Origin of the sequence: Sphingomonas faeni (assembly GCF_023195535.1) — a bacterium.
Taxonomy (GTDB): Bacteria; Pseudomonadota; Alphaproteobacteria; order Sphingomonadales; family Sphingomonadaceae; genus Sphingomonas; species Sphingomonas faeni_B.
Genome location: NZ_JALPNF010000006.1, coordinates 56,749 through 110,828 on the forward strand (window position 1 = coordinate 56,749; position 54,080 = coordinate 110,828).

59 protein-coding genes and 1 tRNA gene (1 of these 60 running past the window's edge) are annotated in these 54,080 nt (G+C 66.7%); 26 read left to right on the top strand and 34 right to left on the bottom strand.

What is annotated here, in order from left to right:
- The 3 genes from SPHN_RS12445 to SPHN_RS12455 all read left to right on the top strand — a co-directional run.
- A protein-coding gene (locus tag SPHN_RS12445; protein WP_248523771.1) for a phage tail protein crosses the window boundary here: on the top strand, window positions 1-1,066 show its final stretch. The gene continues 1,076 nt to the left of window position 1, outside the view; the window shows 1,066 of its 2,142 coding nt (coding positions 1,077-2,142); the start codon falls outside the window, past its left edge; the stop codon is at window positions 1,064-1,066.
- 73 nt (window positions 1,067-1,139) lie between these two features.
- On the top strand, window positions 1,140-1,643 hold the full coding sequence (locus tag SPHN_RS12450; RefSeq protein ID WP_248523773.1) for a DUF2793 domain-containing protein: 504 nt from the start codon (window positions 1,140-1,142) through the stop codon (window positions 1,641-1,643).
- A gap of 119 nt (window positions 1,644-1,762) precedes the next feature.
- A complete protein-coding gene (locus tag SPHN_RS12455) occupies window positions 1,763-2,884 on the top strand; it encodes an OmpA family protein (RefSeq protein ID WP_248523775.1) in 1,122 nt (373 codons plus the stop codon).
- Window positions 2,885-3,466: 582 nt separating this feature from the next.
- Here the strand turns inward: SPHN_RS12455 and SPHN_RS12460 are convergent.
- Window positions 3,467-4,222: a YgfZ/GcvT domain-containing protein gene (locus SPHN_RS12460; RefSeq protein ID WP_248523777.1), complete on the bottom strand. Its 756-nt coding sequence runs from the start codon at window positions 4,220-4,222 to the stop codon at window positions 3,467-3,469.
- A 98-nt stretch (window positions 4,223-4,320) separates the two neighbouring features.
- Here SPHN_RS12460 and pyrC point away from each other — a divergent pair, with 98 nt between their 5' ends.
- Window positions 4,321-5,358 (top strand): dihydroorotase, encoded by a 1,038-nt coding sequence (gene pyrC / locus SPHN_RS12465; protein ID WP_248523779.1) that lies wholly within the window; start codon window positions 4,321-4,323, stop codon window positions 5,356-5,358.
- A gap of 106 nt (window positions 5,359-5,464) precedes the next feature.
- Here the strand turns inward: pyrC and SPHN_RS12470 are convergent, their stop codons facing one another.
- Complete coding sequence (locus SPHN_RS12470; RefSeq protein WP_248523781.1) at window positions 5,465-5,809, bottom strand: hypothetical protein; 345 nt, start codon at window positions 5,807-5,809, stop codon at window positions 5,465-5,467.
- A gap of 134 nt (window positions 5,810-5,943) precedes the next feature.
- On the opposite strand from SPHN_RS12470, the gene SPHN_RS12475 reads away from it, so the two are divergent.
- The 9 genes from SPHN_RS12475 to SPHN_RS12515 all read left to right on the top strand — a co-directional run bounded on the left by SPHN_RS12475 (window position 5,944) and on the right by SPHN_RS12515 (window position 14,006).
- A complete protein-coding gene (locus tag SPHN_RS12475; protein ID WP_248523783.1) occupies window positions 5,944-8,436 on the top strand; it encodes a helicase-related protein in 2,493 nt (830 codons plus the stop codon).
- Window positions 8,437-8,443: 7 nt separating this feature from the next.
- Entirely contained in the window at window positions 8,444-8,737 is a 294-nt protein-coding gene (locus SPHN_RS12480; RefSeq protein WP_248523785.1) for an RNA-binding S4 domain-containing protein, read from the top strand.
- Between the two features lie 413 nt (window positions 8,738-9,150).
- Window positions 9,151-9,492 (top strand): ferredoxin FdxA, encoded by a 342-nt coding sequence (fdxA, locus tag SPHN_RS12485; protein WP_031393648.1) that lies wholly within the window; start codon window positions 9,151-9,153, stop codon window positions 9,490-9,492.
- A gap of 203 nt (window positions 9,493-9,695) precedes the next feature.
- Complete coding sequence (locus tag SPHN_RS12490; RefSeq protein ID WP_056053923.1) at window positions 9,696-10,229, top strand: CarD family transcriptional regulator; 534 nt, start codon at window positions 9,696-9,698, stop codon at window positions 10,227-10,229.
- A 498-nt stretch (window positions 10,230-10,727) separates the two neighbouring features.
- A complete protein-coding gene (locus SPHN_RS12495) occupies window positions 10,728-11,039 on the top strand; it encodes a hypothetical protein (RefSeq protein ID WP_248523787.1) in 312 nt (103 codons plus the stop codon).
- Between the two features lie 84 nt (window positions 11,040-11,123).
- Window positions 11,124-11,867 (top strand): hypothetical protein, encoded by a 744-nt coding sequence (locus tag SPHN_RS12500; protein WP_248523789.1) that lies wholly within the window; start codon window positions 11,124-11,126, stop codon window positions 11,865-11,867.
- A 27-nt stretch (window positions 11,868-11,894) separates the two neighbouring features.
- A complete protein-coding gene (locus SPHN_RS12505) occupies window positions 11,895-12,257 on the top strand; it encodes a Rap1a/Tai family immunity protein (protein ID WP_248523790.1) in 363 nt (120 codons plus the stop codon).
- A 222-nt stretch (window positions 12,258-12,479) separates the two neighbouring features.
- Window positions 12,480-13,211 (top strand): head GIN domain-containing protein, encoded by a 732-nt coding sequence (locus tag SPHN_RS12510; protein WP_248523792.1) that lies wholly within the window; start codon window positions 12,480-12,482, stop codon window positions 13,209-13,211.
- Between the two features lie 51 nt (window positions 13,212-13,262).
- The gene (locus tag SPHN_RS12515) at window positions 13,263-14,006 is read left to right on the top strand and encodes a GIN domain-containing protein (protein WP_248523794.1); all 744 of its coding nucleotides are present in this window, start codon (window positions 13,263-13,265) and stop codon (window positions 14,004-14,006) included.
- Between the two features lie 284 nt (window positions 14,007-14,290).
- Here the strand turns inward: SPHN_RS12515 and SPHN_RS12520 are convergent, their stop codons facing one another.
- Complete coding sequence (locus SPHN_RS12520; protein ID WP_248523796.1) at window positions 14,291-14,707, bottom strand: DUF1489 family protein; 417 nt, start codon at window positions 14,705-14,707, stop codon at window positions 14,291-14,293.
- 31 nt (window positions 14,708-14,738) lie between these two features.
- Window positions 14,739-16,148 (bottom strand): magnesium transporter, encoded by a 1,410-nt coding sequence (gene mgtE / locus SPHN_RS12525; RefSeq protein ID WP_248523798.1) that lies wholly within the window; start codon window positions 16,146-16,148, stop codon window positions 14,739-14,741.
- Between the two features lie 109 nt (window positions 16,149-16,257).
- On the opposite strand from mgtE, the gene SPHN_RS12530 reads away from it, so the two are divergent.
- On the top strand, window positions 16,258-16,713 hold the full coding sequence (locus SPHN_RS12530) for a peptidylprolyl isomerase (RefSeq protein ID WP_248523800.1): 456 nt from the start codon (window positions 16,258-16,260) through the stop codon (window positions 16,711-16,713).
- Window positions 16,714-17,167: 454 nt separating this feature from the next.
- On the opposite strand, the gene SPHN_RS12535 is transcribed toward SPHN_RS12530, so the two are convergent.
- Window positions 17,168-18,052, bottom strand: a complete 885-nt coding sequence (locus tag SPHN_RS12535; protein WP_248523802.1) for a LysR substrate-binding domain-containing protein — start codon at window positions 18,050-18,052, stop codon at window positions 17,168-17,170.
- A gap of 286 nt (window positions 18,053-18,338) precedes the next feature.
- Between SPHN_RS12535 and SPHN_RS12540 the strand changes: the two genes are divergently transcribed.
- Window positions 18,339-20,612, top strand: coding sequence for a CDC48 family AAA ATPase (locus SPHN_RS12540; RefSeq protein ID WP_248523804.1), 2,274 nt, complete (start codon window positions 18,339-18,341; stop codon window positions 20,610-20,612).
- A gap of 270 nt (window positions 20,613-20,882) precedes the next feature.
- Entirely contained in the window at window positions 20,883-21,167 is a 285-nt protein-coding gene (locus SPHN_RS12545) for a hypothetical protein (protein ID WP_248523806.1), read from the top strand.
- A 111-nt stretch (window positions 21,168-21,278) separates the two neighbouring features.
- Here the strand turns inward: SPHN_RS12545 and SPHN_RS12550 are convergent, their stop codons facing one another.
- Both SPHN_RS12550 and SPHN_RS12555 read right to left on the bottom strand, forming a co-directional pair.
- Window positions 21,279-22,613: an MFS transporter gene (locus SPHN_RS12550; RefSeq protein ID WP_248524031.1), complete on the bottom strand. Its 1,335-nt coding sequence runs from the start codon at window positions 22,611-22,613 to the stop codon at window positions 21,279-21,281.
- Between the two features lie 8 nt (window positions 22,614-22,621).
- Entirely contained in the window at window positions 22,622-22,945 is a 324-nt protein-coding gene (locus tag SPHN_RS12555; RefSeq protein ID WP_248523808.1) for an antibiotic biosynthesis monooxygenase, read from the bottom strand.
- 191 nt (window positions 22,946-23,136) lie between these two features.
- Here SPHN_RS12555 and SPHN_RS12560 point away from each other — a divergent pair, with 191 nt between their 5' ends.
- Window positions 23,137-23,751 carry a class I SAM-dependent methyltransferase gene (locus SPHN_RS12560; protein ID WP_248523810.1) on the top strand — a complete coding sequence of 205 codons (615 nt, stop codon included), beginning with the start codon at window positions 23,137-23,139 and terminating at the stop codon, window positions 23,749-23,751.
- Between the two features lie 320 nt (window positions 23,752-24,071).
- Here SPHN_RS12560 and SPHN_RS12565 read toward each other — a convergent pair whose 3' ends face one another.
- A complete protein-coding gene (locus tag SPHN_RS12565; protein WP_248524033.1) occupies window positions 24,072-25,232 on the bottom strand; it encodes a phospholipase D-like domain-containing protein in 1,161 nt (386 codons plus the stop codon).
- A gap of 129 nt (window positions 25,233-25,361) precedes the next feature.
- Between SPHN_RS12565 and rpoZ the strand changes: the two genes are divergently transcribed.
- Window positions 25,362-25,706: a DNA-directed RNA polymerase subunit omega gene (gene rpoZ / locus SPHN_RS12570; RefSeq protein WP_055882033.1), complete on the top strand. Its 345-nt coding sequence runs from the start codon at window positions 25,362-25,364 to the stop codon at window positions 25,704-25,706.
- Between the two features lie 551 nt (window positions 25,707-26,257).
- Here the strand turns inward: rpoZ and SPHN_RS12575 are convergent.
- A complete protein-coding gene (locus SPHN_RS12575; protein WP_056487962.1) occupies window positions 26,258-26,929 on the bottom strand; it encodes an RlmE family RNA methyltransferase in 672 nt (223 codons plus the stop codon).
- Entirely contained in the window at window positions 26,926-27,969 is a 1,044-nt protein-coding gene (locus tag SPHN_RS12580) for a Ppx/GppA phosphatase family protein (RefSeq protein WP_432715088.1), read from the bottom strand. The genes SPHN_RS12575 and SPHN_RS12580 overlap by 4 nt, the downstream gene beginning before the upstream one ends.
- Before the next feature lie 185 nt (window positions 27,970-28,154).
- Here SPHN_RS12580 and SPHN_RS12585 point away from each other — a divergent pair.
- Window positions 28,155-28,228: transfer RNA gene (locus SPHN_RS12585), tRNA-Gln, on the top strand.
- Between the two features lie 7 nt (window positions 28,229-28,235).
- On the opposite strand, the gene SPHN_RS12590 is transcribed toward SPHN_RS12585, so the two are convergent.
- From SPHN_RS12590 to SPHN_RS12610, 5 genes are all read right to left on the bottom strand, one after another.
- On the bottom strand, window positions 28,236-28,706 hold the full coding sequence (locus SPHN_RS12590) for a hypothetical protein (protein WP_248523814.1): 471 nt from the start codon (window positions 28,704-28,706) through the stop codon (window positions 28,236-28,238).
- 60 nt (window positions 28,707-28,766) lie between these two features.
- Window positions 28,767-29,237, bottom strand: a complete 471-nt coding sequence (locus SPHN_RS12595) for a hypothetical protein (RefSeq protein ID WP_248523816.1) — start codon at window positions 29,235-29,237, stop codon at window positions 28,767-28,769.
- Window positions 29,238-29,258: 21 nt separating this feature from the next.
- The gene (locus SPHN_RS12600; RefSeq protein ID WP_248523818.1) at window positions 29,259-29,606 is read right to left on the bottom strand and encodes a hypothetical protein; all 348 of its coding nucleotides are present in this window, start codon (window positions 29,604-29,606) and stop codon (window positions 29,259-29,261) included.
- A 34-nt stretch (window positions 29,607-29,640) separates the two neighbouring features.
- Window positions 29,641-30,171 carry a helix-turn-helix domain-containing protein gene (locus SPHN_RS12605; RefSeq protein ID WP_248523820.1) on the bottom strand — a complete coding sequence of 177 codons (531 nt, stop codon included), beginning with the start codon at window positions 30,169-30,171 and terminating at the stop codon, window positions 29,641-29,643.
- Between the two features lie 276 nt (window positions 30,172-30,447).
- Entirely contained in the window at window positions 30,448-31,077 is a 630-nt protein-coding gene (locus SPHN_RS12610; RefSeq protein ID WP_248523821.1) for a TlpA family protein disulfide reductase, read from the bottom strand.
- A 16-nt stretch (window positions 31,078-31,093) separates the two neighbouring features.
- Here SPHN_RS12610 and argH point away from each other — a divergent pair, with 16 nt between their 5' ends.
- The 5 genes from argH to SPHN_RS12635 are packed head-to-tail and all read left to right on the top strand — an operon-like array spanning window position 31,094 to window position 35,726.
- The gene (gene argH, locus SPHN_RS12615; protein WP_432715094.1) at window positions 31,094-32,461 is read left to right on the top strand and encodes an argininosuccinate lyase; all 1,368 of its coding nucleotides are present in this window, start codon (window positions 31,094-31,096) and stop codon (window positions 32,459-32,461) included.
- Window positions 32,458-32,700, top strand: coding sequence for a hypothetical protein (locus tag SPHN_RS12620; protein ID WP_248523824.1), 243 nt, complete (start codon window positions 32,458-32,460; stop codon window positions 32,698-32,700). Before argH ends, SPHN_RS12620 begins: the two co-directional genes overlap by 4 nt.
- A gap of 11 nt (window positions 32,701-32,711) precedes the next feature.
- A complete protein-coding gene (gene lysA, locus SPHN_RS12625; protein ID WP_248523825.1) occupies window positions 32,712-33,974 on the top strand; it encodes a diaminopimelate decarboxylase in 1,263 nt (420 codons plus the stop codon).
- On the top strand, window positions 33,959-34,759 hold the full coding sequence (locus tag SPHN_RS12630; RefSeq protein ID WP_248523826.1) for a precorrin-2 dehydrogenase/sirohydrochlorin ferrochelatase family protein: 801 nt from the start codon (window positions 33,959-33,961) through the stop codon (window positions 34,757-34,759). Before lysA ends, SPHN_RS12630 begins: the two co-directional genes overlap by 16 nt.
- Before the next feature lie 13 nt (window positions 34,760-34,772).
- The gene (locus tag SPHN_RS12635) at window positions 34,773-35,726 is read left to right on the top strand and encodes a CorA family divalent cation transporter (RefSeq protein ID WP_248523827.1); all 954 of its coding nucleotides are present in this window, start codon (window positions 34,773-34,775) and stop codon (window positions 35,724-35,726) included.
- A gap of 3 nt (window positions 35,727-35,729) precedes the next feature.
- Here SPHN_RS12635 and SPHN_RS12640 read toward each other — a convergent pair whose 3' ends face one another.
- The 18 genes from SPHN_RS12640 to SPHN_RS12725 form a co-directional block, all read right to left on the bottom strand.
- Complete coding sequence (locus tag SPHN_RS12640) at window positions 35,730-36,128, bottom strand: flagellar protein FliS (protein ID WP_248523828.1); 399 nt, start codon at window positions 36,126-36,128, stop codon at window positions 35,730-35,732.
- On the bottom strand, window positions 36,125-37,567 hold the full coding sequence (fliD, locus tag SPHN_RS12645; protein WP_248523829.1) for a flagellar filament capping protein FliD: 1,443 nt from the start codon (window positions 37,565-37,567) through the stop codon (window positions 36,125-36,127). The genes SPHN_RS12640 and fliD overlap by 4 nt, the downstream gene beginning before the upstream one ends.
- 57 nt (window positions 37,568-37,624) lie before the next feature.
- Complete coding sequence (gene flhB / locus SPHN_RS12650; RefSeq protein WP_248523830.1) at window positions 37,625-38,767, bottom strand: flagellar type III secretion system protein FlhB; 1,143 nt, start codon at window positions 38,765-38,767, stop codon at window positions 37,625-37,627.
- Complete coding sequence (gene fliR, locus SPHN_RS12655; RefSeq protein ID WP_187504379.1) at window positions 38,767-39,540, bottom strand: flagellar biosynthetic protein FliR; 774 nt, start codon at window positions 39,538-39,540, stop codon at window positions 38,767-38,769. Before fliR ends, flhB begins: the two co-directional genes overlap by 1 nt.
- Window positions 39,541-39,663: 123 nt before the next feature.
- Complete coding sequence (fliQ, locus tag SPHN_RS12660) at window positions 39,664-39,933, bottom strand: flagellar biosynthesis protein FliQ (protein WP_055874447.1); 270 nt, start codon at window positions 39,931-39,933, stop codon at window positions 39,664-39,666.
- Window positions 39,934-39,937: 4 nt separating this feature from the next.
- Window positions 39,938-40,684 (bottom strand): flagellar type III secretion system pore protein FliP, encoded by a 747-nt coding sequence (gene fliP / locus SPHN_RS12665; RefSeq protein WP_187504378.1) that lies wholly within the window; start codon window positions 40,682-40,684, stop codon window positions 39,938-39,940.
- A gap of 200 nt (window positions 40,685-40,884) precedes the next feature.
- Window positions 40,885-41,139: a flagellar biosynthetic protein FliO gene (locus tag SPHN_RS12670; protein ID WP_056054129.1), complete on the bottom strand. Its 255-nt coding sequence runs from the start codon at window positions 41,137-41,139 to the stop codon at window positions 40,885-40,887.
- A gap of 4 nt (window positions 41,140-41,143) precedes the next feature.
- Window positions 41,144-41,434: a flagellar motor switch protein FliN gene (gene fliN, locus SPHN_RS12675; RefSeq protein WP_056054132.1), complete on the bottom strand. Its 291-nt coding sequence runs from the start codon at window positions 41,432-41,434 to the stop codon at window positions 41,144-41,146.
- Complete coding sequence (locus tag SPHN_RS12680; protein WP_248523831.1) at window positions 41,431-42,393, bottom strand: flagellar motor switch protein FliM; 963 nt, start codon at window positions 42,391-42,393, stop codon at window positions 41,431-41,433. Before SPHN_RS12680 ends, fliN begins: the two co-directional genes overlap by 4 nt.
- A 3-nt stretch (window positions 42,394-42,396) precedes the next feature.
- Window positions 42,397-43,026: a flagellar basal body-associated FliL family protein gene (locus tag SPHN_RS12685; RefSeq protein ID WP_248523832.1), complete on the bottom strand. Its 630-nt coding sequence runs from the start codon at window positions 43,024-43,026 to the stop codon at window positions 42,397-42,399.
- Window positions 43,027-43,042: 16 nt separating this feature from the next.
- On the bottom strand, window positions 43,043-44,773 hold the full coding sequence (locus SPHN_RS12690; protein ID WP_248523833.1) for a flagellar hook-length control protein FliK: 1,731 nt from the start codon (window positions 44,771-44,773) through the stop codon (window positions 43,043-43,045).
- A 47-nt stretch (window positions 44,774-44,820) separates the two neighbouring features.
- The gene (locus tag SPHN_RS12695; RefSeq protein ID WP_248523834.1) at window positions 44,821-45,246 is read right to left on the bottom strand and encodes a hypothetical protein; all 426 of its coding nucleotides are present in this window, start codon (window positions 45,244-45,246) and stop codon (window positions 44,821-44,823) included.
- 1 nt (window position 45,247) lies between these two features.
- Complete coding sequence (locus SPHN_RS12700; protein ID WP_187504374.1) at window positions 45,248-46,573, bottom strand: FliI/YscN family ATPase; 1,326 nt, start codon at window positions 46,571-46,573, stop codon at window positions 45,248-45,250.
- Window positions 46,567-47,319 (bottom strand): FliH/SctL family protein, encoded by a 753-nt coding sequence (locus SPHN_RS12705; RefSeq protein WP_248523835.1) that lies wholly within the window; start codon window positions 47,317-47,319, stop codon window positions 46,567-46,569. The genes SPHN_RS12700 and SPHN_RS12705 overlap by 7 nt, the downstream gene beginning before the upstream one ends.
- Window positions 47,312-48,322, bottom strand: coding sequence for a flagellar motor switch protein FliG (gene fliG, locus SPHN_RS12710; RefSeq protein ID WP_187504372.1), 1,011 nt, complete (start codon window positions 48,320-48,322; stop codon window positions 47,312-47,314). The genes SPHN_RS12705 and fliG overlap by 8 nt, the downstream gene beginning before the upstream one ends.
- Window positions 48,319-50,004: a flagellar basal-body MS-ring/collar protein FliF gene (fliF, locus tag SPHN_RS12715; protein WP_248523836.1), complete on the bottom strand. Its 1,686-nt coding sequence runs from the start codon at window positions 50,002-50,004 to the stop codon at window positions 48,319-48,321. Before fliF ends, fliG begins: the two co-directional genes overlap by 4 nt.
- A gap of 1 nt (window position 50,005) precedes the next feature.
- Complete coding sequence (gene fliE, locus SPHN_RS12720) at window positions 50,006-50,368, bottom strand: flagellar hook-basal body complex protein FliE (protein WP_248523837.1); 363 nt, start codon at window positions 50,366-50,368, stop codon at window positions 50,006-50,008.
- Entirely contained in the window at window positions 50,365-51,681 is a 1,317-nt protein-coding gene (locus SPHN_RS12725) for a sigma-54 interaction domain-containing protein (protein WP_248523838.1), read from the bottom strand. Before SPHN_RS12725 ends, fliE begins: the two co-directional genes overlap by 4 nt.
- Before the next feature lie 277 nt (window positions 51,682-51,958).
- Here SPHN_RS12725 and SPHN_RS12730 point away from each other — a divergent pair, with 277 nt between their 5' ends.
- Together SPHN_RS12730 and SPHN_RS12735 are read left to right on the top strand one after the other, a co-directional pair.
- Entirely contained in the window at window positions 51,959-52,786 is an 828-nt protein-coding gene (locus tag SPHN_RS12730; RefSeq protein ID WP_248523839.1) for a flagellin, read from the top strand.
- 196 nt (window positions 52,787-52,982) lie between these two features.
- The gene (locus SPHN_RS12735; protein ID WP_248523840.1) at window positions 52,983-53,774 is read left to right on the top strand and encodes a DUF72 domain-containing protein; all 792 of its coding nucleotides are present in this window, start codon (window positions 52,983-52,985) and stop codon (window positions 53,772-53,774) included.
- A gap of 54 nt (window positions 53,775-53,828) precedes the next feature.
- Here the strand turns inward: SPHN_RS12735 and SPHN_RS12740 are convergent, their stop codons facing one another.
- Window positions 53,829-53,993: a hypothetical protein gene (locus SPHN_RS12740; RefSeq protein ID WP_164913452.1), complete on the bottom strand. Its 165-nt coding sequence runs from the start codon at window positions 53,991-53,993 to the stop codon at window positions 53,829-53,831.
- Window positions 53,994-54,080 lie beyond the last annotated feature (87 nt).

Here is a 54,080-nt window from a genome sequence, read left to right on the forward strand (position 1 = left end):
GCCCGGGGCTTGCGTGACGGTTGCCGGCGAGGGCGGCGTGTGGCGGGTGGCCGACGTCAGTATCGAGGGGATGGTGACGACCCTGGGGCTGGTGCCGCTGGTGGCGGCGTCGCTGCCGGCGACCGCGACGAGCGGACGGGTTTCGGGGGCGGTCGATGCGGTCGTCGGGGCGACGATCCTGCGCGCGTTCGAGGTTCCGGGGTTGGAGGAGACGCCGTTGCGCGCGCCGCGGATGACGGTGGTTGCGGCCGGCTCGGGGGCGGCGTGGCGGCAGGCGGCTCTGCTCTACAGTGTGGATGACGGGGTGAGTTGGGTGGCGGCCGGAGCGACGGCTGCGCCTGCGGTGCTGGGGACGATCGCGGTCGTAGCGTCGGGGGCGCCAGCGACTCTGGTCGACCGTCGGGGGGTGTTCGAGATCGTCCTGGCGCATGCGGACATGGAACTGGGCGATGCGGATGCGGCGGCGCTCGATCGGGGTGTAAACCTGGCGCTGGTCGGCGATGAACTCGTCCAGTTCGCGCGGGCGGAACCTTTGGGTGGCGCACGGTGGCGGTTGAGCGGGTTGCTTCGGGGGCGGCGGGGGAGCGAGGCTGCCATCGGCTTGCAGGTCGCTGAGGATCGGTTCGTGCTGCTTCAAGCGGAGGCGGCGCGGACGTTCGACCTGCCGCTGTCGGTGCTCGGGCGTGAGGTGCGCGTGATGGCCTCGGGGGTGGGTGATGCCACCCCGGTCGAGACGCGGTGCGTGATGCGGGGAGCGTCGGTGGTGCCGCCATCGCCGGTGCATCTGGGATCCTTTGCCGAAGCGGACGGGAGCGCGACGGTGAAGTGGACTCGGCGCAGCAGGGCGGGGTGGCGCTGGATCGATGGCGTCGATGCGCCGCTGTCCGAGGAGGTCGAGGCGTACCGGGTGACGGTCACCGCCGGGGGAACCGCACGCGAGGTCGAGATGGCCGTCCCGTTCGTGGCGGTGACCGCGGCCGAGCGTGCCGCCTCTGCCAGCGTGGCGGTCCGGCAGCGCGGCGTCTTCGGCGAGTCGCTGGCGGCGGACCTGATCGTACCGGCCTGAAATCGAACGGGCTTGAAAATCGAACAGGCCTAAAAAACCGAACGGGCCTGAAAATCGAACGGGGGAACGAATGATGAGCGACGACATGACATCGCGGCTGGCATTGCCGTTGTTGCAGCCCGGACAGGCGCAGAAGGAAACGACGCATAACGAGGCGCTCGCGCTGCTCGACCTGGCGGTACAGGCGAGCGTGCTGGCGGTGGGAACCGAAGCGCCGCCGGCGAACCCGGTGGCTGGGAACGCGTGGATCGTCGGCGCCGCGCCGACCGGCGGCTGGGCTGGGCAGGCGCAGGCGATCGCGGGCTGGACGAGCGGCGGGTGGCGGTTCGTGGCTCCGCGCGACGGGATGGCGGTGTGGAGCGTGACCGACGGGCAGGTCGCGCGGTTCGGCGGCGGGGCGTGGACGCTGGGCGTGCTGGCCGGATCGCGTGTATCGATCGGCGGAGTCGACGTTGTCGGGCCGCGCCGGGCGGCGATTCCCGATCCCACCGGCGGCACCGTCGTCGACGCGCAGACCAGGACCGCGATTTTCGCCATATTGGGCTGTTTACGCGGCCACGGGTTGATTGGCGGCTGAAACACCCCAAAAACTGTGTCGTTCCGGCAACACATCCAACATTTGTGAACTTGCGTGGAAACAACCCCGAGGATAGGGAGTTTGCGATGTCCGTGTGACACTCATGAAAGGGGATTAGTATGCGGAAGCTTGCCGTCGTTCTGGCACTCGCCTCCACCGCACTCGCCACTCCCGCCCTCGCCCGCGATAAGTCGTGGTACGTAGGCGTCGAAGGCGGTGCGATGATCGTTGAAGACATCGACTATGATATCGGCGCATTGAACAATGCCGGTTCGGTCGATCATGACTATGGTTACGATGTCGACGCCGTAATGGGCTACGACTTTGGCGGTTTCCGCCTCGAAACCGAAGTCGGCTACCGCAAGGCAACCGTGGACGGCTACTCGTCGACCACGACCACGCCTGTGTTCGGTCCGACCGGTGCACGCGGTAACGCGATCACTGGTAACTACGACAACGCCGGTGGCTCGTCGTCGGCTCTCAGCTTCATGCTGAACGGCCTTCTGGACTTCGGTCCGGACGATGGCATCCAGGGCTTTATCGGCGGTGGTGTTGGTGTTGCTCGCGTCAAGGCGCAGTACGCACTCAACAACAACGGCGATTTCCTGAACGACTCGGACACCGTGTTCGCGTATCAGGGCCTGGCCGGTATCCGTGCACCGCTGACCGATCACATCGACGCGACGCTGAAGTATCGTTTCTTCAACGCCGAGAACGTCAAGCTGGTCGACGTTTCGAACCGCGTGTTCGACGGTCGCTTCCGTTCGCACAGCATCCTTGGTGGTGTGACGTACAACTTCGGCGAGCCTGCTGCTCCGCCGCCGCCGCCGCCGCCGCCGCCGCCGCCTCCCCCGCCTCCTCCGCCGCCGCCGGCGCCGGTCGAAGTGGTCTGCTCGCCTGGTCCGTTCATCGTGTTCTTCGAATGGGACAAGTCGGACATCACGCCAGAGGCAGCGTCGATCCTCGACAACGCGATCACGCAGTACCAGTCGTGCGGCAACGCACAGGTCATGCTCGCAGGTCACGCGGACAAGTCGGGTTCGGCTTCGTACAACGTTGGTCTGTCGCAGCGCCGCGCAGATGGCGTGAAGGCATACCTGTCTTCGCATGCCATCCCGGACAGCGTCATCTCGACGGAAGCATTCGGCGAGAGCCGTCCGCGCGTCGAGACCGCCGATGGCGTTCGCGAAGTGCAGAACCGTCGCGTGGAAGTCACCTACGGTCCGGGTTCGGGCCAGTAAGACTTTCGCCAATCGGCCCTCGGGTCGGTTACGGAATGAAGATCGGGGAGGTTGGCGCAAGCCGGCCTCCCTTTTCTTTTGTGCTTTGCGCGAGCGGGGTTTGAGCCGCGGGTTTCTTGGATTTGGTAGGTGTCGATTCTTTTCGCGCGGAGGCGCGGAGGCGCGGAGATTGATCGTTCCGAGAGAGCGCGTCCGCGAATGCCGCTTTCGAGTATCGGCTTCGCCCTTCAGCAACCTGATCGGCCGACGTGCCACCACATTCTCAAGCGGAAACTCTCCGCGCCTCCGCGCCTCTGCGCGAACAAACTCTCTGACTTCCGACCTGATCGACTGGCGGTGCTCAGCGAAGCGTCGATGTGTTCACGCAAAGGCGCAAAAGGCGCGAAGAGGGTTCGGGCGGGGCAGCGTTGCCTGCTATTGCACGGGCCTTTTAGAATGACTGCGCCGATTGTCCGATCGTGGACGGTCGAGCAGTTTCGTCGGGGGCTAAGATCTTCGCGCCCCTTCGGCGAAGCTCAGGACCGCTTTGCGCCTTCGCGTGAACGCATCTTCCTGCAGGCACATGCGACGCAAAGTGAGGCGTTATACCGTCGTCGGGGCGCCTTCGGCCAAGGCGGCCGCGAGCCAGTCGGGGATCAGCGCGTCGCCGAGCGCCTCGACGCGGCGGTGTTCGATCATCAGACCGCGATCGGGGTAGGTGACGCGGGTGCGGGCACTTGGTTCGGTGAAGGGGGCGACGACGAGGCGGCGGTTGACCTTCGACCGGTGGTGCATGCGCGCGGTGTTCTCCTGGCCGACATAGCACCCCTTGGTGAAGCTGACGCCGTTCAGCTCACGCGCGTTGCATTCGAGCCACAGCGTTTCGCCATTGCCGAGTTCGGCGATGCCTTCGGTGACGCCAAGCGAAAGGCGATGCGTGTGCCAGCCGGTTGCCGGTGCGCCGGCTGGGCCGAGCCAGCGGTGGCCGAGTGCCGCGAGGCGCGGGTCGGGGACGCCCTGGTTTCCGGTCGGGGACCAGTGGACCTTCGTTTCGTCGGATTGGAGCGTGATCGCGCGACGCAGGCGGTAGAGTGTCAGGCGCTTCGTGAGTGCCTCGGCCTGAGTTGCCTCGACGTCGATCAGCACGTCGTCGCCGTCCGCCCAGAGGATGAAGTCGAACAGCACCTTGCCTTGCGGCGACAGCAACGCGGCCCAGGCGGGTGTGTCGGGGGTGAGCAATGCGGTGTCGGCGGTGACCAGCCCTTGCAGGAAGCCGCGAACGTCTTCGCCGGAGACGCGGATCACGCTGCGGTCTGCGAGCATCGTGGGGGGCGTCGTTGCGGGGGTGGGCTGGTCCATCCTTACCACCTAGTGCGCGTGGGGCGATTTCCAAGCGCGGCCGGATTTGACGCGGGGGGCGGCTGGCATCTCCGCGCGTGCGCCGATAGGAGGGCGGCATGACCGAGCGCCTCACGATCCGCCGCCCCGACGACTGGCATGTCCACCTGCGCGACGGCGCGATGCTGGAGGCGGTGGCGGGGCATACCGCGCGGCAGTTCGCGCGCGCGATCATCATGCCTAACCTGACGCCACCGGTGACCTCGATCGACGCCGCAAAGGCCTATCGCGAGCGGATCATGGCCGCGTTGGGCGCGGGGACGACCTTCACGCCGCTGATGACGTATTATCTCACCGACGGCACCGATCCGGCCGAGCTCGAGCGTGGCTATGCCGAGGGCGTGTTCGCCGCGTGCAAGCTGTACCCCGCGCATGCGACGACCAATTCGGCGCACGGCGTCACCGATATCCGCGCGCTGACGGCCGTGCTCGAGACGTTGCAGCGGATCGGCATGCCGCTGCTGATCCACGGCGAGGTGACCGACAAGTCGATCGATATCTTCGACCGCGAGGCGGTGTTCGTCGAGCGCGTGCTGACGCCGCTGGTGCGTGAGTATCCGGGGCTGAAGATCGTGCTGGAGCATATCACGACCGCGGAGGCGGCGGCGTTCGTGGCCGAGGCGGATCATCCGATCGGCGCGACGATCACGCCGCAGCACCTGATGATCAACCGCAACGCGCTGTTCGATGGTGGGCTCAGGCCACACGCTTACTGCCTGCCGGTGCTGAAGCGCGAGACGCATCGGCTCGCGGTGCGCGCGGCGGCGGTGTCGGGATCGCCGCGGTTTTTCCTAGGGACGGATAGCGCGCCGCATGTCGTCGGGGCGAAGGAGTCCGGGTGCGGGTGCGCCGGGATCTTCAATGCGCCGTTCGCGCTGGAGGCCTACGCGCGGGTGTTCGACGAGGAGGGCGCGCTCGACAGGTTCGAGGGGTTCGCGTCCGAGCATGGCGCGCGGTTCTACGGGTTGCCGTTGAACGAAGGGACGGTGACGTTGGTGCGCGGCGATGCCGAGGTGCCGGCGTCGATCGGGGCGGGGGAGACGGCGGTGGTGCCGTTCCTCGCGGGGACCAATGTCGGGTGGCGGTTCGAGGGGTAGGCGCGGGCTGTTTGGAGGTAGCGTCGTCCCACACCCGTCATCCTCACGAAAGTCAGGACCCAGGGTGACGAGCGCTATCGTCTTTGGCTCTGGGTCCTGACTTTCGTCAGGATGACGGGGCGGTCAGCCGGTCGAGCCACAACCGCGCTTCCTTCTGTTCGCCGACCGCGCTGGCGCTGACCGGGCCGCGCGCGGCGAAGAAGTCGGCGTGGAGCGCGAACGGCTCCATCATCAGGCGATCGCGCATCGCGGCGATGTCGTCGCCCATCTCGGTGAGCGCGTCGATCGTCGGCGCGATCGCGGCGCGGACGCGGCGGTCTGGCGTGCGGTCGAACAGGCCGAGCGAACCGGCGGCGGTCTTTTCCAGCGCCGCGATCAGGGTCGCGCGATAGTCGGTTTCGAGATCCTCGCGCTGGGCGTCGAGGCGGGCGAGGCGGTCGGGTTTTGCCATGGTCCCGGCCTAGCGTGTCGGCCGGGATGGTCAACGCGCGCCTGCCTCGACCCGACCGACTCTGCGGGGCGTCCGGCGACGCAATTGCGCGCAGGTCATTGCGCACGCCCGCTTTACCCCCGATGTTGTCGGCCATGAGCGACGATGTCTCCGCTGGCGTGACCGCGGTCCTCGGCCCGACCAACACGGGCAAGACGCACCTCGCGATCGAGCGGATGTGCGCGCATTCCAGTGGCATGATCGGCTTTCCGCTGAGACTGCTTGCGCGCGAGGTTTACGACCGGGTGGTCGCGATCAAGGGCGCTAACCGCGTTGCGCTGGTGACCGGCGAAGAGAAGATCGTGCCGCCCGATGCACGCTGGTTCCTGTGTACCGCCGAATCGATGCCCGATCGCGACGTTGCCTTTGTCGGGATCGACGAAGCGCAACTGGGCGCCGATCCGGAGCGCGGTCACGTTTTCACTGACCGATTGCTCCGCGCGCGGGGACGGGAGGAGACGATGATCCTCGGCTCGGAGGCGTTGCGGCCGATGATCAAGAAGCTCGTTCCCGACGCGGAGATCGTCAACCGGCCGCGCTTCTCGACGCTGACCTATGCAGGCGCGAAGAAGATCAGCCGGCTGCCGAAGCGGTCGGCGATCGTCGCGTTCTCGGCGGAGGAAGTGTACGCGGTCGCCGAGATGTTGCGGCGTCTGCGCGGTGGTGCCGCGGTCGTGATGGGGGCGCTCAGCCCTCGGACCCGCAATGCGCAGGTGGCGATGTTTCAGGCGGGCGAGGTCGATTATCTGGTCGCCACCGATGCGATCGGGATGGGGCTCAACATGGACGTCGCGCATGTCGCGTTCGCCAGTCTCAACAAGTTCGACGGCAAGCGCCAGCGTCGGCTGACGGTGGCGGAGATGGCGCAGATCGCGGGGCGTGCGGGGCGACACCAGCGCGACGGCACGTTCGGCGCGCTGTCGGACGATGGCCCCGGCGCGTTCCTGCCTGAGGAAGTGCTGGCGATCGAGGAGCATCGGTTTCCGCGCCTCGAAAGCCTCTATTGGCGGCAGGGCGAGCCCGATTTCTCCAGCATCGACGCCCTGGTGGCCAGTCTCGAAGCGCGTCCGCCCGCCGGTGTCCTGCGCGCTGCGCCACAAGCGCTCGATCTCGGCGTATTGAAGCGGTTGGCGGAGGAGGGTTGGGTGCGCGAGCGGGCGCGGCATCCGGCGATGGTTGCGCGGTTGTGGGCGGCGTGTGGCTTGCCCGATTTCCGGAAAGTCGGGCTCGATCCGCATGCGCGGTTCGTGTCGCGCGTGTTCGGGCATCTCAGCGAGGGGCGGGGGCATATCCCGCACCAGTGGTTCGCGGACGAGATCGCGCGGCTCGATACGGTGGCGGGCGACGTGCCGGTGATCGCCGGGCGGATCGCGGCGACGCGGATCTGGGCGTATATCGCACAGCGCGCCGATTGGCTCGCGGAGCCGACGCTGTGGGCGGCGCGTACCGCCGCGCTTGAAGAACGCCTGTCGGATGCGTTGCATGCCAGCCTGACGCAGCGGTTCGTCGACAAGCGCACGACTGCGTTGATGCGCCAGATCGGCGCGGATGCGGGCGCGTTGCCGGTGGTGATCGGTCCCGAAGGCGAGGTGATGGTCGAGGATCATTCGATCGGTCGCCTCGACGGGTTCCGGTTCACGGTGGCGGCGGATGCGCGGGCGAGCGATAAGCGGCTGTTGCTGGCGGCGGCGGAAAAGCGGCTGACCGGCGAGCGCTCGCGGCGTGGGCAGTCGCTGGTCGATGCGCCGGACGCGGATATCGCGCTCGACGATGCGGCGCAGGTGATCTGGGCGGGGCATGCGGTGGCTCGGCTGGCGGCGGGGCCGTCGTTCGCTCGGCCGAAACTGGTGCTCGATCGGTCGCTCGACTGCCTCGACAAGCCGGCGCGCGATCGGATTGAGGCGCGGCTGGCGCTTTGGCTTGGCGCGATGCTGAAGCGGCGGATCGCGGTGCTGGTCCATCTCGCTGAGGTGAGCCGCGATCCCAACGCCACGCCGGCGTTGCGGGCGGTTGCCAGTGCGATCGAGGAGGCCGGCGGGATCCTGCCACGGTTGCCGATGCGGCTCGCGCTCGACGCGATCGATCCCGAGGAGCGCAAGCGGTTGCGCAAGATCGGGATCACGGTCGGGGCGCTCGATCTGTTCGATGCGCGGTTGCTCAAGCCCGAGTCGGCGCGGTGGCGGCGTATCCTCGCGGCGGCCCGCGGGGTGACGATCACCGCTCCGCGTGATGGCGCTACGGTGCTGGCGCGTGGCAGCGAGGGTGCGGTTCTTGAGGCGGGGTTCCGTCCGCTCGGGCTGCAGGCGGTGCGGGTCGACCTGATCGAGCGGATCGCCCGGGCGGCGCACGATTCGCGCCAGGGGCGGACGCCGTTCGCGCCCGATCCGGCGCTGGCGACTTCGATCGGCGTCGATGCGGCGTCGCTGGAGCGGTTGATGGCCGAACTCGGGTTCAAGGCGCTGGCGGGGGATGCGCCGCGGTGGGTGTGGCGTGGTCGTCCGCCGGCGCGTGCCGTGGCGCCGACGCCGATCGATCCGTCGCGGCAGAACGCCTTTGCCGGACTCGCTGCACTGGTCCGCCATGGGTGAAGGCGCGATGCGGATCGATCGGTTCCTGTGGTTCGTGCGGCTGGCCAAGACGCGGAGCGCCGCGCAGGCGATCGCCGAGCGGGGCCACCTCCGCATTGATGGGCGCCCGATCGATCGTGCGCATTGCCCGGTGCGGGTTGGGAATGTGCTGACGTTTGCGGTGGAGGAGCGGGTGCGGGTGATCCGGGTCAAGGCTTTGCCGGCGCGGCGTGGGCCGGCGCCCGAGGCTCAAGGGTGTTATCAGGATTTGATTGCTGGACGGACGCCTGCCGGCACCGTTCGTGATCCTGCCTCGGAATAACCCGGGTCTCGATCGGTCTCGAACGACAGGCGTACCTCGTAGTTCGTCATGCCGGGCTCGTTCCGGCATCCACGGTGCCGCACATTCGATAGAGTTTGGTTCGCGGGACCGTGGACCCCGGAACCAGTCCGGGGTGACGGAGTGGTTCTGGCCGCACCTCGGCCAACGCCGGCCTTGATATTCTTTCCTGCAAGGGGGGGTGACGTAGAGCGAGGTAGGCGATCACCGCCGTTGCGTGTCCTCCCCCTCCGTCTGGCAAGTGCCAGCCACCTCCCCCTGGCGGGGGAGAATACGAGAGCGACAAAGCCTGATAACGTCTCGCAGAAGGCTTGCTATGATTGACGCGACGGGCGTGCGCGCATAGTCGCTGGCGCGTTCGTCGCCGGAAAGGAATCCGGCCCAGGAGTTCTGCAATGACCTACGTCGTCACCGATGCCTGCATCCGCTGCAAGTACATGGACTGCGTGGAAGTGTGCCCGGTCGACTGCTTCTACGAAGGCGAGAACATGCTGGTGATCAATCCCAGCGAATGCATCGACTGCGGCGTGTGCGAGCCCGAATGCCCCGCCGAGGCGATCCTGCCCGACACCGAGAGCGGGCTGGAGCAGTGGCTCGAGCTGAACACGACCTTCTCGGCGCAATGGCCCAACGTCACGCGCAACGACAACCAGACGCCGCCGGATGCCGACGCAATGAAGGGCGTCGAGGGCAAGTTCGACAAGTATTTCTCGCCCGAGCCCGGCGCAGGCGACTGATAAGAGGCGGCGAATCCCGAAAAGGGCAAGCCGCCTGCCACGTTCGGCTGGTAATTTTGTTGCAAAGCTGCTAGAAGAGTCCGCGACGGGCGCGATGATCTACGTCATCCGCTTGACGTGTAGACCTATCCCTCCCCCCGATGCAGCAGCGACGAGTCCTTCGTCGAGGCGTCGCGTGGAGGCCTGATCCGGAAAGGCCCCAAATGGCTGCCAAGGCACTGTCCTTCGATGTCGGTGATTTCGTCGTTTATCCCAAGCACGGGGTCGGCCGTGTGATCGAGCTCCAGCGCTCGGAAATCGCCGGCATGACACTGGAACTCTACGTCCTCCGGTTCGAGAAGGAGCGCATGACGCTCCGCGTGCCGACCAACAAGGCCGAAAGCGTCGGCATGCGCAAGCTGTCGTCCGACAAGACGATGCGCGAGGCGATGGACACGCTCAAGGGCAAGCCCAAGGTCAAGCGCACCATGTGGTCGCGCCGTGCGCAGGAATATGAGGCGAAGATCAACTCGGGCGACCTCGTGTCGATCGCCGAAGTGGTCCGCGATCTGTTCCGCGCCGACGACCAGCCCGAGCAGAGCTATTCCGAGCGCCAGATCTTCGAAGGCGCGACCAGCCGTCTCGCGCGCGAACTGGCGGCGATGGAAGAGCTCGACGAGCCCAAGGCGCAGGAGAAGATCCTCGACATCCTCCGCGCCGCGGCTGCGATCTATAACAAGGACAAGGTGCCGGCGTAACCGCTGGCTGCTTTGCCGAGACGAAAGGGCGGTCCCGCGGGGCCGCCCTTTTTCGTTTTGCACCGAACTCAACGATCCTCCCCCGCAAGGGGGAGGTGGCACCGAAGGTGACGGAGGGGGAGGACACGGAACCTACGTTGCCCTTACCGCCCACTCCGTCTGGCAAGTGCCAGCCACCTCCCCCTGGCGGGGGAGGATTGAAAGGTGGTGCCTCTCCACGACCATCCTGGCCTTTGAGGGCTGGTGCAAGTACCTCAAGTATATCCTGCGTTAAGTTTCGTTCATTCCGCGAATCTGAACGTAAGCTTGCCATCGATCAAGAAAGCGGCCGGCAGTATCGTTACACGCAAAATTCAGTCGCAGACTCCATCGTCGGACAAGTCTCACCCTACCGGCTGAACGTCTCGCCGGACGGAGCGACCGTCTCGCCGGATATCGATTGTCATTGCCCCGACTCTCCGCTGACTGACACCATCCATGTTTGGAAAGGTTAAGTCTATGCGTACGAATTTCCCGAAATACCCGACGGTTGCCTTGATCCTCATCGCCGGGGTCGGCCTGAGCGGTTGCGCCACGAAGGGCTTCGTCCGCGATCAGATCGCCGTGGTCAACACGCGGATCGACGGCATGGACGGCCGCTTGCGGACCGTCGAAGGCACCTCCGGCCAGGCACTCGCCCAGGCCCAGGCCGCCGCCGGCCAGTCGCAGCAGAACGGCCAGCGTATCGACCAGCTCAACGGCCGCGTCGATGGTCTCGACCAGCAGATGCAGATGCAGGCCCAGCAGCGCCAGCGCAAGCCGCGCGGCTAAGCCATCTTCGCTAATGTCAGCATCGACAGACAGCCTCGCCGGACGATATCCGGGGGGCTGTTTCGCCGTGCGTGCCACATGGGCATGGGCTTAGGACTCGTGCTTGCGTTCGTCGCACCGCAGGCCGCGTCGGCCGGCGAGACGAGGAGTGGGGCGGCGAGCAAGGCCGCCGTCGCCACCAAGTCGCGCAAGGCCAAGGTTCCGAAGCGGTCCCGCACCAAGGCCGCCAAGGCGGTCGAGACGGCCCCGCTGCTCCTTCCGGCGCAATCGGAGCCGGCGAGTCGCGTGATCGCCTGGATCGCGGCCGAGCACGACAATGCCGGGCTGCCCTATGTCGTCATCGACAAGCAGGCGGCATCGTTGCTGTTGTTCAGCGCGACGGGCGAGTTTCTCGGTCAGGCGCCCGTTCTGCTCGGCGTCGGCGTGGGGGATGATTCCTCGCCGGGCGTCGGTGCGAAGGACCTTGCCGATATCGGTCCGGCCGAGCGGACCACGCCGGCGGGGCGGTTCGTCTCGAAGTTCGGCCGCGCCTTCGGTCACCAGCGCGTGATCTGGGTCGATTATGCCAATTCGGTCGCGATCCACGCGGTGATCACCACGCACAAGAGCGAGCACCGGGTCGACAGGCTGTTGTCGCCGACGCCGGACGACAACCGCATCAGCTTCGGCTGCATCAACGTCGGCACCAAATTCTACACCCGGACGCTTACGCCACAGTTCCAGAAGAAGGGCGGCATCGTCTATATCCTGCCCGACACCAAATCGCTCGACGACGTGTTCCCACGCGTGCGCCTGTTGCCGTATGTCAGCGCCGCAGTCGGCAGCTAGGGCGCTGTCCGGCGCAGAGGAAACGTCATGATTTTACTGATGCTTGCCGGAGCCGCCGCGGCTGCCGGATCCGCCGACCGCCCCGCCGATCGAACACGCGATCGAGCTGTCGTGGTGAGTTCGCTCACGACCCAGCAGCTGCTCGAATATTGCCGGGGCAAGGACAGCGATCCGACCGCCAATTTCTGCACCGGCTACATCCTCGGCGAATTCGACGCGCTGTCCTTGGCGGGCGACATCTGCCCGTTGCCGGCCCGCGCCTCGAACATCGAGGTCGCAGCGGCGGTGCGGAAGTATCTCCGCGCACGGGCCAAGAAGACCGGCACCGGTGCGCCGTCCTTCGTCGCCCGCGATGCCCTGCGCGACGCCTATCCCTGCAAGAGGCGCTGATATTTGTAATCCTCCCCCGCCAGGGGGAGGTGGCTGGCCCTTGCCAGACGGAGGGGGAGGCAAGCGAAATCCCTGTTCCGTGTCCTCCCCCTCCGTCACCTTCGGCGACACCTCCCCCTTGCGGGGGAGGATTCCAGGGGCCACACATCCGCCGCCCCCGTAATTTCGCTTTGCAGCGCTTTCGATCAGGTGTATTGCTCAAACAATACACAGGAGGATGCGATGAACTTTCTTGCGCTCGGGCTGATCATACCTCTCGCCGCCTGCTCGTTCAGCTGGAACGACGACAAGGAGGGATCCGGGGTCGCCGCGGCGGGGTCGGGCACGACCCGCACCTTCCAGGTCACCGATTTCGACCAGATCGACCTGCGCGGGTCGGACGATGTCGACGTCCGCGTCGGCACCGGCTTCTCGGTCCGCGCCGAGGGGCCGAGCGAGCAGCTCGACCGGCTCCGGATCGAGCGCGACGGCGACACGCTCGACATCGGTCGCAAGAACGGCACGGGCTTCGGCTGGAGTAAGGGGGCGAACGTCAAGGTGTACGTCACGCTGCCGCGGCTGACCGAGGCGAACGTCTCGGGCTCCGGCAACATGGCGGTGGACCGGGTCGACGGCAGCGCGTTCGAAGGCGGGATCGCAGGGTCGGGCAACCTGACGATCGCCGCGGTGCAGGTGGAATCGGCGAAATTCTCGATCGCGGGCTCCGGTACCGCACGCGCCAGCGGGTCCGCACGCGATCTGAGCGTCGAGATCGCCGGCTCGGGCAATGTCGAGGCGGCGAAGCTCCAGGCGAAGTCCGCGAAGGTCGAGATCGCTGGTTCTGGCAGCGTCCGCGCGGTCGTCGACGGCCCGGCCAAGGTCGATATGATGGGCTCGGGCGACGTCGATCTCGGGCCGCGTTCGCGCTGCACGGTTTCCAAGATGGGCTCCGGGAGCGTCCGCTGCGGAAGCTGACTTGCGCGGGACGGCTTGCGAAGATCGGCGGGAGCGGCGACGGTCGCGGGCATGAGATACCTGCTCGCGCCACTGCTGCTCCTGTCCTCGCCGGCGTTCGCGCAAGGATCCGCCCAAGAATCCGGGGCCAGCCGGACGGTCTCGGTCGGCAGTTTCGACCGGGTCCGCGTCGAGGGGCCGTTCGAGGTGCGCGTCGCGATCGGCTCGCCGCGCGCGACAATCACCGGCGATTCCCGCATGACCGAAACCGTGGCGGTTCGCGTCGACGGGACGACGCTGTCGGTCCGCAAGGGCACCGGCGGCTGGGGCGAACAGCCGCGCACCAGAGGCTTGGGGCCGCTCGTGATCACGCTGTCGACGCCCGGACTGACCTCGGCCAGCGTCGCAGCCGGCGGGCGGCTGACGATCGCCAGGATGCGCGGGATGCGGGTCGACGTCACGGTCAGCGGTAACGGCAGCCTGTCGGTCGCGGCGGCCGACACCGACCAGTTGAACGCGACGCTGATCGGTACCGGCCAGATGACCCTCGCCGGCCGCGCGGCGCGCGCCCGGCTGGTGACGAGCGGGCCGGGCGCGATCGACGCGTCGGGGCTGGTGGTCGACGACCTGACCGTGCATCTGGATGGCGTCGGCGAGGTGAAGGCGGCGGCCCGGTACACGGCGCAGGTGACGAACAGCGGGCTCGGGACGGTCACGGTGACCGGCAACGCGAAATGCCGGGTGGATGCGGCGGCCGGTGGGCCGGTGGTGTGTGGGAAGGCTGGGGCTGCAGGGTCGGCGGGATCCACTCCCTGAGGGAAACAGGGGCGAGGTTGCCAACCTATTCTCGCCCGCTTTTACAGATCGGCTTCTGCGTGGCCGACCCAACCCGTATGTATCCGCATTCCCCTCAAATCCGTCACCCCAGCTAAAGCTGGGGTATCCCGCGGGGCAGGTGACGCCTGCCACACGGTGATATCCCAGCTTTCGCTGGGATGACGGAATTTGGGTGAATGCCGGGACCGCCTTTCCCGAAACCATCTAAGGGTCGGCATGACGGCTAAACGGCAGGTCATCGGCGCGAAAAGTAACCCGCCCCCTCAGATCAGCGCCAGTTCCGCCAGCTTCGTCATCAACGCCGGCGGCATGACATCCAGCCCGGTCGCGTCACCGCCCAGATCGAGCGGCGCATCAGCCCCCTCCAGATACCGCCACCCCTGGTGCGCGCGCTTGGGGCGGGCCTGGACCAGCACCAGCGTCGGATCGATGTGGATCGCGACGCGGCCGCCTTCCGCTTCGCCGAAGCCGAGGATCGGCGAGCGCGCGATCAGCTGGTGCTTCAGGATCCAGAACATCGAACCCCCCTCACCAACGGGCCCTGCCACCTCCTCGTGCCGTTTCGGCAGATAGCGCGTGGTCAGGAACACCGGCCCCTCCTGGCCGCGCAGGCGGAGCCGCTCGGCGAGGTGGTCGACGCTGTCCGCGCCGAACGCGACTTTGGTGAGGTGGAGCGGCATGGCGTTGGAAATGGGTCTTAAACTGCCCCGATCAACCGTGCAGACCCCATAATGACGCCAGCCCGAGGAACGAGAAGAACCCCATCGTATCGGTCATCGTCGTCACGAACACCGCCGACGACACCGCCGGATCGATCCGGAACTTGTCGAGCGTCACCGGCACCAGCACGCCGCTGAGCCCCGCGACGAGGTTGTTGGTCAGCATCGCCGCCGCGATCACGATCGACAAATTCTGGTTGTGGAAGATCACATACGTGCCGAAGCCGATCAGCGTCCCCAGCATCACGCCATTGGCGGCGGCGATCCTGAACTCGCGCCCGATCATGCGCGCGGTATTCGAGCTCGTCAGCTGGTTGGTCGCGAGCGCACGCACCACCACCGCCAGCGTCTGCGTGCCGGCATTGCCGCCCATCCCCGAGACGATCGGCATCAGCACCGCTAGCAGCGCAAAGCTCGCGATCGTTCCCTGGAACAGCCCGACGACGGACGACGCGACCATCGCGGTGCCGAGATTGACCACCAGCCACGTGAACCGCGTCCGCACCGTCAGCCGGATCGGCTCGTTGATGTCGCCATCGCCTGCACCGGCCAGCCGCAGCGAATCCTCGCCCGCCTCTTCGGAGATGATGTGGACGATGTCGTCGACCGTGATCATGCCGACCAGCCGGCCGCCGTGATCGACGACCGCGGCGGAGATCAGCGCGTATTTCTGGAAGCGCAGCGCGACTTCCTCCTGATCCATGTCGACCGGGATCAGAGTCTGCTCGCGCTTCATCACGTCGGCGATCGCGATCCCGCGCGGGGTACGCAGCATCCACGACAATTGGCACGTGCCGATCGGCTTGTGCGCGGGATCGACGACGAAGATTTCCCAGAAATCGGTCGTCAGTTCCTCATGCCCGCGCAGGTAATCGATCGCGTCGCCGACCGTCCAATGCTCGGGGACAGCGATCAGCTCGCGCTGCATCAGGCGGCCGGCGGATTCCTCGGCGTAGCTCAGCGCCTCCTCGATCGCGGCGCGATCGTCGGGATCGAGCGCGCGCAGAACCGCGCGCTGCTCGTCCTCGTCCATGTCCTCGATGATCGCGACCGCATCGTCGGTATCGAGTTCGGACGCGAGATCGGCGACCTGGTGCGGCTCGAGCGCATCGATCAGATCCTCGCGGACGTAATCGTTCATCTCGGCGAACACGTCGCCGCCGAGCAGGTCGGTGACCGCGCGTGCCAGCGCGGCGCGATCCTCCTGCGGGGTCAGCTCGAACAGATCGGCGATGTCGGCCGGATGCAGCGGCTCGACCAGCGCGCGCGCCGCTTCGTCATTGCCCTCCTCGACCGCATCGAGCACGGCCCGCACGAATTCGGGCCGCAAATGGTCGTCGCGGTCGAGCTGGGTCTCGGGCTGGGTTTCGGTTTCGACCTCGGGAAGCTCGAGTTCGCTCATGGCAGCCTCCCTTAAAAAGTGCGCGTTTGGGCCCTAACCCGGCCGGCGTGCATTTGCCAGTCGGAGTGCGGCTCCCTATCTGCGCCCCATCAATTCAGGAGAAGTTACAATGGCCGACACCCCCGAAACGCTGACGCTGACCCTCGAAGGCGGCGATGTCACGATCAAGCTGCGGCCGGATCTGGCCCCCAAGCACGTCGAGCGGATCGTCGAACTGGCCAATGACGGCTTCTACGACGGCGTCGTGTTTCACCGCGTGATCCCGGGCTTCATGGCGCAGGGCGGCGATCCGACCGGAACCGGCACCTCGGGTTCGGACAAGCCCAACCTCAAGGCGGAATTCTCGGCCGAGCCGCATGTTCGCGGCGTCTGCTCGATGGCGCGTACTAACCAGCCCGACACGGCGAACTCGCAGTTCTTCATCGTGTTCGACGACGCGCGCTTCCTCGACAAGCAGTACACCGTCTGGGGCGAAGTCACGAACGGCATGGACCTGGTCGACGCGCTGCCGAAGGGCGAGCCGCCGCGTAATCCGGGCAAGATCATCAAGGCACGCGCTGCCTGAAGGCTGCACCGGCGTAGCGAAGCTACGCCGGAGACAGCTGAAGCCGGCCGGCGGTGCAACGCTCCGTCCGACGGCGCGGCTTAGCCGCGACGCGCCTCGGGTTAGAAGCGTGTCGCGGCAGGCCACTAATGCTTCTAACTCCGACTCTGACCTCAACCCCACACGCCACCCGTCGTCCCAGCGAAAGCTGGGATTTCCCGGTTCGAGCCTCGCCGTTTCCCAACTGGGATATCCCAGCGTTCGCTGGGGTGACGGACAGGGGGCAGGGGGGCAGCTGCGAAGCAGGGGACAGAGGAGAAGCAGGGGACAGCAGCGAACAAGCACGCGCTGCGTAAGCATAATTCCCCTCCCGCTTGCGCGAGGGGCTAGGGGAGGGCGCGACGTACGTACCGGTGTCCGGTGTGTGAGGCACGCCCTCCCCCGACCCCTCCCGCAATCGGGAGGGGAGTAGCGGTCAGACTTCCGCTAACGTCCGGATCAGCCAGTCGTGGAACAGCTTCACCGGCTTGGCCTGCAACGCCCGCGGGCGGCAGACGAACCAGTAGCTGTACGGGCTCTCGACCTCGATATCGAACAGCCGCACCAGGCGCGGATCGTTCGCGTCCGCAAAATGGCTTGCGTGCATGAACGCAACGCCCAGCCCCTGCGCGGCCGCCTCCAGCATCAGTGCACCCGAATCGAAATGGTCGATCGCCAGCGGCTCGATATCGTCGAGCCCCGCCGCGGTCCGCCACGCCGAAAACGTATCGATCATGTCGCGGTGGACAAGCGCGGTCAGCGTTGTCAGCTGTTCGGGTCGCGTGATCGGGTCCGGCCGCTCCAGCAGGCTGCGCGCACCGATCACGTACACCGAATTGCGGTCGAGCCGCCGCGCGTAGAAGGCCGGATCGATCTCGCGCGACAGGGCGATCACCGCATCGAGCCCGTCCCCGAGTCGCGACACCAGATGCGCCGCGGTATCGATGTCGAGATGCAACTCCGGGTGCGTCGTGCGCAATTCGCCCAGTCGCGGAAACAGCTTCTGTGAGGCGTAAAGCGGCAGGATGCCGAGCCGCAGCCGCAGCACCTCGGTCGTGCTGGTCAGCGATTCGACTGCGTCCGACAGCGAATCGAGTACCGGTGCGATCTGTGCCAGCAACCGCTCGCCATCCGCATTCAGCACCATCGCCTGATGCCTGCGCGCGAACAATGGCTTGGCGATGAAGCGCTCCAGACTCTGCACGCGCCGGCTGAGCGCAGGCGCCGACAGCGCCAGATCCTCGGCCGCGGCCTTGATCGACCCCAGCCGCGCGACCTGCACGAACGCCTCGATAGCCCCCAGTGGCGGCAGCCTGCGCATGATTCCTCTTTCGACTCGACGCGTGTGACAAAGACCGCAGGACGCATTCAGCCATACGATTGCAGTTAGCGCAATCGTAGCTGATCCCTTCGCACTTGCAACATGAACCGTCTCGCCGCAAAAAGACCTCGCCTTTCAGGCATCCTCTCCTAAAAACTTTCATGGGCTGGCCTTCATTGGCCGGCCCTTTTTTTGTGCGTTTTCCATCCGGGAAGGCGATTTCAAGGCCTCGAACCATCGGAACCGGCGCCCTATGTCAGGCGCTACGAGTTCGAATGGAGTCGACATGCCCGACAGCGAAATCCCAACGCGGAAAATCCAGGTCGCCAATGCGCGTCCCGAGGATAGTGGCCGCGGCCTCGCGCATCTGCCGCGCGCATTGATGGCGACGCTCGGGATCGGCGAAGGCGACGTGATCGAAATCCTGGGCAAGCAGAACACGCCCGCGCGCGCCGTCGGGCCGTATCCCGAGGACGAGGGTCTCGACATCCTCCGCATCGACGGGCTCCAGCGTGCGAACGCCGGCGTAGGCTCGGGCGATTTCGTTGAGGTGCGGAAAGCCGAATCGAAGCCTGCGACGCGCGTCGTCTTTGCCCCCGCGCAGCAGAACCTCCGCCTCCAGGGCTCGACCAACGCACTCAAGCGCACCTTCCTCGGTCGGCCGATCTGCCAAGGTGACATCGTCGCGACCGCAGGGCACCAGCGCGTCGGCAACATGCCGCCCAACGTCCAGCAGTTCATGAACGCGCCGGCATACGCGCTCCAGGAGATCCGCCTCGCGGTGATCGCCGCCAGCCCCAAGGGCGTGGTGCATATCGACGAGAACACCGAGATCGAACTGCGCTCCGAATACGAGGAGCCGCAGGCCGCGCGTCGTGCCGACGTCACCTATGACGACATCGGCGGCATGGCGCAGACGATCGACCAGTTGCGCGAGATGGTCGAACTGCCGCTCCGTTACCCCGAGCTGTTTCAGAGGCTCGGCGTCGATCCACCCAAGGGCGTGTTGCTGCATGGCCCTCCCGGCACCGGCAAGACCCGCCTCGCGCGCGCCGTCGCCAACGAATCCGACGCGCAGTTCTTCCTGATCAACGGCCCCGAGATCATGGGCTCGGCGTACGGCGAGTCCGAGTCGCGCCTCCGCGAGGTCTTCGAGGAAGCGGCTAAGGTAGCGCCTTCGATCGTGTTCATCGACGAGATCGATTCGATCGCGCCGAAGCGTGGCCAGGTGTCTGGCGAGGCGGAAAAGCGTCTCGTCGCGCAGTTGCTGACGTTGATGGACGGTCTCGAGTCGCGCGCGAACCTCGTCGTGATCGCCGCCACCAACCGTCCAGAGGCGATCGACGAAGCGCTGCGTCGTCCGGGTCGGTTCGACCGTGAGATCGTCGTCGGCGTGCCCGACGAGCGCGGCCGTCGCGAGATCCTCGGCATCCACGCACGCGGCATGCCGCTCGGCGACCGTGTGGACCTCGATGAACTGGCGCGGACCACCTATGGCTTCGTCGGTGCCGACCTCGCCGCGCTCGCTCGCGAGGCGGCGATCGAGGCGGTCCGCCGGATCATGCCGAAGCTCAATCTCGAGGAGCGGACGATCCCGCCCGAAGTGCTCGACGAATTGTCGGTCACGCGCGAGGATTTCCTCGGGGCGCTCAAACGAGTCCAGCCGTCGGCGATGCGCGAAGTCATGGTGCAGGCGCCGACGGTGCGCTGGGCCGATGTCGGCGGTCTCGACGACGCGCAGATGCGTCTGAAGGAGGGCGTCGAACTCCCGCTCAAGAACCCCGACGCGTTCCGTCGGCTGGGTATCCGTCCGGCCAAGGGCTTCCTGCTCTACGGGCCGCCGGGGACCGGCAAGACGTTGCTGGCAAAGGCGGTCGCACGCGAGGCGGAGGCGAACTTCATCGCCACCAAATCGTCCGACCTGCTCAGCAAATGGTATGGCGAGAGCGAGCAGCAGATCGCCCGTCTGTTCCAGCGCGCACGGCAGGTTGCGCCCTGCGTGATCTTCATCGACGAACTCGACTCGCTGGTGCCTGCGCGTGGCTCGGGTGCCGGCGAGCCGCAGGTCACCGAGCGCGTCGTCAACACGATCCTCGCCGAGATGGATGGGCTGGAAGAGTTGCAATCGGTCGTCGTGATCGGCGCGACCAACCGGCCGAACCTGATCGACCCGGCGTTGCTGCGGCCGGGCCGGTTCGATGAACTCGTCTATGTCGGCGTTCCGGACAAGGCAGGCCGCCGCCGCATCCTCGGCATCCAGACGCAGAAGATGCCGCTGGCGTCGGACGTCGATCTCGATCGGCTCGCGGATCGTACGGATCGTTTCTCCGGTGCGGATCTGGAGGACGTTGTCCGCCGCGCGGGCCTGGTGGCGTTGCGTCGCTCGATCGACTCGGCCGACGTGACGATGGCCGACTTCGAAGGTGCGCTGAAGGAGTCCCGCGCCAGCGTGACGCCGGAGACCGAACGCGAATACGAACAGATGGCCGCCCGCCTGAAGCAGGACGCCACGGCGATCCAGCCGATCGGTTTCGCCTTTCCCGCTAAGAGTGCGGAATGACTAGCGCCCCCCTCCCGGCGGAGGGGGGCTACCCCATCGGCGATACGGGTCTGCGGCGCTATACGTTGACATTACGTCATGCCGCACCGATGTAACTTTCATGTACGCTCCTGCGACACATAAGCGTTTCCGCGACCATTCCGGGCAACTCGCCGCACGTGGTTAGCCCGAGCTCGCGGCTATAGGCCGTTCGAGTTCGGGCTTTATTCGATCTGACCTTTGGGACGTGCTCTGCACGCCCATGATCTCGAGTAAAACGGAAACCACATCATGTCAGACTCCGCCTCGAAATCCGGCGATCATCCGTCGGTGCGCCAGGACATAGACGATCACGCTCCTTCGCCTCAGCCCTTTTTGCGGATGCGGCCAAGGCATTTCTTTTCCAACAAGTTCGACATGGATATCGTCGAAGACTATTCGGAATCGGATGCGAACGAGCATTCCGTGCAGCGGCCGAAATGGCTGAGCCGACTTATCCAGATGAATTTGTTGTTGATGATCCTGCTGATCGGCGTGCCGGTGCTTTTGTACTGCATCATGGTTTCCGCAAAATAGCGGACGGTTGCGAGCCGGCAGACCAAAGCACAAGCATCGCCTGACCGAGTGGAGGGCCGCACGCGCAACGATGACGTGTGCGGCCAGAAATGCATTTCGGGCCGATCCGTTCTAACTGTCCCTGGCATCCTTCAGCGACACCCAGGCATAGGCGATCATCACGACGCATGCCGCGCCCGCGACGAGGTACGGCAGCGAGTGTTGCGCCTCGTACAGCCCGACGCCGATCGATGGGCCCAGCACGAAGCTTGCGCCGTTTATGGACGTCACCTTGCCCGCGACCGAGCCTTGCGCGTTGGCGCCGACCGCGAGCGACGAGCCTGCGGTGAAGCCCGGTCGCGTGAAACCGAAGCCCAGGCTGGCCAGCGCATAGGCGGTGGCGATCGTGTAGAGCGATGTCGCGATGCCGGTCAGTGCGGTGCCCGCCGCCGCCAGCACGAGCCCGGTCAGCACGAGCTGGCGCGGAGTCATGTTGAGACGCGGGATAATGCCCCATTGCGCGAGCAGCGCGGCGCCTGCGCCCATCATCAGGACGATGCCGGTCGGTTCCAGCGCCAGCGCAGGGGCGAGGTGGAGGCGGTCGATCACGAGGAAGCCGATCGCCTGCCCGGTCATCGCCTGCGCGTGACCCATCACCAGTCCGGCGATCATCCAGGCGCGGATGCGGGGGTCGGTGTAGCCGACATGCTCGACATGCGATCCGGTGGCGGCGGCGACCGAGGCGCCGGTCGGGGCGCCGCCGATCGAGGGATAGGCCGAACTCGCGCCGTGCGTCTCGTGCGGGGCGACGATCTTGTCGTCGGGCAGCATCCGTCGGACCGTGATCCACACCGCCACCCCGAACACCGCGAACAGGAACGCCGGGCCGGCCAGCCCGATCTCGACCCCGCCGATCGAGCCGAGGATCAGATACGGTGCGATCGCAGGCCCCAATATGGTGCCGAGCCCGAACGCCGAGGCGAGGAGGGTCAGCGCCTTGGTCCGTTCCTCACGCGTCGTCTCGCCCGCGACGAGCGCCTGTACCGCCGGCGGGGCAGCCGCACCGAACGTTCCGTAGATCAGCCGGCCGCCTATAAAGCAGAGGAATGCCGCGGTGCCGCCGATCCACGCGTTGATCCCGGCCAGCAGGAACACGCCGCACAGCGCGAGCGACACGCTGAACCCGCCGACGCCGAGCAGGATCATCGCGCGCCGGCCGTGCCGGTCCGACCGGTTCGCCCAGAACGGCGCGGCGATCACCCACAGCAGTGCCGACACCGAGAACGCCGCCGCCACCGCGCTGTCGGCGACCCCGAGCGAGCGACCTAGCGCGGGCAGTACCGATTGCAGCGCGGTGTTGCCCGCCGCGATCGTGAGCATCACGAGAAACATCAGCGCGAAGCGGCGGTCGATCTTCGGGCTTTCGGTCGCCCCGCCGATCGCCCCGCCGATCACCCCACCAATCATCCCGCCGATCATGGTCGCGCCCAGGCATAGCCGCGCTCGACGCGCGCGATGGTCACCGAATAGCGATCGTACCACAGCGCCCGCCCGCGCTCGCGAATCGCGGCATGCTCGGCGTTGTCGCGCCACGCGATCGCAGCGGCGTCGTCCGCCCAGTAGCTGACGGTGATTCCCATGCCGTCCGCCTCGCGCGCGCTATCGACTCCGCGATAGCCCGGCTGCGCAGCGGCTAGCGCGTCCATCGCCGCCGCGGCCTCGGCATAGCCGATCATGTCCGCGCCGTTACGAAACGACACGAAAATGGCCGCCACTTGTCCTGTTCGATCGTCGTGCATGGCCTGTGCTTAAGCGATGCCGCAGGCTTGGCAACGGCGTTGGCGCTCGGCGGAACCACTTGTCGCCGTACGACTTCCACTTCGGTTCGTCGCCGCATGCAACCCGCGGCCCTTGAAACGCGTTCGGAATTCGTGCGACGGGAGGGGCAAAGCTCCGCCACCGTGCGGGACCCCTGATCGTAAGGAACACGATGCCCAGTTCGACCACCGCCACCCGGCGTGCACGCAGTCGCCCCGCCGGCGTGCCGTCCCCGTGGCAGATGTTTTTTTCAGGCTTCCTGAAACATCCGGTCATGGTCGGATCGATCGTGCCGTCGTCGGACAAGCTGATTCGGAAAATGCTCGACCCGGTCGACTGGGCAAACTGCAAGCTGTTCGTCGAATACGGCCCGGGCGTCGGCACCTTCTGCCGCCCGATCCTCGACCGGATGGCACCCGACGCCAAGCTGGTGGTGATCGATACGAACCCCGAGTTCATCCAGTATCTGCGCCACACGATCACCGACCCGCGCTTTTTCGCGGTGCTGGGGTCGGCGGACGAGGTCGAGACGATCGTCGCCGATCACGGCTTCGAGAAGGCGGATTATGTGCTGTCCGGGCTGCCGTTTTCGACACTGCCCCCCGGTGTAGGCCCGGCGATCGCGACCGCGACGCACTCGGTTCTGCGCACCGGCGGCGCGTTCCTGGTCTATCAGTTCTCGCCCAAGGTGAAGGACTTCCTGACGCCGCACTTCGACTCGATCGACCACGACATGGAGTGGTGGAACGTGCCCCCGGCGCAGTTGTATTGGGCGTGGAAGGACTGACGCAGGCGCGGCAACGTCCGCGCCGTTGCGCGCAGTGCAGCGTCAGGCCCGGCCGGCGGGTCGGCTAAGCCGAACCCGTCCGACGGCAGCTTTGCCGTCGGCGCCGAGTGCGTCGCGAATGCACCCAGAATCCACTGCTCATCCCGACCCCGACACCTCACCCCCCAAGCTTCGTCACCCCAGCGAAAGCTGGGGTATCTCGGTTCGAGCCCATGCCCGCTTCAACGGGGATACCCCAGCTTTCGCTGGGGTGACGGGTTGTGGACGGGCGTGACGATTGATCAGGCGGTCGGCGTTTGAGCAGGTCGATCAGGCGCGGCCTATTCGTCGATCCCGAAGTTCAGTCCACGCGACAAGCTCGGGTCCACCACCGCGACCACGAAATACGCACCGAGCTGCTTCAACCGCTGCACCCAGCCGGTGTTCGCCTGGTACAGCGCCTTGGTCACCTCGGTCGATTTCGCCACTTCGCCGTCGATATACCCCCGGACATGCGCGGCGAACGCCGCATCCTCGATCCGCAGCATCAACTCGAGGTTGATGAACAGGCTGCGCATGTCGAAATTCGCCGAGCCGACATGGACCGCGTCGTCGATCACATACAGCTTCGTGTGCAGCTTGGTCGGCTGGTATTCGAACACCCGCACGCCCTTCCGCAACAGCCCCGCATAGGTGAACCGCGCGGCGGCGATCGTCGCGTTGTTGTCCGATTTGCTGGCCGTGACGATCCGCACGTCCGCCTGCCGACGCCCGGCCTTGTCGAGCCGCCGCAGCAGCGCGGGGCTGGGCGTGAAATAGCCGGCAATGATGTCGATCCGTCGTCCGGCACGCATGTCGTCGCGTACCGCGCGCGCCCAGGGCGACAGCTTCCGCGTCGGTCCGCCGATCAGCCACCGTGTTGTGCCCTTGGTCTCGCTCCAGCGCGACAGCGCGGCATTCAGCCGGCGCAGCTTGCCCTTGGGCTCGTGGATCCAGTCCTTCAAGGCGTCGAAATACCCGGCCAGCCGGCCTGCCGCCGGCCCCTCGACCAGCAGACCGAGGTCGCGCCAGGCCTGTTCGGCGGCGGTGCCGAAATAACCGTCCTCGATGTTGAAGCCGCCGATGATCATCCGCGCTTCGTCGGCGAGCGCGAGCTTCTGGTGGTTGCGCAGCAAATAGCGGCGGCCGAACCGTGCAGAGAACCGGCAGACGGAGATGCCGACGGTTTCCAGCGGTTCGAAAAACGCGTCGGGGGCATCGTCGCTGCCGAAGCCGTCGACGATCAGCGCGACGTCGACCCTGCGCTTGGCGGCGGCGATGAGCGCGGCGTTGACGCGCTTGCCCGACTCGTCGTCGGCGTAGATGTAATAGAGTATGCGCAGGGTGCGCTCGGCGCCGTCGATCAGCGCGAGCACCGCGTCGAGGCGGCGCGGGCCGGTATCGAGCAGCGTCATCTGGTTGCCGTCGACGGCGAATGTCGGCTGTTCGGTGGGATCGTCCATGGCGTGCGTGATGGACATGGGGGGCTCGAGTGGCAACCCAGGGACGCTGATCCGCGCAATTCTTGACTTTGCGGGCTACCCCCCCTAGGCGACGCATTCTCATTCTATCGTTGTTACGAAGGAAGCCGCATGGCGCGCGTTACCGTCGAGGATTGTGTCGACAAGATCCCCAACCGGTTCGACCTGGTGTTGTTCGCGGCCCAGCGTGCGCGCCAGATCTCGGGCGGCGCCGAACTGACGCTCGACCGCGACCGCGACAAGAACCCGGTCGTCGCGCTGCGCGAGATCGCCGACGAGAACGTCAAGCCAGCGCATCTCAAGGAACAGGTCATCCAGGGCTTGCAGAAGGTTCGCGTCGACGACGACGACGAGGTCGACGCCGTTGGCAGCCTGGCAGCTTCGGCCGAAGCGTTGCGTCTTACCGCTGCTGCGCCGCCGCGGAACCAGAATCTTGGGGCGGATTACGAGGGTTGAGGCAGCGGGATTAGCGAAAGCTAATCCGCGGCTCGGCCGAAACCCCGGCCGGCGGGCATCGCCCGACCGACGACGCGGCTTTGCCGCGGCGCGCGAAACAGAGAGAGCCCGTGGACCCAAGTCCGCGGGCTTTTTCTATACCCTCTCCCTGAAGGGGAGAGGGAAGGGGCCCGCGGCGACTTCGCCGTGGGAAGGGTGAGGGCACGCGTGGGATGGTCCAGCCCCTCGTCATTCCCGCGGAGGCGGGAACCCATATTGGCTAGGCTCTCGTAGGATCGTAGACGCCTGAGCATATGGATCCCCGCCTGCGCGAGGATGACGATGACGCGAGTTACGAGCCAAGTTTCAGACGGGCTAACTGCCCACCCCATTGTTCTCCCGCGAAGGCGGGAGCCCAGTCTGGATCCCCGCCTTCGCGGGGAAACAAGCTTATTCGTAATCTGCTGCTGCGCCTCGGACTACCCTAAGGCAGGGCGCCACGGCGAAGCCGTGTCGTCAGTCGTTGCTGCGCAACGCTGGCCGGCGTCGGTCCGCGACGCGGATTAGCCACGCTAATCCGCTGACCGACCCTTAAACCCCTGTGCCACCACGAACCACTCGACCGACCCCTTGCGGCTCGCCGGTGGCTTGGCATGCTTCACCGTCTTGAAGTTCCGCTTCATCTCCGCGACCAGCTCGGAATCCGCACCGCCCGCGAACACCTTCGACACGAAGGTCCCACCCGGCTCCAGCACCTCGCATGCAAAATGCAGCGCGGTTTCGACCAGCGCCATCGTCCGCAAGGCATCGGTCTGCGGATGCCCGACGGTGTTCGCCGCCATGTCCGACAGCACCAGATCCGGTGCGCCGCCCAGCGCCTCGATCAGCTTGCCAGGGGCTGCGTCGTCGAGGAAATCCATTTCGAAGATCGTCACGCCTTCGATCGGATCGACCGGGAGCAGGTCGATGCCCACGACCGTCGCCTTGGGGATCCGCCGTCGGATCACCTGCGCCCAGCCGCCCGGCGCGAGACCGAGATCGACCACGCGCTTCGATCCCCGGATCAGCTCGAACCGCTCGTCCAGCTCGATCAGCTTGTACGCCGCGCGACTGCGATAGCCGTCGGCCTTGGCACGCTTCACATACGGATCGTTCAGCTGCCGCTCTAGCCAGCGCGTCGACTGCGCGGTCCGCTTGCGCGCGGTGAGCACGCGGACATGCCCGCCGGAGCCGCCGCGGCTCATGCCGTCGCTCCCGTGGCTTTGCCGGGCTTGGGCGAGCCCATCAAGCCGCGCAGTATGCCTTCGCGAATACCGCGGTCGGCGATGCCGAGCCGTTCGGCGGGCCACAAATCCATGATCGTCTCCAAAATCGCACAGCCCGCGACCACCAGGTCGGCGCGCTCGTTGCCGATGCACGGCAGCTTGGCGCGCTCCGTGATCGACATATGGGAAAGGTCGGCGCTGATCCGCCGCATCGCCGACGCGGGTACGATCAGCCCGTCGACCACCGACCGGTCGTAATGGCTCAGCCCGAGATGCACGCTGCCGAGCGTCGTCACCGTGCCGCTGGTGCCAAGCAACCGCGGCCGCTCGATATGCCGCGGCAGGCGGCTCGCAAACCCAGCGAAACTGTCCGCCACGACCTGCCGCATCTTCGCATACGCGGCACGGCGACCGTCTTCGCCCTCGCCACCGCCGGCATGCTCGGTCAGCGACACCACGCCCCACGGCGCCGAATGCCAGTCAAGCACGGTCGGAACAGGCGTCGAGGTATCGATCAGCACCAGCTCGGTCGATCCGCCGCCGATATCGAATACGAGCGCGGGATCCTCCCCCGGCTCGATCAGCGCATGGCAGCCGAGCACCGCCAACCGCGCCTCTTCCTCGGCAGAAATGATGTCGAGGTGGATCCCCGTCTCGGCCAATGCGCGCGCGATGAAGTCCGGCCCGTTCGACGCCTGCCGACACGCCTCCGTCGCGACCGATCGCGCCAGCGTGACGTTACGCCGCTGCAACTTGTCCGAACACACGCGTAGAGCGGCGATCGTCCGCTCGATCGCCGCGTCGCTCAACTTGCCGGTCGACGCCAGGCCCTCGCCCAGCCGCACGATTCGCGAGAACGCGTCGATCACCGCGAACCCGCCAGCCTGGGGCCGCGCGATCAGCAATCTGCAATTGTTGGTGCCAAGATCGAGCGCGGCAAACGCCTGCGCATCGGCCCACCGCCCACGAGAGGGCCGGGTCATCGCCGGACGGGCAGGACCACCCTGCCGGAACGGCATTCGGGCGGAAACATCCCCCATCGCCGTAAAACTCGCTATCTATGTCTGCCGCCGCGGGAAAATACCCGCCCGGTGCTTGATCACGAATGTAGCGCGGCGGCGCGATTACGCAAGCGACGTGGCACATCGGCAACATCTTGGCGTTGACAGCGCCAAACCGCCCGCCTAGATCGCGCCCTCGCTGATGCCCCGTCGTCTAATGGTAAGACTGCGGTTTCTGATACCGCCTATTGAGGTTCGAATCCTCACGGGGCATCCAGCGCTCCCTAAATTTTCTGCAGAAATTGCAGCATCCTGGTCAGGGCGTCGTTGGTTAAGCCGAGGGAGCGTTCGGATAGCGTTGCGGTCTGTGGCCAGCAGGTAATCAGCCCGCGATGCTCGAGCGTGAGCAGCCAACGTCGGACCGCGACTTCGGATAGCCCGGTAGTCGCCCGTACCGTGTCGATCGTCAGCGGCTTGCCTTCTTCATAGGCGATGAACAAGCCGAGCAATATGTCCCAGGCCGGATCGTGGAACAGCGCACGCACTGGTGCGAAGGCGGCGGATCGCGCCTGTTGCTGATGCATCAGGGCGCGGGCACGGTCGAGTTCGGTCGGCGTGGACGGATCGACACCAGGCATGGTGCTTGCGGCACGGGTGGAGGTACCGGACGGTATGGGCGCCGGCGCGCCTTCTGTGGGTACGGGATCAGGTGATGGGTGCTGCGCTGGGTAACGCAGCCGAAGGGGGTCGCTCATCGGCGTCGCTCCATGTCTTGTAATCAGTATCGGTGAATGTTGCCGGGACTCGTGGCGGGCTCAGCGCGGCGATTTCGCGACACTCGACGCGCTTGGCGACCAGTCCGGGTCGCAACCCTGTGACGATCGCCGTCGTCGATGGCGTTCGGTGCCGACGATCAACACGGCGAGCATCGGATAGGCGATCTTGCTAATCGCCGCCGCGTACATCCACGGTACCAGTGTCGGATCATACGCCCTCACGCCGTGCACCGCGATTGCGAGGAGATGCAGCGCGCTGATCCAGATCGGCCAGAACCGGTTCGCGAACATCGCGACGGCGATCAACCCACCCAGCAGGACGACATCGACCGACAGCAGCGCGCCGTCGACCGAGCGGAACGCCGGCCGGACCGAAAATGCCACCATGCTTGAGACGATCGCCGCGAGCAGGAATGCCGCAGCGACGATCCTTTCCGGCAAGCCGCCATGACGAAACGCGAACCAGCATGTCGCCAGCGCAACGGCATAATAGACCAGAATGTGGATCATCGCGCGCGATCCGCCCGGTCTTCAGGCTGCCGCGGCAACGATCGAGAGATGATGATCGTCCGCGCCGGCGAAGAAGGCCTGATCAGGTTTGGGCAGACCATCGCCGAAACCGACGAATTTGCCGATCCTTTCGGCACCGCGATGGGCGGCGATGACGTGGCCTTGTGCCTGGGCGATCGCGGCCATTGTGGCACCGAGTTCGTGGACGACGGGTTGAGCGATCCGAGGGGTTACGCCGGCGCTGCCGCCGAACGTCGTCGTTGCGACCGCGAGGTGCGAGCAGATCGCAAAGGCTTCGGCCAATTGGGCTTCGAGCCTATTCAGCAGGACGCCGATGTCCTTGCCGGTCCGCGTGAGCTGTGGGTCCATGCGATTCTCCGCCTAATGCGGCCTTCCCGATCGGTTAACCTGACAAGCGCCCCAGCCGTTCGATCAACTCGGCGAGCACCGTAAGACCGCTTGCAAGCATGCCGAAGCCGATTGCGAGGATCACTGCGATAGCCGGTATCCAAAGCAGCCTCGCTACGACGGGAAGGTCGTTGCTGCGCTGCCCTGCACGACGGATCGGAAGTAGTCTCGAAAAAGTCGCCGGCCTGACTGTGCCGGCATCGCGAGATACCTCCGGGTCGATCACCGGCTGCCGGAGTTCTGTCACGGGAGAGGCAGACGCGGACACCCATGGAGATTGCCCCCCGGAATGTCCGGGGTCGCCGATCGGACGGTCGTCGACGCATTCGTGCTTCGCGAACATGCGCGCGGCATCGCCGCGGTCGACGGCGCCCAGAATACGGACCGCTTCGGCAATATACCCGTCGACGGTGCCCGGCGCGATACCGAGATCGGCGGCGATCTGCTTGGTCTTGCGGAGTGCTGCGACACCGCGGAGCACATCGCGGTGGCGATTGGATAGCCGGGCGATACGGGGTTCGGTCATCTCATCCCCTTTCGCCGGGTAGGTTCCACGGTAGATCGAGCATTTTCCTAAGGGGCTGACGGCCGTGGAAGCAACTGGGCTGTTGGCTCACCCCCCCTATGACGGCACGCCAAGCCGGTACGCGCGCTGAAGCTCGGCTCGTCGTATTTGGATCAGTCTCTGCCCGGTTTACACATTTTTTCGTCATTCGTGCGTTAGGACGGGGGTGCCGGCTCGCCATCAACCTTTGGCTCGTCACCAAGGCGAGTCGGCACACTGCTCCGTCGTGCGGAGGGATTAAGACGCCTCCGTGATGAGCTTGGCCGCGGCGGGTGTGTTCCATTCATAGCCGCCGGTCATCCGCCAGACTTCCTTGCCCGCCGAATCGTAGAGGATCGTGGTCGGCAGGTTCGCCTGATAGGCGAGGCTGAGGCCGAGCTTCGGATCTAGATACGGCTGCAGCGTCGTGAACTTCTTCTCGGCGAAGAACGGCGTCACCTTTTCCGCGCCCTGCATGTCCTGGCTGACCGCGATCACCTGCACCTTGCTAGCGAGCGATTTCGCCGCGGCGTCGAGCGTCGGCATTTCCGCGACGCACGGCGCGCACCAGGTGGCCCACAGGTTGAGCAGCAACGGCTTGCCCTTGAACGAGGCGAGCGTGACCGGCTTGCCGTCGGGGGCGGTGAAGGCGACCGCCGGGCCGGTCTCGCCCTTGTGGCTGCGGTCGAGCTTTTCGGTGCTGGCGGCGGGGCCGGTCGCTTCGTCGGGCGCGGGGCCGGGCGCGACCTCGTCGGCGGACGCCGTGTTCGCCGCGACGACGTTTGCTTGCTCCGGCGCGGGCGATTTCCTATCGCAGCCGGCGACCAGCAGGCCCATCCCGGCAAGACAGGCGATCGGCAGCGAATTGAACACAGGACGCGAGAACATGGACGGTTCCAATTCGATGTGGGGTGGGCGGTTCGCCGAGGGGCCGGCAGCGGTCATGCGCGAGATAAACGCCTCCATTCCCTTCGACAAGCGGCTCTGGCAGCAGGATATTGCCGGCTCGAAGGCGCATGTCGCGATGCTCGGCAAGCAGGGCATCGTATCGGCGGAGGATGCCGCGACGATCTCCGCCGGGCTCGACACGGTGGCGGCGCATTATGTCGAGCATGGCGTCGAGGAGGATCTGGTCCTCGAAGATATTCATATGCAGACCGAGGCGCGGCTCGCCGAGGCGATCGGTCCGGTCGCGGGGCGGCTGCACACCGCTCGCTCGCGCAACGACCAGGTCGCGACCGATTTCCGGCTCTGGGTGCGCGATGCGATCGACCAGGCGCTGGCGGCGCTCGGCGAGTTCCAGGCGGCATTGCTGACCCGTGCAGAAGAGCATGCCGCGAGCGTGATGCCCGGGTTCACGCACCTCCAGTCTGCGCAGCCGGTAACGCTCGGGCATCACCTGATGGCGTACCACGCGATGATTTCGCGCGACGTCGGGCGGTTCGTGGATGCCCGCGCAAGGATGAACCGTTCGCCGCTCGGTTCGGCCGCGCTGGCGGGTACGGGCTTTCCGATCGACCGGGAGATGACGGCGAAGGCCCTGGGCTTCGACGGGCCGATGACCAACTCGCTCGACGGCGTCAGCGACCGTGATTTCGCGATCGAATATCTCACCGCCGCGACGCAGACTTCGCTGCATTTGTCGCGGCTCGCCGAGGAGTTCGTGCTGTGGGCGTCGCAGCCGTTCGGCTTCGTCGCGCTGAGCGATCAATGGTCGACCGGCAGCTCGATCATGCCGCAGAAGCGCAATCCCGATGCGGCCGAGCTGGTGCGCGGCCATGCGGGGCGCATCCTCGGCTGCATGACCGCACTGATGGTGACGATGAAGGGCCTGCCGCTCGCCTATTCGAAGGACATGCAGGACGACAAGCCGCCGGTGTTCGAGGCGCACGACCTGCTCGCGCTGTCGATCGCGGCGATGACCGGGATGGTCGAGAGCGCGACGTTCCGCACCGATCGGATGCGCGGGCTGGCCGAGAGCGGCTTTGCGACCGCGACCGATCTCGCCGACTGGCTGGTGCGCGAGGCGGGGCTGCCGTTCCGCGAGGCGCATCATGTCACCGGGCGCTGCGTCAAGCTGGCGGAAGAGCGCAAGGTGGCGCTCGATGCGTTGCCGATCGACGACTTGAAGGCAATCGATGCGCGGATCGACGAACGCGTGTACGGCGTGCTCTCGGTCGACGCGTCGGTCGCCAGCCGGACCAGCTTCGGCGGCACTGCGCCCGACAATGTGCGCGCTGCGATCCGTGCAGCTCGGGGCGATACGGCATGAAACGGCTTTTTGGCATCGTGGGACTGGCGCTGGCTCTGTCGGGTTGCGGCGCAGCGGACGGGCTCGTCCCGGCGGAGGGCAAGACGCTCCCGGTCGCGCCCTATGGTGCGAAGACCCAGCCGACCGCCGCGGAGCTGCTCACGCCTACCACGCAGCAACGCCCGCAGCGCAGCGACGAGCTGCTGACCAAATCCGACGAGCGACGCAGCGACGAGTTCGACCTGCCGCCGCCAAATTGAAGACCTGATCCATGAACCATTTCGACTATCGCGACGGTGTGATGCATGCCGAGGACGTCGCCCTGCCGGCGATCGCCGAGGCCGTCGGTACGCCCGTCTACGTCTATTCGACCGCCACCTTCCGCCGCCATGCGCAGGTGTTTCGCGATGCGCTGAAGCCTGCGGGACGCGTCCATCTGGCCTATGCGATTAAGGCGAACCCGAACGTCGCGGTGCTGCGTGTGCTCGCCGACGAGGGCTATGGTGCCGATGTCGTTTCGGCGGGCGAGATGCAGCGCGCGCTGGCGGCGGGGATTCCGGCGTCGGACATCGTGTTCTCGGGGGTCGGCAAGACGCGGGGTGAGCTTGCACAGGCGCTGGATGCCGGGATCGGCCAGTTCAATCTGGAGCTGGAGGAGGAGGGCGAAGTGCTCGCGGCGTTGGCGCATGCTCGCGGCGAACGCGCGCCGGCGGTGCTGCGCGTGAATCCCGACGTGGATGCCGGCACGCATGCGAAGATCTCGACCGGGCGCAAGGAGAACAAGTTCGGCGTGGCGATCGACCAGGCGGTCGCGATGTTCGATCGGCTGTCAAAGCATGACGGGCTCGACCTGCGCGGCGTCGCGATCCACATCGGCAGCCAGCTCGCCGACCTCGCGCCGCTCGAGGCTGCCTATGCGCGGATCGGCGAACTCGTCGCGGAACTGCGCGCCGCCGGGCATAGGATCAGCCGCGTCGATCTCGGTGGGGGTCTCGGCGTGCCCTACAAGCCCGGCGATGTGCTGCCGAGCCCCGCCGACTACGGCGCGATGGTCGCGCGCGCGACTGCCGATTGGGACGTCGAACTGATGTTCGAGCCCGGTCGCGTGATCGCGGGCAATGCCGGCGTGCTGCTGACCGAGGTGATCTGGGTGAAGCCGGGGGTCGTGAACCCGTACGTGATCGTCGATGCGGCGATGAACGACCTCGCGCGCGTGGCGATGTATGACGCGTATCATGATTTCGTCGCGGTCGCGCCGACCGGCGAGCGGATGATGGCGAACATCGCCGGGCCGGTGTGCGAGACCGGTGATACCTTCGCGATGGGGCGCGATATCGACGCGGTGAAGTCGGGCGATCTCGGCGTATTCCGCACCGCGGGCGCTTACGGCGCGACGATGGCCTCGACCTATAACAGTCGCGCGCTGGTGCCCGAGGTGCTGGTCGATGGCGACCGGTTTGCGGTGGTCGCCGATCGCATCCACCCGGAGACGATCCTGGCGGCCGAGCGCGTGCCGGAATGGCTCAAGCGGTGACCCCCGCACCGCTTCCGCTACAGAGCCTGCCGCTGTTCGTCAGGCTGGCGGGGCGACCGGTGATCCTGCTCGGCGAGGGCGAGGCGGCGGATGCGAAGCGGCGATTGCTCGATCGTGCGGGCGCGGACGTGGTCGGCGAGGATGCCGCAGCGTCATTGGCGATCGTCGCGATCGACGACGAGGACGAGGCACTGGCGGCGGTCGCGCGGCTGAAGGCGCGGGGGATCCTCGTCAATGCGGTCGATCGTTCGGCGCTGTGCGACTTCACGCTGCCGGCGATCGTCGACCGCGCGCCGGTGCTGATCGCGATCGGGACGAGCGGCGTGTCGGCGGGGCTGGCGGCGGCGTTGCGGCAGCGGCTGGAGGCACTGGTGCCCGCCGATCTGGGCAAGCTCGCGCTGGCGTTGCAGGCGGCGCGTGGCGCGTTGCGGAAGCGCTGGCCCGACATGGGCGAGCGCCGCCGTGCGCTGGCGACGGCGATGGGGGCGGGGGGCATGTTAGACCCGCTGTCGCCGACGCATGATGTCGACGCGTGGCTGGCCCCGACGGACGTGCCCGCGGCAAGGCGCGACGTCGCCATTACGCTCGTCCTACTCTCCGACGATCCCGAGGACCTGACGTTGCGCCAGGCGCGGGCGCTGGCCAGTGCCGACCGCGTCTATCATCGCCCCGACGTGCCTGCGGCGATCCTCGACCGCGCGCGCGCCGATGCCGCGCGGCTGTGCGAGCCGATGCCAAACGATCCCGGCACCGGCCTGTCGGTCGATGTCGAGATGGCCCTGTGAGCGAGATGGTGCGGTGAGCGGGTTCGGCTTTCGCGTCACCGACGGCAAGGCCGCGCGGATCGACGTGAAGGAAGCGCTCGGCTGCACCGCGGACCTTATCTGGGTGCATCTGTCGACCACCGCCGAGCACGCGCAGACGTGGCTTCGCGACGAGGCCAAGCTGCTCGATTACGTCGTCGACGCGCTGACCGCGACCGAGACGCGGCCGCGCTGCGAAGCGGTCGGCGACGGTGCATTCGTCAACCTCCGCGGTCGTTCGCACGAGGAACTCGACACCTCCGACATGCTCGCCTCGGTGCGGATCTGGGCGGTGAAGGGCTGGGTATTCTCGGTCACGCGGAAGCCGTTGATCGCGGTCGCCGAGGTCGAAAAGATGGTCGAACGCGGCGAGGTGCGCGATCCGGGGGACCTGATCGCCGCGTTCGCGACCGCGATCACCGCCGATCTCGACCCCGACGTCGCGTCGCTTGGCGACCAGCTCGACGATTGCGAGGAACAGCTCGACGCCAACCGCGTGTTCGAACTGCGCCGCGCGGTCAGCAGGGTGCGGGTGGCGGCGATCGGCTACAAGCGTTTCCTGAGCCCACAACGGGCGGCGCTGGAGAAGCTGGCGGCGCTACCCGGCGACTGGCTGGCGGATGACGACCGGCTGCATCTGGCCGCGGCGGCGGACCGGGCCGCGCGGATGGCGGAGGAACTCGAATCGATCCGCGAACGCGCCGCGCTGATCCACGAGACGCTGACCGACCTGCGCGCCGAACAGATCGACAACCGCTCGCTGATCATCTCGGTGGCGGCGCTGGTGTTCCTGCCGCTGACGTTTCTCACCGGGCTATACGGCATGAACGTGAAGGGGCTGCCTTATGCCGATGAGCCCTGGGCGTTCGATGCGATCGCCGGCGCCTGTGCGGTGATCGCGGCGGGCGTCGTGCTGTACTTTGCCGGGCGCCATTGGTTCCGGCGGTAAAGGTCAGGCGGCGCTGGCGGTCCGCCAAGCCTGCGCGATCTCGTCGAGCATGTCCGCGGAATCGCGGAACGGCTTCGGATCATGGCCGAGCGAGGCGTTGATGACGGTTTTCCGCGCGCCGCCGTACAGGCGGGCGAGCGTCTCCGAGACCTGGCCGCCTTTTTCGAAGTCCAGACCGGCTTCGAGTGCGAACAGGATCGCGGTGGCGCGCGTGATCCGGTCGCTCTTTACGGAGAATTTGCGGTTCTCGCAGGCCCAGGCGGCGGCGCGCAGGGCAGCGACGAGTTCCTTGTAGAGCAGCTGGACCAGGGCAGGGCCATCGGCGGTGGCGGTACGGCCGACCGCGTCGATCTGGCGATAGGTCGCGAACGGATCGCGTGCGAGGGTACTGGCGTAGGTCACGAGCTCTTGTTCCAGGCTGCGATCTGGTTGGTGAGGAACGCCTGGGTCGATTTGTACGCGGACACGCGCGAGTTCATGCTCGCATATTGCTGCGTCAGGCGCGTGGTGAGCTGAGCGGACTGGTCGGTGACCTTGTCCTGCTGCTTGGCGAGGTCGGCTTCGGCGGCCGTATACCGCGCGGTCGACGCGCCGAGGCCGGTCAACGTGTTCGTCGCGCTGTTGGTGAGCGCGCTGAGCGTGCCGGACAGGCCGAGGACGTTGGTGGAGGACGGCGCGAACATCGATTCGATCGTGTCGGGATAGGCGGCGAGCTGCCGGGCGAGCAGCGCGGTATCGACGCGCAGCGTGCCATCGGTGTTGGTCGCGACGCCGATCTCGGACAGACTGCGCGGAATGCCCGCGGTCGCGCCGCCGACCAGCGGCTTCGACACCAGCGCCTTCAGCGAGCGGAGCAAGGCCGTCGCGGCCGGGTCGGCGCGGAGATTGCCGGTGATCGGATCGGTCTGTTCGGTGATCGTCTTCAGCACCTCGTTGAAGGTCGTAACGACATCGTTGATCGCCTGGGTCAGCGCGTCGGTCGGCGTGCTGCTGGCGAGCGTGACGGGGACCGTGGACACCGCGTTGAGCTGCAGTTTGACGCCATCGACAAGGTCGCTGACCGTGTTGCTCGGTCGCTCGACTTCGATGCCGTCGACGGTGAGCAGCGCGTTCTGCGCGGTCGATACCAGGCTGGTCTGCGTCGCACCGTCGCCGATATCCACCGCACCGCTGGCACCGTCACCCTTCAAGGTGAACGCCTGTGCGGTGCCGGTGCCACCCTTGACCGACAGATAGGCACCGCCATTCGCGTCGGTGACGACGGAGGCGGTCACGCCGCTCTTCGACGCGTTGATGCCGGCGGCGATCGCATCGATGCTGCCGTCGCCGATATCGATCGGAATGCCCGCCCCGCTACCGATCGTCAGGGTCAGCGCGCCGGTATCGAGCGAGGCGGCACGATCTGCGGCAGGGACCGCTGTCGTGGTACGCGCGACCTGCGCTGTCGCAAGGCGCGTGACGGTGACGCTGGCCGACAGGTTCGACAGTTTCGCACCCGACAGCGCGGTCGCGGACAGGATGGTGCTGTTGGAACTGCTGGGCTGCGACTGCAGGCTGCCGCTCTTCACCAGATTGGCGAGCGCGGTGGAGAAGCCGGTCATCGTGCTCTTGAGCGTACCGACGCCCGAGATCTGCGCGGTGAGGGTGTCGGATTTCGCCTTCAGTGCGGCCGTGCGTGCCGCGAACTGGGCTTCGACCAGCGACGTGACCAAGGTGCCGGTGTCGACGCCCGAGCCCGCGTTCAGCCCATTGAGCAGCGCTTGCGTCGCGGTGTTGACCGCACTTTGCGGGGTGGCCGCGGGTGTCGGCGTGGCCGTCGTGCTCGTCGTCGATGTTACCATGGCGAAATCCCTGCACGTGCGCGCTCGTCTGTAAGAACGGCCGGGCGGCCGCGATGTTTAGGCCTGTTTGATGCCATTTTCATCGAATCGAGCGTCCTTCGGCACGGTGACGAACGGCTGGATCGGGGCCGCCGCGCCACCTGCGGCAACGTTCAGCCCGAAGACGAAGGCGAGCACCGTCGCGATCGCCATGTACAGGTCGTCGCGGACTTCCTGCCCCTCCTTGCTGGTGTAATAGACCGCGCGGGCGAGCATTGGATATTCGAGCACCGGCACGCGGCCCTCCGCGGCGAGTTCGCGGATCGCCAGTGCGGTCGCGCCGCGCCCCTTGGCGACCACCACCGGCACCTGGTCCTTGCCGCGATCGTAGCGCAGCGCGACGGCGAAATGCGTCGGGTTGGTCAGCACGACATGTGCCTCCGCGACCGACTTGCGCAGCCCGCCGCTCGCCATCGCGCGCATCTTCGCGCGCATCTGGCCCTTCGCCTCGCCATTGCCCTCGGTCGACTTGTGCTCGTCCTTCACCTCCTGCTTCGACATCCGCATCTTGCCAAGGCGGCGGATGATCTGGATCGGCAGGTCGATGCCGGCGATCGCGCACAGCCCGAACGCCATCGCGATCAGGATCGCTTTGAACGTGCCGCCGAGCGTCGACAGGGCCTGGTTCAGATCGGCGGACGAGGCGAGCCCCATCGTCGTGTGCGCGGCGTTCCACAGCATCCAGCCGCCGATCGTGCCGAGCAGGATGACCTTCAGCAGCGACTTGCCGAGCTCGATCCAGCCGTTCGACCCGAAGATGCGCTTGAGGCCGGCCGCGGGATCGATCCGGCTGTATTTAGGCGCCATCAGCTTGCCGTTGAAGCCGAGCGAGCCGAGCCCGGCCTGGCTGAGGATCGCGGCGGCGATGGTGACGACGAACAGGCTGATCAGCGACGGCGCGAGCTTGCCGCCTGCTTCCATCAACGGGCGCCACGGCGAGAAATCCTCGACATCGGCGTGGGTGAACTGGAAGCTGGATGCCATCACCTGCTTGCAGGCAGTGATGAGGTGCGGGCCGGCGTAGATCAGCCAGCCGACGCCCGCGACCATGCTGAGCGCGGTGGCGAAATCGCGCGAGCGGAGGATGTCGCCCTTATCGACCGCATCCTTCTTGCGCTTGGCGGTTGGGGATTCAGTTTTTTCACCGGAATCTTCGGACATCAGCCGAGCACCAGGTTTTCGGTGGCGGACAGCCCTTCGCGGACGATGACGAGCATGTAGTCGCCCATCGTCGGGAACGCGATCGCCAGCGTGACGACGCCGACCGCGAGGCTGGCGGGGAGGCCGACCGCAAACAGGTTCAGCGCGGGCGCGGCGCGGCTCAGCATGCCGACGACGATGTTGAGGCACAGCAGCAGAAAGCCGACCGGGAGCGCGAGCAGCAGGCCGGCAAGGAACGCATAGCCGCCGAAGAACGCGATCGCCTTCAACCGCTCGATGCCGATCCAGGCTGCACCGGGCGGGAGCACGTCGTAGCTCCGGACGATCAGGTCGATCAGGATCAGATGGCCGTCGACCGACAGGAACAGCAGGGTGAGCATGATCGAGAAGAACTGGCCGAGCGCGGGGGACGACTTGCCGTTCTGCGGGTCGATCGAGGAGGCGAAACCGAGCCCCATCGCGCCGCCGATTACTTCGGCCGCGATCATCGGCGCGGCGAACGAAATCTGCAGCACGAAGCCGAGCGCTAGGCCGACCAGCGCTTCGGCGGCGGCGGAGAGGATGGTGGAGACGGCGAAGATTTGTTGCGGCGGCACGATCGGATGCGCAGCGAGCACGAGGAACCCGATCGCTCCCGACAGGGTGACGCGCACGGTGACGGGCACCGAGACGTTGCCGAACACCGGCGCGGCGATGAACGTCGCACCGATCCGGATCATCACGAAGATGAGCGCCCAGAGCTGCGGCTCGATGCTGAGCCCGAAACCCAACATCTCAGTTGCCGTTCGTGCCGAGTAGGGACCGAGCGAAGTCGAGGGCCCGTATCGAGGTACCTGTCCCTCGATACGCCTTCTCGACGAGCTCGAAGTCTACTCGGGACGAACGGAAATTTTGGCTCATTTAACCAAGTCCGGAATACGCTCGAAGATCCCGATCGTGAAATCGCTCAGCAACCCCAGGATCAGGCTCCCGAAGATCAGGATCGACACGGCGACTACCACCAGCTTGGGCACGAACGACAGCGTCTGTTCGTTGATCGACGTCGCCGCCTGGATCATCCCGAGGATCAGCCCCGCCAGCAGCGCCGGGATCAGGATCGGCGCGCTGGCGAGTGCCAGCACCCACATCGTCTGGTTGGCGACGGTCAGGAAATATTGCGCGTCCATGCTCTCAGGTCGCGAACGAGTTGGCGAGGCTGCCCATCGTCAGTGCCCAGCCGTCGACCAGCACGAACAATAGCAGTTTGAACGGCAGCGAGATGATCGTCGGGCTGAGCATCGCCATGCCGAGCGACATCAGCACGGTCGCGACGACCAGATCGATGACGATGAAGGGGAGGAAGATCAGGAAGCCGATCTGGAACGCGGTCTTCAGTTCCGACGTGACGAACGCGGGGAGCAGGACCGAGAACGGGATGTCGAGCGAGGAGGCATAGGGCCCCGACTTCGCGATCTGCGCGAACATCGTGACGTCCTTCACGCGCGTCTGCTTCACCATGAACGCGTGCAGCGGGACGCCAGCGGTGGTGATCATCTGCGTGCCGGCGAGCTGCCCGGCGGCATAGGGCTGGATCGCGGTCGTGTTGATCTGGCTTATGGTCGGCGCCATGATGAAGAACGACAGGAACAGCGACAGCCCGAGCAGCACCTGGTTCGGCGGCGTCTGCTGGAGGCCGAGCGCCTGGCGCAGGATCGCGAGCACGATGATGATCCGCGTGAAGCTGGTCATCATCAGCAGGATCCCTGGCAGGATCGTCAGCAGCCCCATGATGATGAGGACTTGCAAGCTCAGCGACAGCGACCCGCTCTGGCCGGTGTTGCCCGCGGCCTGTCCGCCGAGCTGGCCAAGCGCGCGATCGACCGCGTCGCCGACGGCGGGGTTGGTCGGAGCGGGGACGGCTTGCGCGAAGGCCGGCATCGCGAGGAAGAGGGCGAGCAGGAGGGCTAGGCCGATCCACACCAAGCTGTTTCCTCGCGAACGCGGGGATCCAGGGTTATGGAGGGCAACGGTCTTGGCTCCTGGATTCCCGCGTTCGCGGGAAAACGGGGAGCGCTTCGGCGCGGCAAACAGGGCAGGGCCCGAACCCTTGCGGGTCACTGTCGGACGAGCGACCGCGCTCATGCGTCGACCTTGTCGATCAGGTGCACGCCGCCACGTCCGACCGAGACGAGCAGCCGGCGGCCCTCGAAATCGATCACCGCGAGGCGCAGGCCCGGCGAGATCATCATCGTTTCCTTGACGCCGATCAGTCGCGTCGAGGGCTTGCCCGGGATCCGGCTCTCGAACTTGCGCCACAGATACAGGCAGCCGAACATCAGGCCGCACACGAGTGGCAGCAGAATGACGAGCTTGAGGATATAGGTCCAGAGCATCGGTTCAGCCGCGCTTGTCGGGCGACACGAGCTCGGTCATCCGAACGCCGAAGCGTTCGCCGACCGTCACCACTTCGCCGCGGCCGATCAGGGTGCCGTTGACGAATACATCGAGGAGTTCGTTGGCTTGGCGATCGAGCTCGATCACGCTGGATTCGCCGAGCGCGAGCAGTTCGCGCAGCGTCAGGCTGGTCGAGCCGATCTCGACGGTCAGCTTGACGTCGACATCCTGGAGCAGCCGGAAATTGGCGGCGACGGCAGCATCTACGGGGAAGCCTCCGGTCATGTCGTTCATGCTGCAAATCCTTCGTCGAAACTGGTAATCGAGGTGAGCTGGATGGCGGCGAAGCCGTTGGACGTACCGACCGTGCCGCAGCCGAGCCGGTTGTTGCCGACCATCACCGGCACGTCGCCCGAGATGGTGATCGGGATCACGTCGCCGGGCTTCAGGTCCATCAGCATGGTCAGCTTGACGACCGGCTCGGCGAGCACCGAGCGGATCGGGAAGCGCACGTTCATGGCGGCGCGCGTCAGCTCGTTGCGCCAGGCGGGATCGGGTTCGGCCGACTTGCCGACGACCTTGGCGGTCAGCGACGGCGCATGCGGCTTCAGCGCGGAGACGGGATAGACGAGGTCGAGGAACACCGGCTTGGCGGTGCCCGCGGCGATCCCGAAGCGCGTGACGATCATCGCGTCCTCGCCGTCGAGCTCGGCGATCATCGCCGGGTTCACCTCGACGCGGGTCGGCAGGAAGTCGAACCGCGCCATTGGCTCCCACGCGGTCTTCAGCGGCGCGGCGATCATCTGGCCGATCCGTGCGACCATCGCCTCGGCGGCGGGCGAGAACTCGGTCGGCAACGTGTGCGGCGCGGCACCGGTACCGCCGAAGAACATGTCGAGCATCTCGAGCACGAACTTGCCGTCCATGATGCACAGCGCCTGCGCCATCCCCGGCGTCATGATCAGCGGCAGCCACGCGGTCAGCGCATCGCTGCGTTCCGCGCGGTAATCGGTGAAGCGCTGGACCACCAACGGCTCAGCCCAGCAACGGACCTCCTGGCGCAGCAACGGCTCGAACACGGCGCGCAAGCCCCGCGCGAACCGGGCGGAGAGATGCTGCAACGAATGCAGGTCGCCGAACGGATTGAGCTTGGCCCCGCCGAGCACGCCCTGATGCAGCACGCCGCCCTGGGGTGCGCCGGAGCGGTCCCGGTCGCGTCGCTCGCGCGTCTTTGCTGAGGCCTCGTTAACCATGCCTCACTGAACAACGAAACTGGTAAAGTAAACGTTACCGATCCCGCCAAAGCCTTCCTTCTGCTTGAGCGTGTCGTTGATCGCTTTGGCCAACCGGACCTGCAACTGGCGCTTGCCGTCGCTGCTCATCACCTGCTCCTCGGTGGTGTCGCCGAGCGCCATCAGGATCGCCGAGCGGACCGCGATGTCGTTGGTCTTGAGGTTGGTGATGACGGTGTCGTCGTACGGCGTGGCGACCGCGATCCCGACCTGGACGAAGTGCGGCGAGTCCTGGAGATTCGAGGTAAATTCCTTCTCCATCGGGTAATAGGTCGACGCGTATTTGTCGCCGCCCTCTCCTGCGGGGGGCTTCATGCCGTGGTTTTCGGGTGCGGCTTCATCCCCGCCGCCATGACCGCCGCCCTCGTCGTCGCCGTCGCCAGTATGCTTCTGCTCGCTCTTGGGGACGAGCTTGGGCTTGCCATCGTCGACCGCCGCGTGACCGCCGCCGAGCAACCCGGCGTTACTGGCATAGACGCCCGCGCCGACGCCGCCACCGACCAGGACCAGCAGCGCACCGCCGCCGATCAGGATCATCTTCATCTTGCCCTTTTTCTTGGGCGCTGCGTCCGCAGTATCTTTCTTGTCGGCCATGTCGGAGTCCTTCGGTTCAAGCGATTCGGGTGTCTTCGGTGAGCGCTGCGTCCACCGCCGGCGAAGCCGTGGTGCGAGTCGGGGCTTGCGGCGTCGTTGGTGGGCGGTGCTGGCCGTTGTTCGCGGCGCCGTCGCCTGGCGTGCCCTGCGCAAGCGATCCCTGGCCAAGCGATCCCTGGGCAAGCTTCAGCCCGCGCGCTTCGGCCAGTTCGACCAGCCGTGGCTGGGCATCCTGCAACAGGGTGCGCGTCGCGCTCTGCTCGGCTTGGAAATGGACGCGGACGGTGTCGCCGTCCTTTCTCATCGATACGTCGATCGCACCGAGCGCGTCGGGGATCAGGCGGATCCGCGTGTCTCCGGCGTCGGCGGCATCGCGGAGGATCTCGATCCGTTCAATCATCGCGTGCGGCCAGCGATCCTGACGCATGTCGAGCGGCGCGTGCTGCGTCTCGGCCGTCCTGATCGCCGGTGCCGATACGGGCGCGCTGGTTACCAGCGAGGATATGGTCGGGTCCGCCTTGTCGCGATCGTCGCGCGCCCTGGTCGCGGCCTGGATCGCCGCGCCGAACACCTGGCTTGCCGATGCGACAATACCCGGCTGTGGCTGGATCGCGTCGGGTAGGGCCACGGCCAGTGCGACGGGCGCTGTGGCGTCGGTCGAGACCCAGCGCGTCATGGCGTTGTTCGGGTCGATGCCGGTCGATACGGGCGCTGCGTCGGTGAGATCGGGCGACGCCGGAGTATCGCCTCTGCTCGTGGATGCCGGACCCGTGAGGGAAGGCAAGACGGATGTCGGCACGATGGGCCCCGCCACTTGTGTCGGTGGGGCGGTGATCGGTGGAAGGGTAGCTAGGGCGACCGGCAGGCTCTGCGCGGGACTGGAAGCAAGCGTCGCATTGCTCGTGACGGCGGACGAAGGGCGTGTATCGGCAGCGGCTGCCGGAGGCGGTATGGGTGCGGGTGCGGTCGTCTCTTCCGTCTGCGGTGCTGCGGCCTGCGCTTGCTGGCCAGCCTTGCCCGTCGTGCGGGAGGGCGTGGCGTCGGCGAACTTGCCGACAGACGATGGAAGTCCTGGCGATAGTGGAGCCGTCGCAGTGCCGTCATCCGTATGCGCCGTCTCGGCGACATCGACGGCGATCGCGACGACCGGCAAGGGGAGAACCGCCGGTTGCGGCGCGAGCATCATGTCTGCGGCGATGGTTGGGCTTGCCGGCATCGGGGCCTCGGCGGGCTGCTCCGTAACTTCGTCCGGGGCAGGGCCATCCTTGGGGCGGGGATCGCGGCGTATTACGGCGAACGCCGTCGGTCGGGCGATACGTACGACCTGGGCGGGGATCGCGACCGGCTCGGCTTTGCCGGCGGGCGGCGCGGTTTCGACCATTTCGGGCGTCAGGGTGCTTGCCGGAAGCAGTGACGGCTTTGCAATCGCCAGTGTCTGCGCGGGGTGGGGTGTGAGTATGGGCTGCCATTCCACCGCTTGGTCACCGGCGTGCGTCACGATCGGCAAGACGTTGCCGGTTACGGCGACGTCCTGCAGGATGACGGCATCGGGAGCGATGCCAGTAAGGGGGACGAGCGGCGTCGGCGCTGACGGTGCAGGCGGCAGGCCGGGGAACGCACCCTCGTCGAGCGCATCGTTTGCCTGTGCAAAGGAATCGGCGAAATCGACCACCGTGCGCCCGTTCTGCACGGCCGGCGATCGTGTCTGCGCGGGGAGAACGGGAGAAAGGACGGCGATCTGGATCATGCAGAATACTCGTTCGGGCGATCGGCACGCGGCCGCATAGCCCTCCCTCAGCAAGGATCGTGCCGAACCTTCCGGAACGCGGGCGCTTCCTCCATCGCGCGGATCGCCTTGAGCACCGCGTCGGCGTCGGCACGCGCGAGCAGCTTCTCGACCGCGCTTTGATCGCGCTTGGCGGCGCGGGTTGCCTCGGCGGCGCGTTCGACGCGATTTTCGGCCGCCTGCACGCGTTCGACCGCGGCATTGGCGGATTGTTGCAGGCGGTCGCGGTAATGCGCCGACGCGCCCAGCGAGACCGCGGCGCGCGTTTCGTGGATCGGCGCTACGGCTTCGGCGAGCAGCGCGATACGGCCGGAAAGCGCCTGTTCGCTGGCGAACTTGTCGTGCGCGCGGGCTTCGTCGGCACGCGTCAGACCGAGCTGGAGCGTGCGGACGCGGTGGATGCGCGCCAGCGTCTTGCCGCGGGCATCCGCCATCTCAGCCGCCGAACACGCCGGTGAGCTCGGCGACCGCGTCGTTCAGCGAGACGGTCTCGTCGGCGTCCTGGCGGATATATTCCATGACCGCCGGGTGGCAGGCGATGGCGGCGTCGATCGCAGGGTCGGCGCCGTGGCGGTAGGCGCCCATCAGCACGAGGTCGCGGTTTTCCTCATAGGTGGCGAGGTGGCGGCGGAGCGTCCGCGCGGCCTTGGCATGGGGGGCGTCGACGATGTCGGTCATCACGCGGCTGACCGACGGGCCGATGTCGATCGCGGGGTAGACGCCGCGCTCGGCGAGGTGGCGGTTGAGGACGATATGGCCGTCGAGGATCGAGCGCGCCGAGTCCACCACCGGATCGTTGCCGTCGTCGCCGTCCGCGAGCACCGTGTAGATCGCGGTGATCGAGCCGCCGGTGTGGACGTCGACGCCGGCGCGCTCGATCAGGTTCGGCAGCATCGCGATGGCGCTGGGTGGATAACCGCGCGCGGACGCGGGTTCGCCGAGCGCGAGGCCGATCTCGCGACCGGCATGCGCGACGCGGGTCAGCGAATCCATGATGAGGAGGACCTTCTTGCCCTCGTCGCGGAAGGATTCGGCGATCGCGTGCGCCCGGAGCGCGCCGCGGATGCGGAGGACGGGGGAGTGGTTGGCGGGGACGGCGACGACGACCGAGCGTTTGCGCGCTTCGCCGGCGACCTTGGTTTCGAGGAAGTCGGCGACTTCGCGGCTACGCTCGCCGATCAGGCCGATGACGATCACGTCGGCTTGGGCCGCGCGGACGATCATGCCGAGCAGCACCGACTTGCCGACGCCCGACCCGGCCATGATGCCGACGCGCTGGCCCTGGCCGATCGTCAGCAGGCCGTTGATCGCGCGCACGCCGACGTCGAGCGGTTCGAGCACGCGGCCACGGTCGAGCGGCGACTGGAGCTTGCCGGCCAGCGGCCAGCGCCCGGCACCACGGATCGGACCGAGCCCGTCGATCGGCTTGCCGGCGCCGTCGACCACGCGACCCAGCAGCGCGGCGCCGACTTCGGCCTCACCCGGAGGCCCGATCGGCTTGACCGGCGCGCGCGGGAGCAGCGCGGCGGGGCCACCGAGGTTCATCATCAACGTGCGGCCGTTGCGGAAGCCGATGACCTCGGCCTCGACGCTCGCCGCGCCTTCGCCGACCTGGCAGACGGTGCCGACCGGAAGGGTCAGGCCGACCGCTTCCATGAGCAGGCCGTCGAACGACGCGAGGCGGCCCGAGACCTTCGGCTTGGCGACGAAATCGGCGTTGGAGAGGGTTTCGAGATAGTCGGCGGTAAAGCGGTTCAGCATTTGGGCACCGGCACCCGGTCGATCGCCTGCGCAAGTTGATCGAGCCAGAGTTCGGGGCCGTCCTCGACGATGGTCGATGCGCTTTCGAGTACGAAGCTGCCGCGCGCGACGCCCGGATCGCCCGCGGCGAAGATCGTTTTCGGCAGGCGGCCTTCGAGCAATGCGACATCGTCGGGATGAACGCGGAGCAGTGCGGATTCGGCGGAGTCCGACAGGAGTTCGGCGGCGGTCTCGATCCGGCCGGCAAGGACGTCGGGCGCGATCCCGACTTCGCCAACCAGTTTCGAAACCAGGAACAGCACGGTCTGGCGGAGTTGGGCGGCGACCCGTTCGCGGTCGATCCGGTCGCCGCCCAGCGCGGTGGCGAGATCGCCGAGCAACGCGGTGTCGCGCGCTCCAGCGTCCCGCGCGGCAGCGGCTGCAGCGGCGAGGCCCTCGGCATAACCGGCGGCATGCGCGTCGGCGAGCGGATCGATGAACGAGGATTCGCTCACCGGATCGAGCGGATCCCAGCCCGCGGTCGGGTTCACGTCCTTGTCCGCCGGGCTGAAGTGTTTCGGCGCACTCGGCTCCGTGATGGGTTGCGAGGTGAAGCTCGGCGACGAGAAATTGCTCGTCGGACGCGGTGCCGCACGCTCGCGGATATCCGCTGCGGCGAAGCCGGACGGCGGCGCGAACGCGCTCGCCAGGATGTGCGCCGTCGTCGTGTGGCGCGACGCGAAGCCCGCGGTGAAGCCGTTAGACATAATCGTCTTCGCCCCCGCCCATCTGGATCGTGCCGTCCTTCGCCAGCCCGCGCGCGATCGCGATCATCGCCTTTTGCGCTTCGAGCACTTCGGCGAGCTTCATCGGCCCGCGTGCTTCCATCTCGTCGCGGATGCCGTCGGCGGCGCGCGCCGACATGCAGCCGAGGAAACGGTTGCGGATCGTCTCGTCGACGCCTTTCAGCGACTTGGTCAGGATCTCGCTGTCGACGTTGCGGATCAGCGTGCCCAGATTCTTGTCGTCGAGCTCCAGCAGATTGTCGAAGACGAACATCGCCTCCTCGATCGCCTTCGCTACGTCGCGATCGATCTTGAACAGTTTCGGCATCACCCGCTGTTCGGTCGCTTTGCGCGCACCGGAGAGAATCTTCGCCGCCTCGCGTGTGCCACCCAGCGTGACGCCAGCGCCGGTCGACCCTGTGCTGGTGCGGTTGGCGAGCAGCGTGCGCAGCGTATCGACGGCTTCGGGCGTGATCGGCCCGAGTCGCGCGATGCGGTGGAGGATGTCGGGCTGGACCGCATCGGGCAGCAGTTCGAGGACCTGGCCGCCGACCGACGCATCGAGGTTGGCGATCAGCACCGCGGCGATCTGCGGATGCTCCTTCTCGATCATCGCCGCGATCTCGGGCGCGTCGAGCCAGTCGAGCAGTTCGAGTTCGCACGCAGCTTCTGCCGGCGTGATCCGCGCGAGTACGCTCTCCGCCTTTTCACGGCCCAGAGCGCGGTTCATCACCGCCTCGATCTTGGGCCGCGGGTCGAAACCGATCGCGGTCCGCTCGCGGGCGCGGTCGACGAAATCGTCGAGCACGTCCTCGACTTCCTGCTCCGACACGTCGGCGACCTTGAACATCGCCGCGCCGAGCTGTCGCACCTCTTCGGGTTCGAGCTTCTGGAGGATGGCCGCGGCCTCCTCCTCGCCGACCAGCATCATCAGCACCGCGGCGCGCTCGACGCCGGTATAGGTGCGAAGCGCAACCTCGCTCACTTCGCGTCCGCCTTGATCATGTCGCGCACGGCGAGCGCAGCGCGCGTAGGATTGTCGCGGGTGAAGCCGCGGACCGCGCCGATCCGGTCGTCATAGCCACGCGTGTTCTCGAGCTGGTCGAGGCTGACGGGGGCGGCCACGCCTATCCCGGCGGGTGCGCCCTCGCCATCGAGTTCGCCGATCGGCTGGCCAAACGCGGGACGCGTCGTGGCATCCTCGCGCTTCTTCATCAGCGCCTTGGCGATCGGGCGGACGCCGAGCAACAGCACCAGCAGCGCGATCACGATCGCGGTGCCGTTGCGGGCGAGTACCGGCAGCCAGGCATTGTCGTACCAGGCAGGGCCAGCGGCGGCATCGGTGGCGCCGGCGAACTTGCGGCTGATGACCGTGACGTTGTCGTTGCGCGCCTGATCGAAGCCGACCGCGCTCTTCACGAGATCGCTGATCTGGTTGATCTCCATCGCGGTGCGACGGCCCTTTTCGGGATCGCGCAGGAGCACGGCGACCGAGAGGCGCTTGACCCCGCCCGGCGTGGCGCGCGTCACCGACACTTCGCGGCCGAGGTCGTAGGCGCGCTGATATTGGTCGGACTGCTTCATCGCATCGGGGGCGGGGCCCCCGGCGACCGGCTGCGCGACGGGCGTGCCGGGATTGCCGGTGGCAGGCTGTGGCGCCGACAGCGTGCTGGCAGCGGGCGGGGTGTTGCTCAGCACACCCGGAATACCGCCTGGAGCAGCGCCTGCGCCGTCCTTCTGGTTGCCGGTCCAGTTGCCCGTCTCGGCGCGCAGCACGCCCTGCTTTTCATAGCTCTCGCGCGTCGCCTGGCTCTCGTCGAGATTGACGTCGGCCTGGACCTCGGCGGTGAAATTGCCTGCACCGACCAGTGGCGTGAGAAGCGCGATCAACTGGGTGCGATACTTGTCCTCGATCCGGCGCTGGATATCGATCCGCGCGTCGCTCGCGGCGCCCGCGCCGTCGTTGCCGCCGGCCTTGGTGAGCAGCGCGCCCATCTGGTCGACGATCGTCACGGCCTCGGGTTTCATGCCCGGCACTGACGAGGCGACGAGATTGATGATCGAGCTGACCTGCGCATCGCTCAGCGAACGCCCGCCTTGAAGCTTCAGGATGACCGACGCCGATGGCGCCGCGTTATCGCGGACGAACACCGACGCTTCCGGCATGGCGAGATGCACGCGCGCCTCGGCGACCGCATCGATTTCCTCGATCGACTTGGCCATCTCGGACTCGCGCGCCTGGCGGAGGCGTTCGCCTTCAACCGCACGCGAAACGCCCATCGGCAACTGGTCGAGGATCGCATAACCGCCGGGCGCCGCCTTCGGCAGGCCCTGGCCCGCCAGCAGCATCTTCGCGCGGCTGTAATCGTCCTCGCCGACCGTCAGCGCGCCGGTGCCTTCGTCGATATGGCTCTTGATGTTCGCGGTGGTCAGCGCCGACGTCACCGCGGCCTTGTCCGAATCCGGCAGGCCGCTGAACAGCGTCTTCTGCGGCGGCGTCGACAGGCTCATCCACGCCAGCGCGGCGGCGGCGATCAGGCCGACCATCAGCGCCATCGGCAGCGAGCGGCGGACGGCCGGCTGCGCGAACACGCCCTTGATCTGCTGGAGGGGGTTGGCGAACCGTTCGGTCGCGCCGGATGAAGCGGGGATGAGTGCGGTGCTCATGTCAGACCGGCATGCTCATGATATCCTTGTAGGCGGACAGCAGCTTGTTGCGGACCTGCAACGTCGCCTCGAACCCGACCGACGCCTGCTGGCGGGCGAGCATCACTTTCGCGATGTCGACCGTCTCGCCGCGCTCATAGCTTTCGCTGAGCTTGGCGGCCTGGGTCTGGCCGTCGTTGACGCTTTTCAGCGCGGTTTCCATCGTGTCGGCAAAGCTGGTCGGCTTGACCGTCTCGGTCGGCGCGACGGTCGCGCTCGCCCCGGCACGCGAAAGCGCCTGGTTGCGTTCGAGGATCTGCGAGCGCAGCGCCATGACGCGGTCGACGCTCATCGCGCCGCCGCCGATTCCGGACACGCCGCTCATGCCGAGGCGGCCCAGTTATGGGCGCTTCCCCAGTTCTGAGCGTTGCCGATGTCGTCGCCCTGCTCGCGTGCCTTGGCGAGGCGATAGCGTAGCGTGCGTTCGGAAATGCCGAGGCGTTTCGCGGTCTCGATCCGGCTGCCGTTGCAGGCCTTGAGCGTTTCGCGGATCGCGGCGAACTCGCTCATCTGGACGATGTTTCCGAGAGTTTCGGGTTCGTTCGGCGCCACGGGTGCGATCGACGCGACTGGTGCACTCCGCTGGAACGTCATCGACACGGGGCGATCGAACACGATGTGGTTCGCCTCGATCGTGTCGCCGCCGCAGAACAGCAGCGCGCGTTGGATCACGTTTTCCAGCTCGCGGACGTTGCCGGGCCAGTCGTGCAGCATCAGTTGCTCGATCGCCGCATGGCTCGGCCAGGGAATGACGTTGCGGTTGCCGGCGTGACGCAGGATCAGCGTCGCGGCGAGCGCGGGGATGTCCTGCGGGCGCTCGGCCAGCGACTTGGTCGCGAGCGGGAACACCGCGAGGCGGTAATAGAGATCGGCGCGGAACCGGCCGGCGGCGACTTCGGCGTGGAGATCGCGGTTGGCGCAGGCGATGACGCGGACGTCGATCGACTGCGGCACCGAGGCGCCGAGCGGCACGACCTCGCGCTCCTGCAAGACGCGGAGCAGTTTCGCCTGAAGCTGCAGCGGCATCTCGGCGATTTCGTCCAGCAAAATCGTGCCGCCGTTTGCCGCGCGGAAGAACCCGTCGCCGCCCGACGACGCGCCGGTGAACGCGCCCTTCTGGTGACCGAACAGCAGCGCCTCGAGCATCGATTCGGGCAGCGCGGCGCAGTTGATCGCGATGAACGGCTTGTCCTTGCGCGCGGAGCCGTTGTGGATGGCACGGGCCAGGACTTCCTTGCCGGTGCCGGTCGGGCCGTTGATCAGCACGGTGATGTCGGCGGCGGCGACGCGCTCCGCGAGGGCGAGCAGCGCGAGCGATTCCGGGTCCGCGGCGGTCGGCATGTCCGGGCCGCCGATCAGGGCGCGGGCGAAGCCGTTGCCGACCGCGGTATCTTCTGCGGCAAAGCTGATCCGGGCTGGCGCACCGCCTCGCGACGGGGTCACTTTGCGACCCGTGCATCCGATCACCACGGTGCGGGCAGGGGCCGTGATGCCCTCGCCGTCAGCGACCAGAAACAGGTCGTCCGCACTCGGCTGTGCCGTCTCGAACGAGCCTACGCCGAACCCCTGCGCGCGCAGCGACGAGACGAGCGCATATTTCCGCGAAGTGACTGCGGCTGACGGAAAAATCGAACGCATGGTGTTCCCCCTGGACGATTCGAGACTTGCGCCAAGGTTGGTAAACTTGTGGTTAAACGCTGCCGCCCGCCGGCAAATTTTGTCCGGGCGCGTCCGCATGGACACACACGGTCGCGTTCGCGCGCGCGAGCACGCCTGCACCGGTGTGCGAGCCCGTGCGCGAGGGGCGATTTTTTAATTTAAGTCGGCGCGAAGGCGGCCGTTACTCATCTCGACGGCACGGGGTTTTCGCCATGGGGGCGGCGCGGATCGTCGGAACATATACGGAGATTTCGCAATGACTGTCATCGGTACCAACATCTCGGCTATGCGCGCCTCGAACGCCTCGAACGCTGCCAGCAGCGCTCTTGCAACCTCGATGGAGCGCCTGTCGACCGGCAAGAGCATCAATTCGGCGAAGGACAACGCAGCCGGTCTCGCTATCTCGACGTCGATGTCGTCGCAGATCAAGGGCATGAGCCAGGGCATCCGCAACGCCAACGACGGCATCTCGATGGCGCAGACCGCCGAAGGCGCGCTCGACGAGGTCACCAATAACCTGCAGCGCGTGCGCGAACTCGCGGTCCAGTCGTCGAGCGGCACGTACAGCGCCGAGGACAAGGTCAATATCCAGGCAGAAGTCACCGCACTGACCGCGCAGATCACGAGCACGCTGGCCAATACGAAGTTCAACGGCAACAAGCTGTTCGACGGTAGCACGGGTACGGCCGGTGTCGTCACGATCCAGGCCGGAGCCAACATCGAAGACAAGGTCAGCCTGACGCTGCCTTCGCTGGTTGCCGATGCGACGATCACGGCGGCGACCGCACTCGACCTGGGTACGGCGACGGACAATTCGTCGATCACCACGGTCGATGCCGCGCTGGAGACGATCAACACGGCACGTGCCGGTCTGGGTGCCGCACAGAACCAGCTCCAGTCGGCAGTCAACAACCTGACCTCGAACTCGACCAACCTGTCGGACGCCAAGAGCCGTATCGAGGACACCGATTTCTCGTCCGAGACGACCGCGCTCGCCAAGGCGCAGATCCTGAGCCAGGCATCGACCGCGATGCTGAGCCAGGCGAACCAGAGCCAGCAGAGCGTCCTGAAGCTGCTTCAGTAATCCGAGCCCCGGCATCGGCATCGCCCCCCAAAGGATGACGATGCCGATCGGATCCGCTGCACGCGTTGCAAGCGGTACGTAGACCCCGGCAGCTTCGGCTGTCGGGGTCTTTCCGTGGCACCGACGATCCGCGCCTTGGGCGGCCAGCTTGGGGCGATGTCGCCAAGCCCTGCATTATCGCGCTACACTCGCCGGCATGACCATCAGAATCGGTATTGGCGGCTGGACCTACGAGCCGTGGCGCGGGACCTTCTATCCCGAGAAATGGCCGCAGAAGCGCGAGCTCGACTATGCCGCCGAACGCGTCACCGCGATCGAGATCAACGGCACCTATTACGGCAGCCAGAAGCCCGCGACCTTCGCGTCCTGGGCCAAGGCGGTACCCGACGGCTTCGTCTTCGCGCTGAAGGCCTCGCGCTACTGCACCAACCGGAAGGTGCTGGCGGAGGCGGGGGAGTCGATCGCGAAGTTTACCGGGCAGGGGATCGTCGAACTGGGCGACCGGCTCGGGCCGATCCTGTGGCAGTTCATGGCCACCAAGAAATTCGACGCCGACGACTTCGCCGCGTTCCTGAAACTGCTGCCCGCCAAGCAGGACGGTCTGGCGCTGCGCCACGCGATCCAGGTCCGGCACGAAAGTTTCGCGGTGCCCGAATTCGTCGCGATGTGCCGCGATGCCGGCGTCGCGATCGTGTTCGCCCAGTCCGCCGAATACCCCGCGATCGCCGATGTCACCGGCGATTTCGTCTATGCCCGGCTGGAGGATGCCGAGGAGCGTTTCGTCGCCGGCTACGCCCCGAACGCGCTCGACGACTGGGCCGCCAAGGCGAAGACCTGGGCGGCGGGCGACCGGCCGGGCGGGTTGCCCTATGTCGATGACACCGCCCCGGCGAAGACCCCCCGCGAGACGTTCGTCTTCTTCATCAACGGCGCCAAGGTCCGCGCGCCCCACGCGGCAATGGCGCTGATCGAGCGTGTAGCCGGTTGATTTGGTCCCGTTGGCAGCGAGTGTATCGTCGCGCGTGATCCCGGCGATATCGCGCTAGAGTCTTCCCAGCAGGATCACGGCGATCTGTTCCCTGTACAGTGCGGCAAGGCTGAGATGCATTTCCATCACCTGCGCGGTCAGCGCCAGGGTGGCGAGCTGGATATGGCGCCCATGCCAGAGTTCTAGGTCCTTGGGACTGCGGGGCATGACCGGGTTCATGGGCGCAGGTTGGGCTCGGCGGGTTAATCTCGTGCTAGCAAGTCGCCAGCAATGATAACAACTTAGATCAACACCACACCCGAAACG

Excerpts from the sequence above, each read along its gene's own strand:
- SPHN_RS12450 (WP_248523773.1), top strand. The coding sequence starts at position 1,140 with ATGAGCGACGACATGACATCGCGGCTGGCATTGCCGTTGTTGCAGCCC.
- SPHN_RS12455 (WP_248523775.1), top strand. The coding sequence starts at position 1,763 with ATGCGGAAGCTTGCCGTCGTTCTGGCACTCGCCTCCACCGCACTCGCC.
- SPHN_RS12460 (WP_248523777.1), bottom strand. The coding sequence starts at position 4,222 with ATGGACCAGCCCACCCCCGCAACGACGCCCCCCACGATGCTCGCAGAC.
- pyrC (WP_248523779.1), top strand. The coding sequence starts at position 4,321 with ATGACCGAGCGCCTCACGATCCGCCGCCCCGACGACTGGCATGTCCAC.
- SPHN_RS12470 (WP_248523781.1), bottom strand. The coding sequence starts at position 5,809 with ATGGCAAAACCCGACCGCCTCGCCCGCCTCGACGCCCAGCGCGAGGAT.
- SPHN_RS12475 (WP_248523783.1), top strand. The coding sequence starts at position 5,944 with ATGAGCGACGATGTCTCCGCTGGCGTGACCGCGGTCCTCGGCCCGACC.
- SPHN_RS12480 (WP_248523785.1), top strand. The coding sequence starts at position 8,444 with ATGCGGATCGATCGGTTCCTGTGGTTCGTGCGGCTGGCCAAGACGCGG.
- fdxA (WP_031393648.1), top strand. The coding sequence starts at position 9,151 with ATGACCTACGTCGTCACCGATGCCTGCATCCGCTGCAAGTACATGGAC.
- SPHN_RS12490 (WP_056053923.1), top strand. The coding sequence starts at position 9,696 with ATGGCTGCCAAGGCACTGTCCTTCGATGTCGGTGATTTCGTCGTTTAT.
- SPHN_RS12495 (WP_248523787.1), top strand. The coding sequence starts at position 10,728 with ATGCGTACGAATTTCCCGAAATACCCGACGGTTGCCTTGATCCTCATC.
- SPHN_RS12500 (WP_248523789.1), top strand. The coding sequence starts at position 11,124 with ATGGGCTTAGGACTCGTGCTTGCGTTCGTCGCACCGCAGGCCGCGTCG.
- SPHN_RS12505 (WP_248523790.1), top strand. The coding sequence starts at position 11,895 with ATGATTTTACTGATGCTTGCCGGAGCCGCCGCGGCTGCCGGATCCGCC.
- SPHN_RS12510 (WP_248523792.1), top strand. The coding sequence starts at position 12,480 with ATGAACTTTCTTGCGCTCGGGCTGATCATACCTCTCGCCGCCTGCTCG.
- SPHN_RS12515 (WP_248523794.1), top strand. The coding sequence starts at position 13,263 with ATGAGATACCTGCTCGCGCCACTGCTGCTCCTGTCCTCGCCGGCGTTC.
- SPHN_RS12520 (WP_248523796.1), bottom strand. The coding sequence starts at position 14,707 with ATGCCGCTCCACCTCACCAAAGTCGCGTTCGGCGCGGACAGCGTCGAC.
- mgtE (WP_248523798.1), bottom strand. The coding sequence starts at position 16,148 with ATGAGCGAACTCGAGCTTCCCGAGGTCGAAACCGAAACCCAGCCCGAG.
- SPHN_RS12530 (WP_248523800.1), top strand. The coding sequence starts at position 16,258 with ATGGCCGACACCCCCGAAACGCTGACGCTGACCCTCGAAGGCGGCGAT.
- SPHN_RS12535 (WP_248523802.1), bottom strand. The coding sequence starts at position 18,052 with ATGCGCAGGCTGCCGCCACTGGGGGCTATCGAGGCGTTCGTGCAGGTC.
- SPHN_RS12540 (WP_248523804.1), top strand. The coding sequence starts at position 18,339 with ATGCCCGACAGCGAAATCCCAACGCGGAAAATCCAGGTCGCCAATGCG.
- SPHN_RS12545 (WP_248523806.1), top strand. The coding sequence starts at position 20,883 with ATGTCAGACTCCGCCTCGAAATCCGGCGATCATCCGTCGGTGCGCCAG.
- SPHN_RS12550 (WP_248524031.1), bottom strand. The coding sequence starts at position 22,613 with ATGATTGGTGGGGTGATCGGCGGGGCGATCGGCGGGGCGACCGAAAGC.
- SPHN_RS12555 (WP_248523808.1), bottom strand. The coding sequence starts at position 22,945 with ATGCACGACGATCGAACAGGACAAGTGGCGGCCATTTTCGTGTCGTTT.
- SPHN_RS12560 (WP_248523810.1), top strand. The coding sequence starts at position 23,137 with ATGCCCAGTTCGACCACCGCCACCCGGCGTGCACGCAGTCGCCCCGCC.
- SPHN_RS12565 (WP_248524033.1), bottom strand. The coding sequence starts at position 25,232 with ATGGACGATCCCACCGAACAGCCGACATTCGCCGTCGACGGCAACCAG.
- rpoZ (WP_055882033.1), top strand. The coding sequence starts at position 25,362 with ATGGCGCGCGTTACCGTCGAGGATTGTGTCGACAAGATCCCCAACCGG.
- SPHN_RS12575 (WP_056487962.1), bottom strand. The coding sequence starts at position 26,929 with ATGAGCCGCGGCGGCTCCGGCGGGCATGTCCGCGTGCTCACCGCGCGC.
- SPHN_RS12580 (WP_432715088.1), bottom strand. The coding sequence starts at position 27,969 with ATGCCGTTCCGGCAGGGTGGTCCTGCCCGTCCGGCGATGACCCGGCCC.
- SPHN_RS12590 (WP_248523814.1), bottom strand. The coding sequence starts at position 28,706 with ATGAGCGACCCCCTTCGGCTGCGTTACCCAGCGCAGCACCCATCACCT.
- SPHN_RS12595 (WP_248523816.1), bottom strand. The coding sequence starts at position 29,237 with ATGATCCACATTCTGGTCTATTATGCCGTTGCGCTGGCGACATGCTGG.
- SPHN_RS12600 (WP_248523818.1), bottom strand. The coding sequence starts at position 29,606 with ATGGACCCACAGCTCACGCGGACCGGCAAGGACATCGGCGTCCTGCTG.
- SPHN_RS12605 (WP_248523820.1), bottom strand. The coding sequence starts at position 30,171 with ATGACCGAACCCCGTATCGCCCGGCTATCCAATCGCCACCGCGATGTG.
- SPHN_RS12610 (WP_248523821.1), bottom strand. The coding sequence starts at position 31,077 with ATGTTCTCGCGTCCTGTGTTCAATTCGCTGCCGATCGCCTGTCTTGCC.
- argH (WP_432715094.1), top strand. The coding sequence starts at position 31,094 with ATGTGGGGTGGGCGGTTCGCCGAGGGGCCGGCAGCGGTCATGCGCGAG.
- SPHN_RS12620 (WP_248523824.1), top strand. The coding sequence starts at position 32,458 with ATGAAACGGCTTTTTGGCATCGTGGGACTGGCGCTGGCTCTGTCGGGT.
- lysA (WP_248523825.1), top strand. The coding sequence starts at position 32,712 with ATGAACCATTTCGACTATCGCGACGGTGTGATGCATGCCGAGGACGTC.
- SPHN_RS12630 (WP_248523826.1), top strand. The coding sequence starts at position 33,959 with ATGGCTCAAGCGGTGACCCCCGCACCGCTTCCGCTACAGAGCCTGCCG.
- fliD (WP_248523829.1), bottom strand. The coding sequence starts at position 37,567 with ATGGTAACATCGACGACGAGCACGACGGCCACGCCGACACCCGCGGCC.
- flhB (WP_248523830.1), bottom strand. The coding sequence starts at position 38,767 with ATGTCCGAAGATTCCGGTGAAAAAACTGAATCCCCAACCGCCAAGCGC.
- fliR (WP_187504379.1), bottom strand. The coding sequence starts at position 39,540 with ATGTTGGGTTTCGGGCTCAGCATCGAGCCGCAGCTCTGGGCGCTCATC.
- fliQ (WP_055874447.1), bottom strand. The coding sequence starts at position 39,933 with ATGGACGCGCAATATTTCCTGACCGTCGCCAACCAGACGATGTGGGTG.
- fliP (WP_187504378.1), bottom strand. The coding sequence starts at position 40,684 with ATGCCGGCCTTCGCGCAAGCCGTCCCCGCTCCGACCAACCCCGCCGTC.
- SPHN_RS12670 (WP_056054129.1), bottom strand. The coding sequence starts at position 41,139 with ATGCTCTGGACCTATATCCTCAAGCTCGTCATTCTGCTGCCACTCGTG.
- fliN (WP_056054132.1), bottom strand. The coding sequence starts at position 41,434 with ATGAACGACATGACCGGAGGCTTCCCCGTAGATGCTGCCGTCGCCGCC.
- SPHN_RS12680 (WP_248523831.1), bottom strand. The coding sequence starts at position 42,393 with ATGGTTAACGAGGCCTCAGCAAAGACGCGCGAGCGACGCGACCGGGAC.
- SPHN_RS12685 (WP_248523832.1), bottom strand. The coding sequence starts at position 43,026 with ATGGCCGACAAGAAAGATACTGCGGACGCAGCGCCCAAGAAAAAGGGC.
- SPHN_RS12690 (WP_248523833.1), bottom strand. The coding sequence starts at position 44,773 with ATGATCCAGATCGCCGTCCTTTCTCCCGTTCTCCCCGCGCAGACACGA.
- SPHN_RS12695 (WP_248523834.1), bottom strand. The coding sequence starts at position 45,246 with ATGGCGGATGCCCGCGGCAAGACGCTGGCGCGCATCCACCGCGTCCGC.
- SPHN_RS12700 (WP_187504374.1), bottom strand. The coding sequence starts at position 46,573 with ATGCTGAACCGCTTTACCGCCGACTATCTCGAAACCCTCTCCAACGCC.
- SPHN_RS12705 (WP_248523835.1), bottom strand. The coding sequence starts at position 47,319 with ATGTCTAACGGCTTCACCGCGGGCTTCGCGTCGCGCCACACGACGACG.
- fliF (WP_248523836.1), bottom strand. The coding sequence starts at position 50,004 with ATGAGCACCGCACTCATCCCCGCTTCATCCGGCGCGACCGAACGGTTC.
- fliE (WP_248523837.1), bottom strand. The coding sequence starts at position 50,368 with ATGAGCGGCGTGTCCGGAATCGGCGGCGGCGCGATGAGCGTCGACCGC.
- SPHN_RS12725 (WP_248523838.1), bottom strand. The coding sequence starts at position 51,681 with ATGCGTTCGATTTTTCCGTCAGCCGCAGTCACTTCGCGGAAATATGCG.
- SPHN_RS12730 (WP_248523839.1), top strand. The coding sequence starts at position 51,959 with ATGACTGTCATCGGTACCAACATCTCGGCTATGCGCGCCTCGAACGCC.
- SPHN_RS12735 (WP_248523840.1), top strand. The coding sequence starts at position 52,983 with ATGACCATCAGAATCGGTATTGGCGGCTGGACCTACGAGCCGTGGCGC.
- SPHN_RS12740 (WP_164913452.1), bottom strand. The coding sequence starts at position 53,993 with ATGAACCCGGTCATGCCCCGCAGTCCCAAGGACCTAGAACTCTGGCAT.